52 protein-coding genes (2 of these 52 running past the window's edge) are annotated in these 57,671 nt (G+C 51.6%); 42 read left to right on the top strand and 10 right to left on the bottom strand.

Features of this window, described 5'->3' with window-relative positions:
* The 11 genes from mreC to L9G74_RS06090 form a co-directional block, all read left to right on the top strand.
* Positions 1 to 171, top strand: partial view of a rod shape-determining protein MreC gene (gene mreC, locus L9G74_RS06140; protein WP_238895421.1) — the end only. The gene continues 699 nt to the left of window position 1, outside the view; 171 of the gene's 870 nt are visible here — the last part of the coding sequence; the start codon falls outside the window, past its left edge; its stop codon occupies positions 169 to 171.
* Positions 168 to 656, top strand: coding sequence for a rod shape-determining protein MreD (mreD, locus tag L9G74_RS06135; protein WP_238895420.1), 489 nt, complete (start codon positions 168 to 170; stop codon positions 654 to 656). The genes mreC and mreD overlap by 4 nt, the downstream gene beginning before the upstream one ends.
* The gene (locus tag L9G74_RS06130; protein WP_238895419.1) at positions 657 to 1,238 is read left to right on the top strand and encodes a Maf family protein; all 582 of its coding nucleotides are present in this window, start codon (positions 657 to 659) and stop codon (positions 1,236 to 1,238) included.
* 92 nt (positions 1,239 to 1,330) lie between these two features.
* Positions 1,331 to 2,839 carry a ribonuclease G gene (rng, locus tag L9G74_RS06125; protein ID WP_238895418.1) on the top strand — a complete coding sequence of 503 codons (1,509 nt, stop codon included), beginning with the start codon at positions 1,331 to 1,333 and terminating at the stop codon, positions 2,837 to 2,839.
* Positions 2,839 to 6,990, top strand: coding sequence for a YhdP family protein (locus L9G74_RS06120; protein ID WP_238895417.1), 4,152 nt, complete (start codon positions 2,839 to 2,841; stop codon positions 6,988 to 6,990). Before rng ends, L9G74_RS06120 begins: the two co-directional genes overlap by 1 nt.
* On the top strand, positions 6,914 to 7,759 hold the full coding sequence (locus L9G74_RS06115; protein WP_238895416.1) for a carbon-nitrogen hydrolase family protein: 846 nt from the start codon (positions 6,914 to 6,916) through the stop codon (positions 7,757 to 7,759). Before L9G74_RS06120 ends, L9G74_RS06115 begins: the two co-directional genes overlap by 77 nt.
* Positions 7,760 to 7,793: 34 nt before the next feature.
* Positions 7,794 to 9,242, top strand: a complete 1,449-nt coding sequence (gene tldD / locus L9G74_RS06110; RefSeq protein WP_238895415.1) for a metalloprotease TldD — start codon at positions 7,794 to 7,796, stop codon at positions 9,240 to 9,242.
* Positions 9,243 to 9,375: 133 nt separating this feature from the next.
* Complete coding sequence (locus L9G74_RS06105; protein ID WP_238895414.1) at positions 9,376 to 10,776, top strand: TolC family protein; 1,401 nt, start codon at positions 9,376 to 9,378, stop codon at positions 10,774 to 10,776.
* Positions 10,766 to 11,743, top strand: coding sequence for an HlyD family secretion protein (locus tag L9G74_RS06100; protein ID WP_238895413.1), 978 nt, complete (start codon positions 10,766 to 10,768; stop codon positions 11,741 to 11,743). The genes L9G74_RS06105 and L9G74_RS06100 overlap by 11 nt, the downstream gene beginning before the upstream one ends.
* The gene (locus L9G74_RS06095) at positions 11,743 to 12,885 is read left to right on the top strand and encodes an ABC transporter permease (protein WP_238895412.1); all 1,143 of its coding nucleotides are present in this window, start codon (positions 11,743 to 11,745) and stop codon (positions 12,883 to 12,885) included. Before L9G74_RS06100 ends, L9G74_RS06095 begins: the two co-directional genes overlap by 1 nt.
* Entirely contained in the window at positions 12,882 to 14,048 is a 1,167-nt protein-coding gene (locus L9G74_RS06090) for an ABC transporter permease (RefSeq protein ID WP_238895411.1), read from the top strand. Before L9G74_RS06095 ends, L9G74_RS06090 begins: the two co-directional genes overlap by 4 nt.
* A gap of 312 nt (positions 14,049 to 14,360) precedes the next feature.
* Here the strand turns inward: L9G74_RS06090 and yjgA are convergent, their stop codons facing one another.
* Positions 14,361 to 14,894, bottom strand: a complete 534-nt coding sequence (yjgA, locus tag L9G74_RS06085; protein ID WP_238895410.1) for a ribosome biogenesis factor YjgA — start codon at positions 14,892 to 14,894, stop codon at positions 14,361 to 14,363.
* 158 nt (positions 14,895 to 15,052) lie between these two features.
* Here yjgA and pmbA point away from each other — a divergent pair, with 158 nt between their 5' ends.
* Positions 15,053 to 16,396 carry a metalloprotease PmbA gene (gene pmbA, locus L9G74_RS06080; RefSeq protein WP_238895409.1) on the top strand — a complete coding sequence of 448 codons (1,344 nt, stop codon included), beginning with the start codon at positions 15,053 to 15,055 and terminating at the stop codon, positions 16,394 to 16,396.
* Between the two features lie 39 nt (positions 16,397 to 16,435).
* On the opposite strand, the gene L9G74_RS06075 is transcribed toward pmbA, so the two are convergent.
* A complete protein-coding gene (locus tag L9G74_RS06075; protein ID WP_238895408.1) occupies positions 16,436 to 17,068 on the bottom strand; it encodes a hypothetical protein in 633 nt (210 codons plus the stop codon).
* Between the two features lie 201 nt (positions 17,069 to 17,269).
* Between L9G74_RS06075 and L9G74_RS06070 the strand changes: the two genes are divergently transcribed.
* On the top strand, positions 17,270 to 17,491 hold the full coding sequence (locus L9G74_RS06070) for a ribosome alternative rescue factor ArfA (protein ID WP_238895407.1): 222 nt from the start codon (positions 17,270 to 17,272) through the stop codon (positions 17,489 to 17,491).
* A 49-nt stretch (positions 17,492 to 17,540) separates the two neighbouring features.
* Here L9G74_RS06070 and rimO read toward each other — a convergent pair whose 3' ends face one another.
* Positions 17,541 to 18,980, bottom strand: a complete 1,440-nt coding sequence (gene rimO, locus L9G74_RS06065) for a 30S ribosomal protein S12 methylthiotransferase RimO (protein ID WP_238895406.1) — start codon at positions 18,978 to 18,980, stop codon at positions 17,541 to 17,543.
* 206 nt (positions 18,981 to 19,186) lie between these two features.
* On the opposite strand from rimO, the gene L9G74_RS06060 reads away from it, so the two are divergent.
* Positions 19,187 to 19,888: an oxidative stress defense protein gene (locus L9G74_RS06060; RefSeq protein WP_238895405.1), complete on the top strand. Its 702-nt coding sequence runs from the start codon at positions 19,187 to 19,189 to the stop codon at positions 19,886 to 19,888.
* On the opposite strand, the gene L9G74_RS06055 is transcribed toward L9G74_RS06060, so the two are convergent.
* Positions 19,878 to 20,414: a GNAT family N-acetyltransferase gene (locus tag L9G74_RS06055; protein WP_238895404.1), complete on the bottom strand. Its 537-nt coding sequence runs from the start codon at positions 20,412 to 20,414 to the stop codon at positions 19,878 to 19,880. The two genes, L9G74_RS06060 and L9G74_RS06055, sit on opposite strands and share 11 nt — an antisense overlap.
* Before the next feature lie 57 nt (positions 20,415 to 20,471).
* Complete coding sequence (locus L9G74_RS06050) at positions 20,472 to 21,971, bottom strand: sensor domain-containing diguanylate cyclase (RefSeq protein WP_238895403.1); 1,500 nt, start codon at positions 21,969 to 21,971, stop codon at positions 20,472 to 20,474.
* Between the two features lie 167 nt (positions 21,972 to 22,138).
* Between L9G74_RS06050 and L9G74_RS06045 the strand changes: the two genes are divergently transcribed.
* From L9G74_RS06045 to pncB, 4 genes are all read left to right on the top strand, one after another.
* A complete protein-coding gene (locus L9G74_RS06045) occupies positions 22,139 to 22,651 on the top strand; it encodes a GNAT family N-acetyltransferase (RefSeq protein ID WP_238895402.1) in 513 nt (170 codons plus the stop codon).
* Between the two features lie 166 nt (positions 22,652 to 22,817).
* Positions 22,818 to 23,486 (top strand): tellurite resistance TerB family protein, encoded by a 669-nt coding sequence (locus L9G74_RS06040; protein ID WP_238895401.1) that lies wholly within the window; start codon positions 22,818 to 22,820, stop codon positions 23,484 to 23,486.
* Positions 23,487 to 23,615: 129 nt separating this feature from the next.
* Positions 23,616 to 24,242 (top strand): nicotinamidase, encoded by a 627-nt coding sequence (locus L9G74_RS06035; RefSeq protein ID WP_238895400.1) that lies wholly within the window; start codon positions 23,616 to 23,618, stop codon positions 24,240 to 24,242.
* Positions 24,243 to 24,252: 10 nt separating this feature from the next.
* Positions 24,253 to 25,518 (top strand): nicotinate phosphoribosyltransferase, encoded by a 1,266-nt coding sequence (gene pncB / locus L9G74_RS06030; RefSeq protein ID WP_238895399.1) that lies wholly within the window; start codon positions 24,253 to 24,255, stop codon positions 25,516 to 25,518.
* Positions 25,519 to 25,574: 56 nt separating this feature from the next.
* On the opposite strand, the gene fre is transcribed toward pncB, so the two are convergent.
* Together fre and ubiD are read right to left on the bottom strand one after the other, a co-directional pair.
* Positions 25,575 to 26,273 carry an NAD(P)H-flavin reductase gene (gene fre, locus L9G74_RS06025; RefSeq protein WP_238895398.1) on the bottom strand — a complete coding sequence of 233 codons (699 nt, stop codon included), beginning with the start codon at positions 26,271 to 26,273 and terminating at the stop codon, positions 25,575 to 25,577.
* Positions 26,274 to 26,325: 52 nt separating this feature from the next.
* Positions 26,326 to 27,807 (bottom strand): 4-hydroxy-3-polyprenylbenzoate decarboxylase, encoded by a 1,482-nt coding sequence (gene ubiD, locus L9G74_RS06020; protein WP_238895397.1) that lies wholly within the window; start codon positions 27,805 to 27,807, stop codon positions 26,326 to 26,328.
* 192 nt (positions 27,808 to 27,999) lie between these two features.
* Between ubiD and L9G74_RS06015 the strand changes: the two genes are divergently transcribed.
* On the top strand, positions 28,000 to 28,524 hold the full coding sequence (locus L9G74_RS06015) for a hypothetical protein (protein WP_238895396.1): 525 nt from the start codon (positions 28,000 to 28,002) through the stop codon (positions 28,522 to 28,524).
* A gap of 30 nt (positions 28,525 to 28,554) precedes the next feature.
* On the opposite strand, the gene aroQ is transcribed toward L9G74_RS06015, so the two are convergent.
* Positions 28,555 to 29,007: a type II 3-dehydroquinate dehydratase gene (aroQ, locus tag L9G74_RS06010; protein WP_238895395.1), complete on the bottom strand. Its 453-nt coding sequence runs from the start codon at positions 29,005 to 29,007 to the stop codon at positions 28,555 to 28,557.
* 67 nt (positions 29,008 to 29,074) lie between these two features.
* Entirely contained in the window at positions 29,075 to 29,491 is a 417-nt protein-coding gene (gene arfB / locus L9G74_RS06005; RefSeq protein WP_238895394.1) for an alternative ribosome rescue aminoacyl-tRNA hydrolase ArfB, read from the bottom strand.
* Between the two features lie 125 nt (positions 29,492 to 29,616).
* Between arfB and L9G74_RS06000 the strand changes: the two genes are divergently transcribed.
* The 21 genes from L9G74_RS06000 (at position 29,617) to L9G74_RS22290 (ending at position 53,604) form a co-directional block, all read left to right on the top strand.
* Positions 29,617 to 29,985 carry a SpoIIAA family protein gene (locus L9G74_RS06000; protein ID WP_238895393.1) on the top strand — a complete coding sequence of 123 codons (369 nt, stop codon included), beginning with the start codon at positions 29,617 to 29,619 and terminating at the stop codon, positions 29,983 to 29,985.
* A gap of 29 nt (positions 29,986 to 30,014) precedes the next feature.
* The gene (locus tag L9G74_RS05995) at positions 30,015 to 30,200 is read left to right on the top strand and encodes a DUF3012 domain-containing protein (RefSeq protein ID WP_238895392.1); all 186 of its coding nucleotides are present in this window, start codon (positions 30,015 to 30,017) and stop codon (positions 30,198 to 30,200) included.
* Between the two features lie 4 nt (positions 30,201 to 30,204).
* Positions 30,205 to 30,603 carry a hypothetical protein gene (locus tag L9G74_RS05990; protein WP_238895391.1) on the top strand — a complete coding sequence of 133 codons (399 nt, stop codon included), beginning with the start codon at positions 30,205 to 30,207 and terminating at the stop codon, positions 30,601 to 30,603.
* Between the two features lie 181 nt (positions 30,604 to 30,784).
* Positions 30,785 to 31,879, top strand: coding sequence for an efflux RND transporter periplasmic adaptor subunit (locus L9G74_RS05985; protein WP_238895390.1), 1,095 nt, complete (start codon positions 30,785 to 30,787; stop codon positions 31,877 to 31,879).
* Positions 31,880 to 31,888: 9 nt separating this feature from the next.
* Positions 31,889 to 35,008, top strand: coding sequence for an efflux RND transporter permease subunit (locus L9G74_RS05980; RefSeq protein ID WP_238895389.1), 3,120 nt, complete (start codon positions 31,889 to 31,891; stop codon positions 35,006 to 35,008).
* Positions 35,009 to 35,074: 66 nt separating this feature from the next.
* A complete protein-coding gene (pnuC, locus tag L9G74_RS05975; protein ID WP_275297265.1) occupies positions 35,075 to 35,812 on the top strand; it encodes a nicotinamide riboside transporter PnuC in 738 nt (245 codons plus the stop codon).
* Positions 35,809 to 36,537: a nucleoside phosphorylase gene (locus tag L9G74_RS05970; RefSeq protein ID WP_238895388.1), complete on the top strand. Its 729-nt coding sequence runs from the start codon at positions 35,809 to 35,811 to the stop codon at positions 36,535 to 36,537. The genes pnuC and L9G74_RS05970 overlap by 4 nt, the downstream gene beginning before the upstream one ends.
* 631 nt (positions 36,538 to 37,168) lie before the next feature.
* A complete protein-coding gene (locus tag L9G74_RS05965; protein WP_238895387.1) occupies positions 37,169 to 38,293 on the top strand; it encodes an NAD(P)-dependent alcohol dehydrogenase in 1,125 nt (374 codons plus the stop codon).
* Positions 38,294 to 38,634: 341 nt separating this feature from the next.
* Positions 38,635 to 39,792: a methyl-accepting chemotaxis protein gene (locus tag L9G74_RS05960; RefSeq protein WP_238895386.1), complete on the top strand. Its 1,158-nt coding sequence runs from the start codon at positions 38,635 to 38,637 to the stop codon at positions 39,790 to 39,792.
* Between the two features lie 47 nt (positions 39,793 to 39,839).
* Positions 39,840 to 40,208: a response regulator gene (locus L9G74_RS05955; RefSeq protein ID WP_238895385.1), complete on the top strand. Its 369-nt coding sequence runs from the start codon at positions 39,840 to 39,842 to the stop codon at positions 40,206 to 40,208.
* Positions 40,209 to 40,219: 11 nt separating this feature from the next.
* Positions 40,220 to 40,537, top strand: coding sequence for an STAS domain-containing protein (locus L9G74_RS05950; protein ID WP_238895384.1), 318 nt, complete (start codon positions 40,220 to 40,222; stop codon positions 40,535 to 40,537).
* 24 nt (positions 40,538 to 40,561) lie between these two features.
* Entirely contained in the window at positions 40,562 to 42,724 is a 2,163-nt protein-coding gene (locus tag L9G74_RS05945; protein WP_238895383.1) for a chemotaxis protein CheA, read from the top strand.
* Between the two features lie 47 nt (positions 42,725 to 42,771).
* Complete coding sequence (locus tag L9G74_RS05940) at positions 42,772 to 44,706, top strand: HAMP domain-containing methyl-accepting chemotaxis protein (protein WP_238895382.1); 1,935 nt, start codon at positions 42,772 to 42,774, stop codon at positions 44,704 to 44,706.
* A gap of 6 nt (positions 44,707 to 44,712) precedes the next feature.
* Positions 44,713 to 45,279: a chemotaxis protein CheW gene (locus L9G74_RS05935; protein ID WP_238895381.1), complete on the top strand. Its 567-nt coding sequence runs from the start codon at positions 44,713 to 44,715 to the stop codon at positions 45,277 to 45,279.
* The gene (locus tag L9G74_RS05930; protein ID WP_238895585.1) at positions 45,279 to 46,115 is read left to right on the top strand and encodes a CheR family methyltransferase; all 837 of its coding nucleotides are present in this window, start codon (positions 45,279 to 45,281) and stop codon (positions 46,113 to 46,115) included. Before L9G74_RS05935 ends, L9G74_RS05930 begins: the two co-directional genes overlap by 1 nt.
* 2 nt (positions 46,116 to 46,117) lie before the next feature.
* A complete protein-coding gene (locus tag L9G74_RS05925) occupies positions 46,118 to 46,627 on the top strand; it encodes a chemotaxis protein CheD (protein ID WP_238895380.1) in 510 nt (169 codons plus the stop codon).
* A 21-nt stretch (positions 46,628 to 46,648) separates the two neighbouring features.
* Positions 46,649 to 47,719, top strand: a complete 1,071-nt coding sequence (locus L9G74_RS05920) for a protein-glutamate methylesterase/protein-glutamine glutaminase (protein WP_238895379.1) — start codon at positions 46,649 to 46,651, stop codon at positions 47,717 to 47,719.
* Between the two features lie 454 nt (positions 47,720 to 48,173).
* Positions 48,174 to 51,221, top strand: a complete 3,048-nt coding sequence (locus L9G74_RS05915) for a putative bifunctional diguanylate cyclase/phosphodiesterase (RefSeq protein ID WP_238895378.1) — start codon at positions 48,174 to 48,176, stop codon at positions 51,219 to 51,221.
* A gap of 104 nt (positions 51,222 to 51,325) precedes the next feature.
* Positions 51,326 to 51,691: a response regulator gene (locus tag L9G74_RS05910; protein ID WP_238895377.1), complete on the top strand. Its 366-nt coding sequence runs from the start codon at positions 51,326 to 51,328 to the stop codon at positions 51,689 to 51,691.
* Complete coding sequence (locus L9G74_RS05905; RefSeq protein WP_238895376.1) at positions 51,688 to 52,266, top strand: chemotaxis protein CheC; 579 nt, start codon at positions 51,688 to 51,690, stop codon at positions 52,264 to 52,266. Before L9G74_RS05910 ends, L9G74_RS05905 begins: the two co-directional genes overlap by 4 nt.
* A gap of 3 nt (positions 52,267 to 52,269) precedes the next feature.
* Positions 52,270 to 53,604: a PAS domain-containing sensor histidine kinase gene (locus L9G74_RS22290; protein ID WP_275297264.1), complete on the top strand. Its 1,335-nt coding sequence runs from the start codon at positions 52,270 to 52,272 to the stop codon at positions 53,602 to 53,604.
* 22 nt (positions 53,605 to 53,626) lie between these two features.
* On the opposite strand, the gene nosR is transcribed toward L9G74_RS22290, so the two are convergent.
* On the bottom strand, positions 53,627 to 54,934 hold the full coding sequence (nosR, locus tag L9G74_RS05890) for a response regulator c-di-GMP phosphodiesterase, NosR family (RefSeq protein ID WP_238895375.1): 1,308 nt from the start codon (positions 54,932 to 54,934) through the stop codon (positions 53,627 to 53,629).
* 135 nt (positions 54,935 to 55,069) lie between these two features.
* Here nosR and L9G74_RS05885 point away from each other — a divergent pair, with 135 nt between their 5' ends.
* Positions 55,070 to 56,203, top strand: coding sequence for an HDOD domain-containing protein (locus L9G74_RS05885; RefSeq protein WP_238895374.1), 1,134 nt, complete (start codon positions 55,070 to 55,072; stop codon positions 56,201 to 56,203).
* 317 nt (positions 56,204 to 56,520) lie between these two features.
* A protein-coding gene (locus tag L9G74_RS05880; RefSeq protein ID WP_238895373.1) for a TonB-dependent siderophore receptor crosses the window boundary here: on the top strand, positions 56,521 to 57,671 show its 5' portion. Its footprint extends 949 nt past the window's final position; only the first 1,151 of its 2,100 coding nucleotides appear in the window; its start codon is at positions 56,521 to 56,523; its stop codon lies off the right edge, out of view.

Below are 57,671 nucleotides of genomic sequence, written 5' to 3'. Positions count from 1 at the left end.
CGGGTGATCACCATTAACCGTGATGACGGGCAAAACTACCTGAAAGTAACGGCGCAGCCGATGGCGGCGCTAGACCGAATTCGTTACCTGCTGCTGATTTGGCCGGACCATCCGCCTACGCAAGAACCTGAAGCGAGCGCGGCAACAACGACTGAGGACGTTAGCCAATGACATTAGAACATGCCCATGGGCGTTTGGTGGTGTGGTGTTCGCTGCTGATTGGTTTGTTATTTGAGTTAATGCCAGTACCTGATGTGGTGATGCCATTTCGCCCTGATTGGTTACTGCTGATCATGATCTATTGGGCGATGGCTTTGCCGCATCGCTACAACATTCTCACTGCCTTTGTGATTGGCACCCTGCTGGATGTGTTGCTCGGCGCGCATTTAGGCATTCGTTCCTTGGCTTATTCGCTAGTTATCTACCTAATTGTGATTAACTTTCAGCGTTTGCGAACCTTCCCCGTATTGCAGCAATCGGTGATTATCGGCTTAGTGCTGTGTTGCTACCATCTGATCGTATTTTGGGTACAGTTTCTATTAGATCGCCCACCATTCTCATTTGAACTTCTGTTGCCAGCGCTGTCTGGCATGATTTTATGGCGCTGGATCTACTGGGTGCTGCGCCGGTTACGCCGCCGCTATAAGGTAAAATAGATGACACTGATTTTGGCTTCAGCTTCGCCACGGCGACGTGAACTATTGGCGCAACTGGGCTTAGGTAACGCAGCATTTCAATTCAGCGTACAACCGGCAGATATTGATGAATCGCTACGCGCGGGTGAAGCGCCAGCGCCATTTGTGCGCCGTTTAGCCTTGGAAAAAGCCCAAGCTGGCCTCGCTGCCAGTGCTGATGCCAACGCCGTGGTGTTGGGCTCCGACACCATTGTGGTGTGTAATGACACCATTCTGGGCAAACCCGCTGATAGTGACGAGGCGTTTGCCATGTTGTCATCGCTCAGCGGCCGTACTCATCAAGTGATGACCGCCGTTGCTTTGTGTTCCGCCGCGCGCACCGAGTCTGTGCTAGTGTGCACCGAAGTGACCTTTACCGCGCTAACCGCCGCGCAGATCCACGCCTACATTGCTAGCGGCGAGCCAATGGATAAAGCCGGTGCTTACGGGATTCAAGGGCTCGGCGGCAGCTTTGTAAAACAGCTACAGGGAAGTTACTCCGCCGTGGTTGGTTTGCCGTTGGTGGAAACTCGCGAGTTGCTGCAAAAAATGCACATTATTTGAGGATTAGTGGGTATAAACCTACCTAATTGAGCAGATTTCACTGCCAGCAATCGATAGAATCAAAACATTAGCGTTTTCAACAGGGGTAAATTGTGAGTTCCACTGGCACAGTCAATAGCAAGACACCGCGTAAGGCAGGTTCCGAGCTGTTGATCAACGTGACTCCAACCGAAGCCAGAGTTGCCTTGATCGAGCATGGTGTACTGCAGGAAGTTCATATCGAACGCCGCATGAAACGTGGTTTGGTCGGCAATATCTACAAAGGCAAAATCAGCCGTGTGTTACCCGGTATGCAAGCCGCGTTTGTGGATATTGGACTTGAAAAGGCGGCATTTTTACATGCTTCGGATATTTTCCCTCACACCGAATGTGTTGCCGATGTAGAAAAAGGCAATTTTGTGGTGCGCGACATTGCCGAATTGGTTCGCCAAGGGCAAGACATTATGGTGCAGGTGGTCAAAGATCCGCTGGGCACCAAAGGCGCGCGCCTGACCACTGATATCACCCTGCCATCACGTTATCTGGTGTTTATGCCGGGCTCCAGCCATATCGGCGTATCACAACGGATTGAATCGGAAGAGGAGCGCGTGCGCCTCAAAGACATCACCGTACCGTTTGTTGATGAAGATGGCGGCTTTATCATCCGTACCGCAGCCGAAGGTGCCGGTGCCGATGAATTACGCCAAGACGCCGCTTTTTTACGCCGCGTGTGGGCCAAAGTCAGCGAACGCCGTAAACGCCCCGGCACTATGCTGCTGTATCAAGATTTGGCGCTGCCGGTGCGCGTGGTGCGTGATTTTGTCGGCTTGGAGCTCGACAGTATTCAAGTAGACGCGGGCGGCACGGTGGAAGAGCTGCAACAGTTTGCCCAAGAATTTATGCCAGATGTGGCCGGTAAGATTGAGCATTACACTGGCCCTGCGCCGCTGTTCGATCTGTACGATGTCGAGAACGAAATCCAACGCGCGCTTGAGCGCAAAGTGGAGCTGAAGTCTGGCGGCTATTTGATTATCGACCAGACCGAAGCCATGACCACGGTAGATATCAACACCGGCGGTTTTGTCGGCCATCGCAATCTGGAAGAAACCATCTTCAACACCAACATGGAAGCCACGCTGGCGATTGCGCGGCAACTGCGGTTACGCAATCTCGGCGGTATCATCATTATCGACTTTATCGATATGACCAACGAGGAACACAAAGCGCGGGTGTTGAACAGTCTCGCCAATGCGTTGTCCAAAGACCGAGTAAAGACCAATATTTCTGGCTTTAGTGGCTTAGGTTTGGTGGAGATGACGCGCAAGCGCACCCGCGAAAGTTTAGAGCATGTGTTGTGTGGCGAATGCCCCGCATGCCGTGGCGCGGGGTCAATGAAAACTGTGGAAACCGTCTCTTATGAAGTTTTCCGCGAGATAATCCGTCTTGATCGCACCTACAAAGCCGATGAGTTTTTGATCTACTGCGCTCCCGCCGTTTATGAAGCGCTGGCGGCTGATGAAGCGCATTCACTGGCCGAGCTGGAAGTTTATATCGGCAAGCGGGTGCGGTTGCAGTGTGAGCCTATGTATGTACAAAGCAAGTTTGATGTGGTGATGGTTTAGTGACGTTACGCTTTCGCTCGTTTAAGTTTGGCCGTTTTTTGGGGCAGTTTTTAGCGCTGATTTTAGTGCTGTTTGCGCTCACGGTCAGCCTTATTCGCGGTTTGTTGCCGCAGCTTGATGCCGAGCGTTTAGAGCAGTACATCGCCGACCAATACGGCGTACAAATGGAACTGGGACAGCTGTCGGCCAAGTGGCAAGCCTATGGGCCATCGGTCACTATCGATTCGGTCTCCGTGCCGCAGCAGGGCGACATGCCGGTAAGCTTCAGCATCGACAATGTGCAGATCAAACTCGATTTTTGGCAGACGTTGTTGAACTTGTCGCCGCAGGTAGAGAACGTCAACTTTGGCAATGTCTATCTGGCGCTCGACCTAGATAAGCTCGGTGATAACGCTAACCCCAAGCCTGCCACGGCGCAGCCACATCATGCCGCCAATCTTGATTGGCTCTACAGTTTACTGCTGGAACAACTACAGCAATATGCCATCGATAACGCCACCGTGCAGTTGCTGTCTGCCAGCCACCAATATCGCCCAATTCAACTGAAACAGCTACGTTGGTTAAACCATGGTGAACGCCATCGCGCCAATGGCGCCTTGTATCTGGATCGCACCTCGTTAAGCGGTCAGCATATGTTGCTGAATGTCGATTTGACTGGCAATGGCAATAAACCCGATTCCATCAAAGGGCAGCTATATATCGCGGCGAACGAGCTGAACTTGGGCGCTTGGGCATCAGAACACAGTAAAGCGTTAGATGAGCCACTGTCGATCCCGCTGCAAGGCGTGGTGAATCTGCAAGCATGGTTTGACGTAGAACACCGCAGTATCGAGCGCGGCTTAGTGCAGTTTGGTCACTCAGTGTTGGATTGGCAGCAGCAAGATGAGCAGCAAAACTTCACCATTGATGGCGGTCAGTTGTTGTGGCAGAAGGGTGACCAAGGCTGGCAGTTGTCGAGTCGCGATTTAGCGTTTAGCAGTAATCAGCAACCGTGGCAGGATTTTTCTATCTATGTGGCTAAGCGGCAGCAACGGCTGTTTGGTCACGTATCAGCATTCGCCCTAGAACAACTGCGGCCGTTGGCACCGTTGATCCCGGCGATTACGCCGGAGCAACTCCGTAAAGTATTGGCGTTGGATGTCAAAGGCCAAATTGAGCAACTGCAACTTTACCAAGCACCAAACGAAGCTATGCAACTGCAACTGCCTATTAAGGCCTTGAGTTGGCAGGCGGTCGATGCCATTCCCGGCAGCGCGCCCATCGATATCGAACTGGGCAGCAACGGTGGTTTCTTGAGTGCTCGGCTACCGGCGCAGCATTATCAACTGAGTTTTGTTGATCAATTCAAAGGTCCGCTTGCGTTAGACGGTGAGGCGTTGCAAGTTGGGTTTGATGTTGCAGAAAAACAGCTAATCGTGCCGTCTCTGGTGCTGAATAATAGTGACCTCAGCCTCGACGCCAGTGCGCTAATGAGTTTGGCTGACACGCCAGAACTCAGCCTATCGGCCTCATTGGCGTTACACAATCTTGCTAATGCGCACCGTTATTTTCCCGTCAAAGCGATGGGCGAAGACCTTACTCACTATCTTACCGAAGCGATTAAAGCCGGGCGCAGTGATGATGCGCGGGTGGTATGGCGTGGGCCACTGAGTGAGTTCCCTTACGCGGAACAGCAAGGGGTATTTCAAGCGGCATTTACCTTGCAACAGGGCACATTTGCCTTTCAACCGGATTGGCCAGCGGCAGATAAATTGACCTTAGCGGCACTGTTTGAAAACGACCGCATGGCGTTAGACATACAGCAAGGCATGTTGAAAAAAGTCGACATTAGTGGTGCCCAAGTCAGCATTCCTAAAATGGATGCGCACAGTCATTTGCTGGTGAATGCGGATTTGCACGCCAACGGCCCCGATGTTAGCCAAGTGATGGCGCTATCGCCATTGACTAGCGTCAGTTCCACCTTGGATGTGATCAACATTCGCGATGCCATCAACGGCTCGCTCGCGCTCGATATTCCGTTGTATGAAGGTGGTACGCCAGATATTCATGGCAAAGTGCTGCTGGATAACAACACGGTGTACGTCAGCAAGCCCGGCGTGTTGTTGCGCAAACTCAATGGTGAAGTCACCTTTGATAATGAAGTGGTCCGCAGCGATAAAGTCACTGGCTTGATGTATCAGCAACCAGTGCGCATGGACTTTACTACTGGCCGCAACAACGATGATTTTGGTGTAACGGTGCATCTGGACGGTGCTTGGAACCTCGATAAACTGCCGAAAGAGCTCAATAACCCGCTACAGTCGTTTTACGCCGGAAAAATGAATTGGAAAGGCTATTTACAGCTGATCTTTGATGACAGCGGTTTTCGTATTCAGGCCAACGCTGATGCCGATCTGAAGCAAAGCCAACTGCTGTTACCTGCGCCGTTTAACAAGGCCAAAGGCCAAGCGTTAACTGTGTCGGCAGAATTGCTCGGCGATGATAAACAAGCGTCGCTCGGGATCCGCATGGGCGACCTCGCCGAGTTCTGGGGCAGTCTTGATGCCGCAGAAGACCGACTCAAACACTACGATATTATGCTGGGACGGCCATTCCGTAGCGGTGACAAGTTGCATAAGACCGATGGCAAACTGTGGCTTGCGTTAAAAGACACCCAATTTAGCGACTGGCAGCCGGTGATTGAATCGTTCCTCAATTTCAAGCAAGCGCCATCCAGTAGCGATGCTGTGGCGACGAACGCTGCCAGCGAAACCGCTTCCTCCGCGAAAAAACCAAGTTTCTTCCCGCCACTCGTCGCGATTGGTGGCACCGTAGCCCAGCTCGATATTTTAGGGCAACGCTTTAATCAACTCCGCTTGGATGCACACGATACCCAAGCCTCATGGCTATTTAATATTGATGCACCGGCCTTTGCTGGCAGTATCGAGATCTTCCCCGATTGGTTGCAACAAGGCCTAAAAGTAGTGGCGTCGCGGGTGTATCTCAATGCTACACCACCGCTAGTTGCCGCCGATGCCGACGCCGCCAAGGCTGACAATGCCGTGACACAGTTGCCGCCGTTAGCGCTTGATATCGCCGATTTTAGCTATCAAGGTTGGCCGCTTGGTCACTTGGTGATGCAAGGTGCGCCAGCGCCGCAGGGTTATCACTTCCAGATGTTTTCGCTTAATGCAGCGCAAGGCAATTTGCAGGGCAGCGGTGATTGGATCACCGAAGGCAATAATCGTACTTCGGTGAAATTTACCTTGGATGCCGACAATTTCGAAAAGCTGGCCGCCGTGTTTGATGTGACGCCAGGCGTGAAAGACTCACCACTGAAATTGAAGGCTGAGCTGAATTGGGCCGGTGGCCCCAGCGGTTTTAATTTGCCATCGCTAAGTGGCAATGTGCGCTTTGATTTGGGCAAAGGCCATATGGAACAGCTCAGCGATAAAGGCGCGCGTATCTTCTCGCTGTTTAGCTTAGATTCGATTTTGCGTAAGTTGTCGCTCGACTTTTCCGACGTGTTTGGTAAAGGGCTGTATTTCAACTCGTTCAATGGCGACTTAGCGTTAGACAACGGCATGTTACAAACCACTAATACTGAAATGGATGCGGTGGCGGGCAACATGAAGGTGCGCGGTTATACCAACTTGGTCAGCGAAAGCCTAAACTACGATATCCGCTTTGCACCGAAACTCGCCTCCAGCGTGCCTACCGTGGTGCTGCTCAGTACCAGTGCGTGGACCATGGGGCTGGGTGCGTTCGCATTAACCAAAGTATTGGAGCCAGTGATTGAAGTCATTTCAGAAATTCGCTTCCGTCTTACAGGCACCATTAGCGAGCCAAAACTGGAAGAGTTAGAGCGTAAGAGCAAAGAGATCGAAATTCCGAAAAGCATTTTGCCTGCGGATAAACAGGGTGACGCCGGTGCTGAAGATAACAGCCAAGGTAGCGATAGCGATGCAAGTAACCGCGCGCCAGCCAGCCCAACGGCGCAGGTAGATAGCCGCAATGTCATCATGCCAGCCACCCCCGCTGCCAATGACGAAGCAACATCAACAGTGACGCCATCACCGAGCAAGGAGCCGCCGCATGCAAGTGAGTCTGTTACAGTGCCAGAGCAGCCGCAAGCCGGACGAGAACCTAGCGTTTATCCAGCAGCAGCTTGAGCAATTACCGCGACAGGCGGGTGAGCCACAACTGGTGGTGTTGCCTGAATGTGCCTTGCTGTTTGGCGGCCATGAAGGCGAGCAATTAGCATGGTCTGCGACCGATGCACCACTCAATCTTACCGAAGCTCTCGCAGCATTAGCGCGCCAATATCAAGTCTATTTAGTCGGCGGCACAGTGCCTGCGGCCAGTGGCGATGGCCGTGTTTATAGCCGTAGCATCTTATTCGACGATCAAGGCGGTATTGTTGGTAGTTACGACAAACTGCATCTGTTTGATGTGGATGTCAGCGACAACACTGGCAGTTACCGCGAAAGCGACACCTTCTGTGGCGGTGACCATCTCAGTGTATTACCCACACCATTTGGTCAATTAGGCCTAACGGTATGTTACGATTTACGTTTTGCAGACCTATTTCGTGCGCTACGCTTGCAAGGTGCAGAATTAATTGTCGTGCCAGCCGCATTCACCAAAGTCACCGGCGCCGCCCACTGGGAAGTGTTATTGCGGGCGCGGGCGATAGAAAGCCAATGCTATATTTTAGCGGCGGGGCAGTGGGGCGCACATAATCAAGGTGGCCGCGAAACGTGGGGCCAATCGATGATTATCGATCCTTGGGGGCGCATCGTCGCGCAGCAAGCTAGCGGTATTGGCTGGGTGCAAGCGCCCATCGACCTGTCGCTAGTTGCCAAGGTCCGTCAAGATATGCCAGTCTGCCAACACAATCGATTTGCTGCACCGCAGTTACAGCCGTTGCAGCGCAAATAGTTTTCCATCACAAGATCTTAGTGAGAGTGCATTCATGCCAGTTTTAACGCAAGTCGGAGCCAGTCTACTGCAGCAAGGGTTAGATCTCGAAGATCTGCAGGGATACCTGAAACACATTCATCAGCACCAAGTCGACTTTGCCGATCTCTATTTTCAAGGCAGTCGCCATGAATCTTGGGTGCTAGAAGACGGCATTATCAAAGAGGGTAGCTTCCATATCGAGCGCGGCGTGGGCGTGCGTGCCAACGCGGGTGAGAAAACCGGCTTTGCTTATGCCGATGAGATCACCCCCAATGCATTAACCGCCGCCGCCGATGCTGCCCGCGGTATTGCGGCCAGTGGCGGCCAGCACAAAGTGCAAGCGTGGAAACGCCGCGGCGCCGTGGCGCTTTACTCCGAAGCAGACCCGATTGCGGCGCTGAATGAAGCCAGCAAAATCGCCTTGCTCAAACAAGCCGATGCGTACATTCGCAGCCTCGACAGCCGCATTATCCAAGTGGTTGTCAGCTTGTCAGGGGTTTATGAAGAGATTTTAGTGGCCGCTAGCGATGGCACCTTGGCTGCTGATATTCGCCCGCTGGTGCGCTTTAACTGCTCCGTCATTATCGAAGAAAATGGTCGCCGTGAACGCGGTGGCTCTGGTGGTGGTGGCCGTCATGATTACAGCGTGCTGATGGCAAATAGCGACGATGGTCTGCCCATGTGTTTTGCCTTTGCCCGCGAAGCGGTGCGCCAAGCGCAAGTGAATCTAACTGCGGTCGATGCCCCAGCCGGTGAGATGCCAGTGGTGCTGGGTGCCGGTTGGCCTGGCGTATTGCTGCATGAAGCGGTCGGCCATGGTCTAGAAGGCGACTTCAACCGTAAAGGCAGCAGCGCTTTTAGTGGCCGCATTGGTCAGCAAGTGGCTTCGGAATTGGTCACTGTGGTGGATGATGGCACGCTGCCAAATCGTCGTGGCTCGCTCAGTATTGACGATGAAGGCACGCCAACGCATCGCACGGTACTGATCGAAAACGGCATTCTTAAAGGTTACATGCAGGATAAACTCAACGCCCGTTTGATGGGACAAGCGCCTACTGGTAACGGTCGCCGCGAGTCATACGCCCACTTGCCAATGCCACGCATGACCAACACCTACATGCTGGCAGGCCAGAGCGATCCCAAAGATATCATCGCCTCGGTGGAGAAGGGTATTTATGCGCCTAACTTTGGTGGCGGCCAAGTGGATATCACCTCCGGCAAGTTCGTGTTCTCCGCCTCAGAAGCTTACTTAATCGAAAAAGGGCAAATCACCCAAGCGATTAAAGGCGCGACCTTGATTGGTAATGGGCCAGAAGCGATGGGCATGATCTCGATGGTGGGCAACGATCTGGCCTTAGATCAAGGCGTTGGCGTCTGCGGTAAAGATGGTCAAAGTGTGCCTGTCGGTGTGGGTCAACCAACCCTGAAACTGGATCGTTTGACCGTGGGTGGTACCGCCTAACCGCTGAGGTGCAGCCCTCGCAGAGCAAGGACGTTTTTGCGACTAGCCAGTCGAACGCTACGGCTGGCTAGTATCGCAATCTACTCAATGGTAGAATCTCCACGGAATTAGAGTAAATACTCTAGAGGTATAAATGAAGCGCACTAAAATGTTTGCTTTGCTGGCGTTGAGTTGTTGGGGGTCTGTGGTGCAGGCCGAACCGGTAACACTGGCCAACGCGTGGCAACAGCTACAACAAGTTAGCGATAAGCTGGCCGCCGACGGCGAACAAGTCAACGCGGCTCAAGCTGAGCAGCAAGGGGCGAAAGACCTATACCTGCCACAGCTTTCTATTGAAGGGACCTACACGCGCTTGGAAAAGCCGCTTGAGCTGGATCTCACCAAGCTCAATCCGCTAGCGTCCATGGACCTGTCCACTCTCCCAGCACAATATGCGGCAATTTTTGCCAGCATTCCGCAATCGATGTTTGTCACTCCGTTCACTGAGCAAGAGGTGTATAACGCCAGCTTGCGGGCGATGTGGCCTATCTATACCGGCGGGCAGATCACTGCCGCGCAAGCCATTCGCGAAGCACAAGTGGCCGAAAAACAGCAACAACATGAGCTGACGCGGCGTGAGTTGTTCACCCAATTGATCGACCGCTACTACGCGGTGGATGTCAGTCAATCGCTAGTGGTGACGCAGCAGCAGTTGGTGGATTCATTGACTACCCACTATCAACATGCGTTGAAAATGGAGCAGCAAGGGCAGATCGCCAAAGTCGAGCTACTCAACGCCGAAGTGGCGTTGGATGATGCCAAAGTGACTTTAGGCAGCGCCACACGTCAGATGGAGATGGCGCAGATTGCGCTGCGCCGCCTGCTGCATGAGCCAAGCGCTGATGCCGTCTCCCCGATGTTTGTCTTAGATACGCCACCGTCGTTACCACAGGTCACTCAGCTAACGCTGGCACAGCATCCGGCGTTGAAGCTGCTGCATTCAAAAGAGGAGCAAGCCAAAGGCCTGATCGACATGGAAAACGGCAAGTACAAACCCACCGTGTATCTGTATGGCAACTACACCCTGTACGACGATGACAGCTTAGTGGCAGAGATGACCCCAGACTGGATGGTGGGCGTGGGCGTGCGGGTGCCGCTGATCTCGCGTGATGGTCGCAGTGGCAAAGTGCTAGCGGCAAAAAGTGCGTTACTGCAAGCGCGCTATACCAAAGCACAGACCACCCAAGATTTGAGCCTGTTGGTGGATCAAAGTTACCGGCAGATGCAGCAAGCGGCGGAAGAGATTAGCTCGCTCAATACCTCACGCAAGCTGGCACAAGAAAACTTACGCCTACGGGAGTTGGCCTTTAATCAAGGGCTGGCAACGTCGGTCGAGCGAGTGGATGCCGAGCTGAAACTCAGCGCCGTCAATACCCGTCAATTGGCAGCAAAATATCGCTACATGCAGGCCTACGCGCAATTAATGGCAGTGAGTGGGCAACTGGATGATTTTATTGGCTACAGCAAACAGCAGGAGATGAAGGATGCGCGCTAATCCTTTACTGGCGACAGTAGCGTTGGGTGGCATCGCCGCCGCGCTGATTTATGGTTTGGTTTTAGCTTATACCCCGACACCGCAGCCGTTGCAGGGGCAGATTGAAGCGCGTGAATACAATGTCTCCTCCAAAGTGGCTGGCCGTGTTGAGCAAGTGATGGTCCGCCGCGGTGACAACGTGAAACTCGGCGATCTGCTGTTCTCCATCGACAGTCCTGAGCTGAATGCCAAGTTGCTGCAAGCCAGCGGTGCACTGCAATCGGCCAAAGCGATGCAGGCAGAAGCCGATAACGGCGCCCGCAAGCAGCAAATTGCCGCCTCGCGTGAGCAATGGTTGAAAGCCAAAGCCGCCGCCGAGTTGGCGCAAACCACCTATCAACGGGTGGAAAACCTATTTAATGATGGCGTAGTGGCACGGCAAAAACGCGACGAAGCCTACACGCAATGGCAAGCGGCGAAATACACCGAGCAATCGGCCAAAGCGATGTATGACATGGCACAAGAAGGCGCGCGCGATGAACAAAAAGTTGCGGCAGAAGGCAATGCCAAACGTGCCGAAGGCGCCGTGCAAGAGGTTAATGCTGTGCTAGCTGATAGCCAGATGCGCGCCCCTAAAACCGGTGAAATCACCGAAGTGCTGCTGCAACCTGGCGAATTGGCGGGCAGTGGTTTTCCGGTGGTCACCTTAATTGATATGCAAGACAGCTGGGCAATATTCCAAGTGCGTGAAGACTTGCTTAATCAGTTCCACAAGGGCGACATCAAGCAGTTACGCATTCCGGCATTGGGCAAAAGCTTTGAGTTTAAAGTGAGTTACATCAGTGCCTTGGGTGACTTTGCTACGTGGCGTGCCACCGAAAGCGGCCACGACTTTGATATGCGTACTTTCCAAGTTGAATTGCGTCCTACCGCACCGATTGCTGATTTACGCGTCGGCATGTCGGTATTGCTGGATGGAGCCGAGTAATGCGAGCGCTGCTGCGGCGCGAGTGGCTAGCGCTAAAGCATGATAACTGGCAGCTCGCATTAGTCAGTTATGTGCCCTTGTTGGGCTTTATGCTGTTGTGGTGGTTATTCTCGGCAGCGTTACCACGTGGCTTGCCGGTGGCGGTGGTCGATCAAGATCATTCCAGCATCAGCCGTATGCTCGGGCGTACCATCAATGCCAGCCCAGTTAATCAAGTCATTGATTATCCCAATCAAACAGAAGCGATTGCCGCGATGCGTCGCGGCGAAGTATACGCGCTTGTCACGCTGCCGGTGAATCTGCGCCGTGACCTGCTGCTGGGCAAACAGCCGCAAATTGATGTGCGCTATAACGGCCAGTTTCTGTTGGTGGGTAAGTTACTGTCAGCGCAAATTAGCCTCAGCCTCGCCGATGGGTTACATCAACTGGCGCGGGTGAATCTGTTATCACACGGCGTGCCAAGCAAACTGGTGGCCGCCCATATGCAGCCGGTGACGACTCAAACCACGGCGCTGTTCAATGTGAATAACAACTATGTGGGCTTCTTAGTGCCGCCCATTCTGGTGGCACTGTGGCAACTAATCGCCATGCTCACCTTTGCTAATGCGATGAACCGTGAGTTAACCCCAGGCCATTGGCAGCAGGCTTATCAACAGGGCTGGTTTAAACTCATTGGCGCCAAGGCGCTGTTTTATGGGCCGATCTTACTGGTGCATGGTCAGTTTGTATTGGCGTTGGTATATGGCTATTTAGGTTTGCCAGCCGAGCAATTGGTGTGGCTACTGCCATTGCAACTACTGACCTTGTTAGCCGTGTGGTTGTGGGTGGTGTTGATCTTCTTTTTACTGCGCGACAGTGCGCGGGTGATCAGCTTTTGCACCGCTTTATTTGCGCCCGCATTTGCCTTTATGGGCATTACCTTTCCGACGGCAAATATGCCGTTGCTGGCACAATGGTGGCGTGAGCTGATGCCTTCCAGCCACTATATTGAGGCGCATGTTAGCCTCGTCAGTTACGGCAATGTCGGGCTGATGTGGCAGCACGGCTTAGCTATGCTGGGCTTTTTACTGCTGTTGTTACCAACGCTCGCTTTAGCGTATTGGCATCGGCCGAAAGCGGATAAAGTGGAGGCGTTGTCGTGAGTTACTGGCGCTGGATGTTAACTGACATTGTTACCCTCGCGCGCGATCGGGCGATTGCACTGACGCTGTTTGGTGGGGTGTTGTTTTACGCGGTGTTGTATCCGCTGCCGTATATCCACGATGTGGCGACTGAGCAAAGTGTGGCGGTGGTCGATCTGGATAACTCGTCGTTATCGCGGCAGATGATCCGTTATGCCGATGCCAGCCCGCAGGTAAAAATTGTTGCTCGGGCCGGTTCTGTCGACGAAGCTCGAGCGATGATCGATCAAAATCAGGCCAAAGGGTTGTTAGTGATCCCGGCTAATTTTCGTCATGATTTACTGCGTGGGCAGCAAGTGACGCTGAGCTTTGCTGGCGATGCGAGTTACTTTTTAATTTACTCCGCCATTGTGCAGGGGCTGACTACCGCCGGGTTAGACGTCGGCAGCCAGTTGCAGTTACAAGGTTTACTGGCTAATGGTACGTTGCCCGCAGCGGCCGCGCGTCAAGTTGCGCCCGTTGCCCTGAATGACGTAGCGGTGTTTAACCAAGGCTTGGGTTATCCCGCCTATGTTATTCCTGGGTTGTTCTTGCTGATTTTGCACCAAACCTTGTTCATTGGTATGGGTATCTTAGGTGCCGGTCAGTGGCGCCAGACTGGCTATTGGCAGCAGTTTTCGCCGTTGACGACAGTGTGTTTGCGCATGGCGTCGTTCAGCGTGATATATGCCTTTTTGAGCGCGTTCTACATCGGTTGGTGTTACTACTACTATGATGTCGGTCGGCAAGCATCGCTGGGGCAAGTGCTACTGTTGATGTTGCCGTTTCTGTTGGCAACTGCCGCGGCAGGCATGGCGTTTAGCACCTTGTTTGTGCGCCGTGAGTTGCCTACCCAAGTGATGTTGCTCAGTTCGATGCCGATTCTGTTTGTGGCGGGATTTGTGTGGCCGCTATCGATTATTCCTGCTCCGCTGGTGTGGTTGTCTCAACTTGTGCCGGCAGTACCGGGCATGATGGCAATGTTGCAGCTCAACCAAATGGGCGCCAGTTGGTCGCAAGTGCTGCCGCTATGGCTGCAACTTTGGGGGTTATGTGGCTTGTATCTGTTGCTGGCAGTTTGGGGAGTGCACCGCCGACGGCAAGCGTTAGCGGCACAACTAGCTGAAGACTCAGAGAAGCATTAACGTATTAGAAAAACAGGGTTTCGAGTTTTTGTTCTGAGATATACATATCACATCTATCGGCACTGCTGGATTTGGCATTTTATATCGCACTAGGGGCTGCTGTTCTTTGGCGTTTAATTTTTGTTCAAGTTAAACGCGTTATGGACGAGGCGCAGCCCGTCAATGCAACAGCGACGATAGCCGCTGATATTAGCGAAATATGTTTCTTCATTATCCATCCTTGAAGTAGTAAAAGCGCTTCCCTGAGCGGATGGATTATAACGTTTTTGTTAAAAAAAACGCCAGTAACCACTGGCGTTTGTTATAAATTATTTACTTTTTTGTTTCTGATAATAGGTACTTAAACAAGTTGGTATTGGCTGCCGATTCTGGCCCTTTGGCTAACTCTTTCTTAGCTTGGCGTACCAGTTGTCGTAGCTTTTGGCGATCAATGTGCGGATGCTCGTCAAGCAATTCTTGAATTGCCTCGTCACCGTCATTTAATAGTTTATCGCGTAGCTTTTCGGTAATTTGTACCTCTGCCGCTACTTGGTTTTTGCGGTTCAGCACTTTATCCAACGCCGCTTTAATCGGTTCAATATCGATATTACGCATCAGACGACCAATATATTGCACTTGGCGGCGATGAGCATCGGTATTGGGTTTAATCTTTTTGGCGAGTTCCATTGCATCCAACAGGCTATCTTCCAGCGGAATTTTCTGCAGCTGGCTTTTACTCAATGTCAGTAATTGTGCCCCTAGGTCCTGAGCCGCAGTACTTTCCCGCTTCATAGCGGATTTACTGACGTACTCTGCGTCATGGTCATAGGGTTGTTTCATCAGTTCAGAATCGTCGACGATTTTCATAACTCAGTTTTCCAGTGAAATCGCGCTGATTGTAGCAGTTCTGCAAGATTTCGTCTGTAGTGGCGGGAATTTTCATCAGCTTTGCCAAGTTTTATACATGAGAAACCCCGCGGGGTTTGTTATGCTCTAAATATCATTTGCTTAAGTTGAGTAACACCGTGTCAGTTCCGTTTATCGATGCTGAGCTGCCTGCATTAAAAGATGCGGTAGCCACTGCGCTTGAATATGCCCGTAGCCTCGGCAGCAGTGCCGCAGAAGTTGCGATTAGTAAGCAGCAAGGGTTAAGTGTTTCTAGCCGTCTTAAAGAAGTGGAGACGGTGGAATTCAATAAAGACGGCGCCTTAGGTATCACAGTGTATCGTGATGGTCATAAAGGCAATTCTTCTACCTCTGATCTGTCACCGGAAGCGATTAAACAAGCGGTGAGAGCGGCCGATGGCATTGCCCGTTACACCAGTGAAGATCCTGCCGCTGGCCTCACCGATGCTGAGTTGATGGCAACGACATTCCCTGATCTTGATGTGTACCATCCGCGCCATTGCAGTGCCGAAGAGTTGGCTGAACTCGCTATCGCCGCGGAAACTGCCGCATTGGCGACCGATAGCCGCATTACTAACTCCGATGGTGCCAGTGCCAATGCCCATAGCAGCATTAAAGTGTACGGTAACAGCCACGGCTTTTTGCATGGATACTGCAGCAGCCGTTACAGCTTAAGTTGTGTGGTGATTGGCAGCGATGAACAAGGCGATATGCAACGCGATTACGACTACACCGTCGCGCGTCGTTTTGAGCAACTGCAATCGGCGCAGTTAATTGGCCAGAGTGCGGCGCATAAAACCGTCAGCCGCCTTGGCGCGCGTAAGTTGCCTACCGGCAAACTGCCGGTGATCTTTGCTGCTGATATTGCCACCGGTTTGCTGGGGCATTTTGTTGGTGCAATTAGCGGTTCCAGTTTGTATCGCAAATCGAGCTTTTTACAGGATTCTCTCGGTCAAACCTTATTCCCAGAATGGTTCAACATTCATGAGCAACCGCATCTACTCGGTGGCCTTGCCAGTGCCATGTACGACAGCGAAGGCGTGGCAACGCAAGATCGCCTGATCGTGGATAATGGTGCTTTGCAAACCTATCTGCTCACCAGCTATTCCGCCCGTAAACTGGGTATGAAAAATACCGGTCATGCCGGTGGGATTTATAACTGGCGCGTGAGTGACAGCGGTAAAACCTTAGCGCAGTTGCTGCAACAGATGGGTACTGGTTTGTTAGTGACCGAAGTGATGGGCCAAGGCGTGAACGCGGTGACCGGTGATTACTCTCGCGGTGCTGCCGGATTTTATGTTGAAAATGGTGAGATCCAATATCCAGTGGAAGAGATCACTATCGCCAGCAACCTTAAAGATATGTACCGCAACATTGTTGCTGTGAGCAGCGATCGTGAGCAGCGCTCTTCGATCAACACGGGCGCAATCTTTATTGAACAGATGAAGATTGCCGGTAATTAACTGAGCAATTAAGTAGCAAAAGGCGCCGGGGGCGCCTTTTTAGTAGGGGTCGACTTGTTGTGCCATGGGCAACAGTTGCCGCGAATAGTGTTCTGATACCACGCTAAAAGGCGTTTTGTCATTACGGTACAGCAAAGCTTGCTGCTGTAACACTATGGCGGGCAGCGAACCAGCCCCCGAATCAGGCCATAATGGTTGGTTATTCAAACTTTGGCGATAGTAACCCAGCTTGCGTAACTCGCGGCCAAAGCTGATGGGATGATCGCGCATCTGTGTTTCCACCTCTTTAGGCAACATGTTGGGCAGATACCAATGCTCAAATACCGCCACCACTTTGTTATCGCACTGATATTGCAATTTGAGATATTGCGGCTGCGTTGCCGATCCGATATGCAGTTGTTGCCTTACTTCTTTCGGCACTGTTGGCGTCGGTTCATTCACACGGTTGACGGTGAGTGCGGTCGGCGAGGCTAAATAACTTTGGCACCAATAATCTAATGTGCCCGGTGCATTTTTGCTGTTGATGAGATGTTGGTTAAGTTGAGTAAGTAGTTCTGATGCGGTCATCAGTGGGGGAATACTTAATGACACTGCTTGTGTTTGGCCGATGAACAGCATACAAACTAGCGCCATTCCGCTATAGCGAATGAATCCTTTTGCGCCAACTGTCATGTAAATGGATGCTCTCTTGTTATTTTAATGGAGTTAACAGGCTGAATTCAGCACAGTCGAGGAGATCTTCACCAATGTAAGCATTGTTGCTAGTAATTACAATTGAAAATCGCTGGACATTTAGCCGCAACAGCGTACGCTATCGTGCGATTTTTAGACATATTGACCAATGACGGTCAAGCCATTATTGATGAGGTTTCTATGGCAAAACGTAGCAAGCGGCCAGTGCCGCAACATGAATTTGGGCGCGGCGAGATTATGGATAACGCACTCAAAGCGGTAGTCACCAGTTCACTGTTTCGTACCCGAACAGAGAGCGCCAAAAAAGGTAAGGGTGCCTTCCAACGTAAACAACGCAACCAGAAGGGGCAAGCACACAAGGGCTTTGCCCCTTTTGATTTTTATCGGCTAAGCGTTTGTTAGGCAATAAAAAAGCGCACCCAAAGGCACGCTTCTTTGTAGCTATTATGGCTTAGGCCTCAGTTTCATCCGGCATATCCACCAACTCCGCCCACAAATCGTGTTCATCAGAGTAAGTAATACGCGCGCGTACCAAGTTACCAGGTTCTAGTTCGGTTTCATCGTTGATAAACACCATGCCGTCAATCTCTGGCGCATCAGCATAACAACGGCCAACCGCACCTTCTTCATCGACGTCATCGATCAAAATATCCAGCTCACGACCGACTAAGCGTGCTAAACGTTCAGCGCTGATCTCTGCTTGCACTTCCATAAAGCGCTGGTAACGTTCCTCTTTAACTTCCTCGCTGATCAGCTCTTCACCGAGTTCATTGGCGGCAGCGCCTTCTACTTCTGAGTATTTGAAACAGCCAACGCGATCTAAGCGGGCTTCTTTCAAGAAATCGAGCAGGATTTGAAAATCCTCTTCGGTTTCGCCAGGGAAACCAACGATAAAGGTTGAGCGGATGACCAGATCTGGGCAGATCTCACGCCATTTGCGGATCGCGTCTAATTGGCGATCAACGCGGCCAGGGCGTTTCATCAATTTAAGTACGCGTGGGCTGGCATGTTGCAGCGGCAGATCCAGATACGGAAGGATCAAACCTTCGGCCATCAATGGGATCAACTCGTCGACCCAAGGATAGGGGTAAACGTAGTGCAGACGGATCCACGCGCCCATTTTGCCCAACTGGCGTGCCAGCTCGGTGATGTTTTGTTTTACTGGCATGCCGTTCCAAAACGCAGTGCGGCCACCTTGGTCTTTACCGTAGGCGGAGGTGTCTTGGCTGACGACCAGAATCTCTTGTACGCCGCTTTCCACCAAACGTTTGGCTTCATCCAACACGCTGCCGATGTCACGGCTGTCGAGATCACCACGCAATGAGGGGATGATGCAGAAGGTACAGCGGTTGTCACAGCCTTCGGAAATCTTCAAATAGGCATAGTGCTTAGGTGTGAGCTTGACGCCGGTTTGTGGGATCAGTGAGGTAAATGGGTTGTGCTCTGGTTTTGGCACGTATTTATGCACGTGCTGCAGCACCGCTTCATAGCTGTGTGGGCCGGTGATTTCCAGCACATCTGGATGCACTTCGCGAATTTGGTTTTCTTTAGCACCCAAGCAACCAGTCACCAACACTTTGCCGTTTTCTTCCAGCGCTTCGCGGATGGCATCTAACGACTCTTCCACTGCCGCATCAATAAAGCCGCAGGTGTTAACGATCACTAAGTCTGAATCTTGGTAGCTATTGGTGACTTCATAACCGTCGATACGCAGTTGCGTCAGAATACGTTCTGAGTCCACGAGGTTTTTCGGGCAGCCCAAGCTGACAAAGCCGATACGATTGCCGTTCGCCACTGCGTCAGCAGTTGCGGCAGACTGCGCCAAGGTCTTTTCGGCGGTATCTAGCGTGGTGGTTTGTTTGGGATCAAAAGTCTCGACTGAATTTTTCAAGATAGGCGTTCCGCAGTGCTGTTAACTCTAAGGGCAGGCTTGCCCCAAAAATAAGGCGGCGATTATACCTCAGCCACATAAAAGGTACAGCGGGAGTGGTTAAAAAATATCCTGACGTGATACTGAACAGTTGGCGGCTAGGCCTTGCTATGTTGGCTTAACTCTCATAGCGTTATGGCTATTGTGCCTAGCAAGGAAAACAAGCGATGAAATTTACCCCTGCAAACAAGCTGTTGTTATTAGGTGTACCGTGTTTATTACTGTCTTCGGCCGTGCTGGCGGCCGAGCAACCGCTGTTAGAAACGGTGGGTGTGAGTCAAATTCAAGCCGAGCCTGATATGGCCGAAGTTACCGTGGCGGTGGTGGCAAAAGGTGATGATGCTTCCAGTGCCAAGCAGCAAGCCGATAAGGCGGTATCGGCCTTTATTGAGCGCCTGCTGAAGTCCGGTGTGAAAAAGGATGATATCAGCAGCGCCAATTTGAACTTAACCCCGCAATATCGTTATCCCAAAGAGCAAGAACCGGAATTGACCGGCTATCGCGCCAGCCGCGACGTCACGCTGACGTTGTCATTGCCCCAACTCAATGCCGTATTGGATAAAGCGCTAGAAGAGGGCATGAACAATGTGCGGCAGATTAACCTGAAATCGAGCAAAGAAGCAGAGCTACGCTTAAAAGCACGTGACGCGGCAATCGAGGATGCTAAGCAAAAAGCCAAAGCGTTAGCCAAAGGTTTTGACACGCAACTTGACGGCGTTTGGTCGATTCGCTACTTCGAACAAACGCCAGTGACTACGCTGCGTTTTAATGCGGCCGAGATGAAACAAGCCTCGACCGACCAAAGCTATCAATATGGCACAGTGAATTTCTCTGATCGGGTCGAAGTCAGCTATAAACTCAAGGAGTAAGCTGCTCGTCGTCGCAAGGCGCGTTCGGGGTTGGCAGTAGCTTTTGATAAAAGGCCAAATCTAGCCAACGACCAAACTTGAACGCGACTTGCGGCAAGGTGCCGGAATGACTAAAACCCAGTGTTTCATGCAGCCCGATACTGGCACCGTTAGCAGCATCAATAGCACCGACCATCACATGTAACTGCTGCTGTTGCGCCAATTGCAGCAGTGCCTGCATTAATGCTTTTGCCACTCCTCGACCACGAAACTGCTGGTCAACGTACACTGAATGTTCAACCGAATACTTGTTGGCTGGATAGCCGCGAAATGGCCCGTAGCTGGCAAACCCCATCAGTTGACCATGCTCATCTAGCGCACCAATCACCGGAAAGTTGCCTGCTTGTTTGGCGGCAAACCATTGTTGAATGCGAGCATGATCCCGCGGCGCGTATTCGTACAGTGCGGTGGTATTGGCGATGGCGTCGTTAAAAATAGCGAGAATGGCTTCACCGTGAAGCGCATATTGGCAGTCGATAATGTGCATGAAACAACAGCTAACGGGTGGATAATGGCTCAGTATGCCATAGCCGCTAATTTCGCGTTACGCCTCGGCGGTAATTTTCAGCTGGTTAGCGGCAACAACTTGATTCCGTCCCTGTTTTTTCGCTGTCAGCAACAAGCAGTCGGCACGTTCAAAGGCGCGGCTTAGCGTGTCTTCCGCTGTCACTTCAGTGACTCCGACGCTGCAATGTAGCGATAGCTCCAGCTGCGTTAACTCTAATTGGCTGACCTGTTGGAAAATTGCCGCGAGTTTTTGTTGGGCTTGTGCTAACGAGTTAGACGGTAACAACAACATAAATTCGTCGCCGCCAAAACGGCCGAGCAAATCTGCTGGCCCCAACCGTGCACCGATCTCCTTGGTCAGAAACTTCAACGCGCCATCGCCAGCACTGTGGCCGTAGTTATCATTGATGGCTTTGAAATGGTCGACATCAAACACCGCAATGCAAACGGACTGTTGGTAAAAGTTGGCGCGTTGTACTTCCTGCTGCGCCAAGTGGAAGAAGTGCTGGCGGCTGAGCACTTTGGTTAAGGGGTCTTTGTGTGCCAACGCTTGTAGACGCTCGTTATTCGACGCTAACACTGGGATCAACAAACCGAAGTAGGTACTGGCGGCTAATACGCTCATAGAAAACTGATAAATCAGCGCATCGTCGCCCAAGTTGAGCCATTTGACTAACACGGCGGTGAGGGCGCTGAGTAGGGCGATGGATAGTGCGCTACGCAGCGGCGTTTCGGTATACACAATCCACATCTGTGCGATGCCGATAAAAAAGATGGCGAAGGCCAACTCACGAATGTTAAAACGTGCCGCGACTAACATGATGAATGTTGATAGCGCCAAGGCCAGCAGCAATTTGGTCATGAAGGCGTAGGCCGAGCCCGGTGTTTGGCGCAAACCGATCTCGCTCAGCCACACGCCACTGGCGGGATAGATACGGCTGATCAGGCCGATGGCTAAGGGGGTCAGTACGATGATGCCAATGAGATCACCAATCCACAGCGGTAACCACAACATACTGCTGTCATCGGTGATAACGCCGCCAATATGCAGTGAGATTTGCACACAGTAGGCGGCACTAAGTGATGCCAGCGGGCCAATGATCATAAAGGCCAAAATCAACCGCGGCAGCTTTTGTTCATCACTGTGCACAAACAGCCGCAGCAGGCTGGCGGCGGCATAATAGGGCACGATGTGGGCTATCGCAAATAAACTCCCCACGATCAGCAGTTGTAGTGCTGTTGCTTCAGACTGATAGAGATTCGCTTCCCAAAAGGTGACCACAATACAACTGAGGGCGATACTTGGCGCTGCACGTAAACCCAGTAACATAAAGGCGGCAAAGCTGACTCCTGCTGGCGGAAACCAGACGCTCGCATGCGGCGCATATTCCATTAACGCCGATACTCGCCACAATCCCAACCACAGCGACAGCAGTAGCAAATCGCTCAGCAGTGGCAGTTGCATCAGTAGGCGGTTGATTCTCAGGCGACTGCTGATTACCGAGGCGGACGGAGGATGGCTGTTGGTTGATGGCAAATCGATACTCTCGTGTGACGACGCCTGACTGGCCTACAGATGAATACTTTTGATTTTAGCTGGCGATACGCTAATTTGGCTAACGTAGAGAAAAATTCTTCACCATTGTAGAACATAGACTGCCGGACTTTTTATGCAGAGTTGAGCTTAGCGCTAAGGGAGCAGCAATGCAGCTTGTGATACCCAGTTTGCAACATGAATCATCTTTTCGGGCCTTTTATAACGACTTTGCCGAACGTGATGCGGTAAATGCGCCCTATTATCAGCCCGGTATTGCGGACTTCAGTGGTTATATCGCCACTATCGCCGCACAGATGCGTGGTGAGCAGTTAGCGGCAGATCAAGTGCCTTGCCACCATTTTTGGCTGCTCGATCAGCAACAACTGCTGGGGGCGATTAGGGTTCGGCATCACATTGATACGCCTTATCTTAGTTGGGAAGGCGGCCATATCGGTTATGATGTCGCGCCATCGCAACGACAAAAAGGCTATGGCAAACGGCTGTTGCAATTGGCGTTGCCTGAAGCCAAAAAGCTTGGCTTAACGCGGGTGCTGCTGGTGGCGGAGGAGAACAATCGCGCCTCCCGCGCGGTGATTGAAGCCAATGGCGGCGTGTTGGAAGCGAGCATTGTTGGCGTCGATGACCCGACGCCGTTGGTGCGTTACTGGATCGCCTTGTAACACGTGTGCAGGGGCTGTTGCCCAAGCAAGTTTCGGTTTTCAGCCGTTCTGGAAGACGGTAGTAGCGGCTTAGCTATTTGCCTAAAAAGGAATCATTTTTATTTCATTCCCATTTCAGTCTTTATTGGTGAGATGACGCTGCCATCATCAACGTGAGGTATGCAGCATGGATCTACGTGGATTACTCAACCAAGCGCTTAATTCGAATATCGTACAAGTTGGCAGCCAACAAACACGCGAGATTGTTGCTGGCGTCAATCGCCAACAACTCGCGACGCTAGGCATTGGCGCCGCTGGTGGTACGTTAATGGGGTTATTGCTGGGCTCGCGCAAGAGTAAAAAATTTGCCGGCACGGCACTTAAAATTGGCGGCGCTGCCGCATTAGGTGGTGTGGCCTATAAGGTGTATCGCGATTGGCAAGCCAAGCGTGGCAACAGCAGTGCTGAGCCCGCAGCATTACCGAGCAGCACCACCACGGCCGAGGCACAGATTGCACATGAAGCGCTCATCGCCAAAGCGATGATTGCCGCCGCCAAAGCCGATGGTCATGTGGATGAACAGGAGTCGGAGAAAATCAAACAAACCTTAGCCTCGTTGCAAGCCAATGGCGAGGTGCAGTTGTTGTTTGTGCAAGAGCTATCTAAGCCATTGGATGTGGGCGAAATTGCCAAGTTGGCGCGTACGCCAGAGCAAGCGGCGGAGGTTTATCTCGCCTCACTGCTGATGACGGACGGTAACAATTTTATGGAACGCGCTTATCTCGATGAGTTAGCACGGCAACTACAGTTAGCCCCAGATCTAGTGCAGCAACTCACCGCACAAGCGCGGCAGTAACTGTCAATCAAAGCTGGCAGTGGCTGCCAGCTTAAAATTGGCGTTAAGACACTTTTTACTTAGCGGTCATCGTTAGCTTTGGTATAGTGCCTTCAGGAAGAATGTTAATGGTTCCGAAGGAATGAGCTTATGATCGCTGCATTTGATGTTGATGCTCAGCGCACCTTTACTCCACTTTGCCCCAATGAACTCCCCGTTGCTGGCGGTGCCGATATCGCCACAGAACTCAATGCCCAAGCGGCATTAGCCGACTATCGTATTGCCTCAAAAGACGCTCACAGCGCCCATGCTAAATGGGTGGTTGATGCACCAGAAAAGATGCTGCAATCCTTGCCATATGCTGATGCTGATCTCACTTGGGTACGTCATGCAGAACCCGGTACCGAAGGCTTTGAGTTGATCCCCGGCTTGCCCGATGCGGCGGAGTACGACTTTTTGGTGTACAAGGGCGTTGAAGCCGCCATGCATCCCTACGGCGCCTGTTATCACGATCTGAATAATCGTATCTCTACTGGCGTAATTGAATGGTTACAGTGTCGCGATGTCGACACCGTACTCGTGGGAGGCTTGGCGTTAGATTTCTGCGTAAAAACCACCGCATTACAGCTGGCTGAGGCGGGATTTCGGGTCTATTTAAACCTGGCTGCTTGTCGTGCGATTTCGCCGCAAGGGGCTGAACAAGCCTGCAATGAGATGCAAGCCGCTGGCATTATTTTGGTGCAAGATGCGGCGCTGATGTCTGCCATGCTGGGCTGAGGTAATTATCATGTTTACACCGCTTGCCGTTCGCAGTTTGCTGGATACTGATTTTTATAAACTCACTATGCAGCAGGCGTATCTGCATCAACAACCAAGCACCCAATCGCGTTGGACCTTCCGTTGTCGCAGTAATGAAGATCTCAGTATTTACGTCAAACCGCTGCAAGAGCAGTTTGAGCGCATGTCTGAGTTAACCGCCACCGAAGAACAGTTGGCGCAGATGACGCGCTATCCGTTCCTCAAAAGTGACTATTTAGAATTCCTGCGTTTATTCCGTTTTAATCCCAAATTTATCAATGTCAGTGCGGAAGACGGCCAACTGGTGATTGGCGCCAACGGTCCGATGCTGCATGTATCGCCGATGGAAATTCCGGTGCTCGCTACCGTGTCTGAGCTGCGTAACCGCCACCGTTATCCGCAGATTGATTGCGACAAAATCTATCAAGCCACCAAGCAAAAGATCCAGATTTTGGAACGGTTAGGTGATGATGTCGATCTGAGTGATTTTTTGTTTACCGACTTTGGTACTCGCCGCCGTTTCAGCTTTGAAGCGCAAAAGCAGGTACTTACCCAACTGCAAGAAGCGCTGCCAAATCACTTTGCTGGTACCTCCAATCCGCACTTGGCGATGGAGCTGAATCTGCGTTGCCAAGGCACTATGGCGCACGAATGGCTGCAAAGCCACCAAGCGTTGAACTATCGGCTGGTAGATAGCCAGAAAATGGCGTTGGAAAACTGGGTCAAAGAGTATCGTGGCGATTTGGGCGTGGCTCTGACCGACGTGATCGGCGTGGATGCGTTCTGTCGCGATCTCGACCGCTACTTAGCCAAGCTGTATGACGGTTTCCGCCATGACAGCGGCGATCCGATTATTTGGGGCGAGAAGATTATCAAACGCCTCGAAGAGCTTGATGTGGACCCAACCTACAAGCGGTTAGTGTTCTCTGATGCGTTGGATTTTGAACGCGCGGTGCATATCTACAAACACTTCCGTGGCCGCATCAACACCTCATTTGGCATTGGTACTTGGCTGATGGGTGACATGTTTGAGAACAAGCCGATCAACATCGTGATGAAGTTGACCCAGCTGAACGGCATGCCGGTGGCAAAAATCTCCGACACGCCGGGTAAAACCATGTGCGATGATGAAAACTTCCTGCGCTATTTAATGCAGGTGTTTCAGGTGGAAGACTGCGCTCAGCAAAAAGTGCTGCAGCAGTTTTTTAAGCGCGACAAACTGATTGATGATCGCGATCCTACCTACACCGCGTAAGCGTTGCTGTTACAAAAAATCCGCCAACTGGCGGATTTTTTTATGAGCGCAGCGCCCTATTTAATAAAGGCGAACGCATCACCGTACAGGTGTTGTTCTTCTACGCCTTTCTGGCGGAACAGCTCCCGCGCAGCGCCAACCATCGGGAAGCGGCCAGCGATATAGATGTCATAGCCACCGAGGCTGACAAAATCTTCATCAATCTGATCTAGCAAACGGTTAGTGCGACCTTGCCAATCGGCTGGGGCTTCTTCCACCACTGGCACAAAGTGCAGCCAAGGATGTGCATCGTGCCACTCACGGGCGATGGATTCGAAGTACATCGCGGACGGTGTGCGGCAACCCCAATACAGGGTGGTTTCTACCTGTTGGCCTAAAGCAATCTGCTGTTCAACAATGCTCTTGATGTAAGAGAAACCGGTGCCGCCAGCGATCAGAATGCGTGGGCGGTGGCTTTCATGACGCAGATAGGCGTCACCTGCTGGTGCTTCAATGGTGATTTCACCCTGATCACGCAGACGATCCACCACTTGCATCGGATAACTTTCGGTGACGGCCGCACCAATGTGCAGCTCTAGCAGCTCACTGCCAGGTGCCGAAGCGATAGAGAATGGGCGTTTATCCTTTTCACCCATAACGATGCTGAGGTATTGGCCGGCTGCAAACTCAAACGGGCGCTCTGGGCGCAGCGTCACCTGATACACGGCATCATTAAATGGCGCGAGATACTCTACTTTGCAGCGAATGCTGTTCATGCGTTTTCCTCATCAACTCAGTTTTGCGTGCGCTGGTTTACTGTTTGCGCTGTTATAGGGTGGGGGCGTCATCCAGACCTAACTGGTCCCAAATGGCATCCACTTTCTGTTTGACGGCATCATCCATTTTAATCGGTGTGCCCCATTCGCGCTGGGTTTCGCCCGGCCATTTATTGGTGGCATCTAACCCCATTTTGGAGCCTAGACCCGCCACTGGCGAAGCAAAATCCAGATAATCGATCGGTGTGTTATCCATCAACACCGTATCACGGATTGGGTCCATACGGGTGGTAATCGCCCAAATCACGTCATGCCAATCGCGGCAGTTCACATCGTCGTCCACCACCACAATAAACTTGGTATACATAAATTGGCGCAGGAACGACCACGCGCCCATCATTACCCGTTTGGCATGGCCCGCATATTGTTTGCGGATGGAAATCACCGCCATACGGTAGGAACAACCTTCCGGTGGTAGATAGAAATCGACAATCTCTGGATACTGTTTCCGCAGGATGGGCACAAACACTTCGTTCAGCGCCAAACCCAGCATGGCCGGTTCATCCGGTGGACGGCCAGTGTAGGTGCTGTGGTAAATCGCATCTTTACGATGGGTAATATGAGTCACTGTGAATACCGGAAACTTATCGGTCTCGTTGTAATAGCCAGTGTGGTCGCCGTACGGACCTTCCTCTGCCATCTCATCTGGATCGATATAACCTTCTAAAATGATCTCGCTGGTGGCCGGCACTTCTAAATCACTGGTCAGTGATTTAGCCACTTCGGTACGTTCGCCACGGAGTAAACCGGCAAAAGCATATTCACTCATGCCGTCAGGTACTGGTGTCACCGCGCCGAGAATGGTCACCGGATCGCTGCCCAAGGCCACGACTACGGGATATTTCTCGCCGGGGAACTTCTCTTTAAAATCTTGAAAATCGAGCGCACCGCCACGGTGGGATAACCAGCGCATGATCAGCTTGTTTTTACCTAACAGCTGTTGGCGGTAGATGCCGATATTTTGCCGTTTCTGCCGTGGTCCTTTGGTAATGGTTAAGCCCCATGTTACCAATGGCGCCGCATCGCCCGGCCAGCAGTGCTGAATTGGCAGTTGCGTCAGATCGACGTCATCCCCGCTAATCACCACCTCTTGGCACGGTGCTTTACGCACGGATTTGGGCGGCATATTAAGGGCTTGTTTGAATAACGGCAGTTTAGCGATAGCGTCTTTAAAGCCGCGTGGTGGTTCTGGCTCTTTGAGGAACGACAGCAGTTCGCCCACTTCACGCAGCGCCATGGGATCATCTTTGCCAAGCGCCATCGCCACCCGTTTGGTGGTGCCAAACAGGTTCAACAACACCGGCATTGACTTGCCGATAGGGTTTTCAAACAGTAACGCTGGGCCACCGGCGCGGAGAACGCGATCGCCAATTTCGGTCATCTCTAAGTGAGGATCGACCGGATGGCTGATCCGTTTTAATTCACCCTGACTTTCTAGGTGTGCTAGAAAGCCGCGTAAGTCCTTAAAACTCATGTGGATACCGATCTGATATGCAAAAATGTGATGTGGCGCACTATAGCATTTTTCTGCCAAGCGGTTAACCATTTGCCGTCAAATTGGTGTCAGCAAAGGTAATAATCCGTGCGCTGCATTTTTAACCGCGTTAAAATATCGCAGTTAAACGGTATTCTTTATCTCTGATTGCAAGCGTTGTAGGAGCAGATCATGAAAGCAAAAACCATGACGTGGTTGTTATGCGCTGCGCTAGCCATGGCGAGCAGTACACCGGTGTTAGCGCGTCACTGGCACGGTGGGCATTATGATCATTACCGTCCGTATCATCGCCATCATCATAGTTGGGGCAATGACTTGGGTTGGTTTGTGGGCATGAGCGCGTTAGCGATATTGCCGCAAGTGCTGTATGCGCAACAGATGCGAAGTGTATCGGTGCCGTATCAATATGATGAGGTGCCGTCGGTGTCGATGACGCCAATCAATCAGGCGGTGGTGGTGAGCAATAACACCGTTGATGATGCCAGCCAATATCAGTATCAAACCGCAGTGGCTAATGAAGTGATAAATCGCGTCAATGATAGCGCGACAGCCAGCAACAGCTATGCCGAAGCGGTACGCAGTTTGCCAGCCAATGCGCGGGTGATTCAAACTGCTAGCGGTACTGAGTATGAGTGGTTAGGCCAACGTTATCACTACGATTGGCAAGCAGATTTGTATCGGCCAGTGAGCCAGTGAGACTGGCTCAATGTGGACGGTGAGTACTATTTAGTCGGCGAGCTTTTTGACGTAACGCATGGCGGCGGTGAGGGCAAATTCATAACCCTGTGGGCCTAAACCTACCACCACGCCTTGCGCCTTATCTGACAGATAAGAGTGATGGCGGAATGGTTCGCGGGCGTGGATATTCGACAGATGCACCTCGATGAATGGCAAGTCTACGCCTAAAAACGCATCGCGCAGTGCCACGCTGGTGTGAGTCAAACCACCGGGATTGATGATGGCAAACACTGCATCACTGGCATGAATCGCTTCAATCAATTCATATTCAGCATTGGATTGCAGATGTTCCAACTGAAACCCCCCACCTGATGCTTGAGCACGCATGACGCCAACAATGTCATCCAAAGACTGGCTACCGTAGATTTCTGGCTCGCGGCGTCCTAGCAGGTTTAAGTTAGGGCCGTTGAGCAGCAGAATTTTTCCTTTATTACGTATCATCTTGTTTGCCTTAATCGCTGTGGCAGGTGCTGTTGATTTCAGCACTTCCTTATGCCTTTGTCGATGACTAACCACTAAATTTTTGCTGCCGTAGCGCCTTGGTGTTACCGCGTTTTTTCTTGGTGTCGAGGCGGCGTTGTTTGCTGCCGTAGGTGGCTTTAGTGGCGATACGTTTTTTGGCCACATAGGTCACTGATTGCAGCAGTTGGGTAAATTGCTCCAGTGCTTGTTGGCGATTGGCATCTTGGCTGCGAGTTTGCTGGCATTTGATGATCACCTTGCCACTCGGTGTAATGCGGTGGTCGCGCAGTTGCAGCAATTTTTGTTGATAGATCTCCGGCAAACTGGAGCTGCGAATATCAAAGATCAGCTGTACTGCGGTGGAGACTTTATTGATGTGCTGTCCGCCGGCACCGCTGGCACGGATAAACTGCCACTCGATGTCATTTTCTGAAACTTGCACACGGTTTGAAATTATAATCATGGCAAACTACCGCCAGTCGAAGTGTTCCTGTTTAACATCGGCAATCGAACGATGTTGTTAGCAACTCCAGTCTAACACTGTTATTATCGGGCCGGTCGCGTTTCCGGGTTTTGGAGCCATTTTATATGTTGTGTCAGATCCCAGATATCTCCAAAGGGATTATCAGTTTATTTGCCAGCGGTCGTATTTCAGCGCTGGATTATCGCACCAAACTTCAGCCAGCGATCAAAAGTTACCGTCAAGATTGGGGACAAGTGTGTCTCTACATCGAAGCCGATGTGTTACTCGAAGGCTGGGATATGCAATCATTATCTGGCGTTGGCGAAGTGCAACTGCCAGCATTTGATGCATTAGTGTTTGTTGGCGGCCCCGATTGGGTCGGCAACGCCGTACGTTTACTTGGCCCGTTTGTGAGTGGTGAAATCGCGTGGTTTCCGCTAGAACACAAACAGGACGCGATTGGCTGGATCCGCAAACGTTCGCATACCGCTTAATTTAGCGCTTGCTATTAGGAGCTTTGAACATGCAAAAAGCAATGGGATTACTGTTGGGTGTGATGGCGGTGACTTGGCTGAGTGCTTGCGCGCCTGAAGTTGGCAGTGACGCTTGGTGCCAACAGATGAAACAGAAAAGTGCTGGCGATTGGACGGCGAATGAAGCTACCGATTACGCCAAACATTGCGTGTTCAAATCGGACGATAACAAGTAGTCGTATGCTGAAACAAGGTTACTGGCTGTTACTGATGTTGGCTTTGCAGGCGTTGTTGCCTGCAATGGCACAACATCAACTGCATGCTGGTAATCGTTATGAAGAGTCATTGCAACACACCCATCTGCAACTGACTCAACAAGTATTCGCCGTCAATGATTGTGCGGTTCACGACTGCGATCCGCATGATGCCCAAGAGCGACATCACCAGTGGCATCAAGATACTCAAGAGATTGACCTCTGTTTAGATTGCCCGTGCCACGGCAGTCATCTCTCCATTCCTTTGCTCGTTCAAGCCAGTTCTGCTATCGGTGCTGCACTGTTAGTGCCTTTACCCGCGGCGAGTTACTTCGCGCTTGCCAGTGAACCCGCTTATCGTCCTCCCATTACTGCTGCTGTCTGAAAAATTCACCCAGTAACTGACTCGATATTGTTGATCTCTGTGACTTCTCGCCACTAGGCACCAACACGCTAGAGCAACCGTCGCCACGTTACTGCTTTAATTTCTTAGACGCGTCACGAGGCTGAGGCTTTACGCCGTTGGCATAGCCAAGTTTTGCCGCGTGCACGCAGGAGTATTTTCTGTGTCTGTTTCCTGTATTTCTCAACCAGCAGTGGCATTACTGCTGATGTTGGCGTTCGCACCACACGCAGTGGCGGATGCTAGTGATGATCACGCCCCTACATCGCTGCAACTTACCGCGGAGCAGCGGCAACTGGCTAATATTCGTGTTGGCTTACCTGAGCGTGGTTTTAACCCCAAGCTTTCGGCCAATGCGGTGCTCAACGTTGACCGCGATCTGAGCTACACCTTAGTGCCGCAGTTGGATGTGCGCGTGCTGCAACGACATATTTCGCCCGGACAACTGGTGAGCAAGGGCCAGCCCTTATTGACGTTAGGCGGTGTGGAAGTGGCACAAGCGCAAGCCACTTTTATTAATGCCGCCAGCGATTGGCAGCGCATTAGCGCCATGTCGAAAACTGCCGTGAGCGACAGTGAACGTGCGCAAGCACAAGTCGCGGTCGAGCAGGCGCGGGCGATATTAGAAGCGCTACAAATGACGTCAGCGCAGATCGCCCAATTACGTGACCGCCCAGAATTGATCGGCAGCTTTCAACTACTGGCGCCGATGGCCGGACGAGTGCAGCAAGACCATAGTCAACTCGGGCAACTGCAACAGGCGGGCAACTTGCTGCTGCAGCTCAGTGATGAATCCTCATTGTGGGTTGAAGCCGAATTAACCCCTTCTCAAGCCGAAAGTCTGGCGGCGGAAACGGAAATTCTGGTGCGGATTGAAGCGCGCATGGTCAGCGCCAAAGTGATTGGTCGCACTCATCAATTTAATGCCAGCACCCGTACCGAGCGATTGCTGGCGCGGATTGATAACCGTGAAACTCGCTGGCATGCGGGACAATTTGCCGAGGTGTTGCTGCCGCAGCCGGGGATTGATGGCGTGTTGCTACCCGACAGCGCGTTAACCCGCAGCGCCGACGGTGATTGGCAAGTATTTATCGACACGCCTGCAGGTTTTGTGGCGCAAGAAGTGGACGTACTGCAGCGTCAGCGTGGGGTCAATCTGGTGGATGGCATTGCCGCATCACAAACCGTGGTGCTCAGTGGCGCATTTTTCTTGGCTGCTGAGCTAGCGAAGTCTGGCTTTGATATTCACAACCACTAGGAGGCGCCGATGTTATCGCAGTTAATTGCCTTAGTGCAGCGCCAGCGTTTGCTATTGGTGTTGCTACTGGCGGCGCTGGTGGGCATCAGTTGGTTTATGTTGCCACGGTTGGAGCTGGACGCGTTCCCCGATGTCACCAATGTGCAGGTGACCATTAACACGGAAGCTGAGGGCTTGGCTGCCGAAGAGGTGGAACAGTTGATCAGCTATCCGGTGGAATCGAGCATGTATGCGCTGCCGGGTGTGACCGAAGTCCGTTCGTTGTCGCGCACCGGTCTGTCGGTGGTCACGGTGGTGTTTGCCGAGGGCACCGATATCTACTTTGCACGGCAACAGGTATTTGCCCAATTGAGTGAGGCGCAAGCCGCCATTCCCACCAATTTGGGTGTGCCTGAAATGGGGCCGAACACCTCGGGTTTGGGGCAGATCTATCAATACACCCTGCGCGCCACGCCCGAAAGTGGCATTGATGCGGCCGAGCTACGCAGTCTCAACGATTACTTAGTGAAGTTGCTATTAATGCCAGTGGCGGGCGTGACCGATGTGTTGTCGTTTGGCGGTGAAGTGCGCCAATACCAAGTGCGGGTCGATCCGAACAAGCTGCAAGCGTATGACTTGAGTTTGGCGCAGTTGCAACAGGCGTTGGCCAACAACAACCGCAATGCGGGTGGTTGGTATATGGCGCGGGGCGATGCGCAGTTAGTGGTGCGTGGTTACGGTTTTCTCCCCGCGGGAGACGCCGGGCTGGCGGTCATTGCTGAAATCCCGGTGACCGAAGTGGATGGCGTGCCCATTCATGTGTCCGATGTGGCGACGGTGGGCTTTGGTGGTGAGATCCGTGTTGGTGCGGTAACCATGACCCAACGCGCTGACAACGGCGAAGCCGAAGCGCTCGGTGAAGTGGTTGCCGGGGTAGTGCTCAAACGTATGGGCGCCAACACCAAAGCCACCATCGACGATATCAAGGCGCGTGAGTCGTTGATTCGACAAGCTCTGCCGCAAGGTGTGCAGTTTGAGGTGTTCTACGACCAAGCCAGCTTGGTAACGCAAGCGGTCACTACCGTGCGCGATGCACTGCTGTTTGCGTTTGCGTTGATCGTGGTGATTCTGGCGCTATTTCTGGTCAACCTGCGCGCTACGGTGTTGGTGCTGCTGTCGATCCCGCTGGCGATCTTACTGGCACTGTTAGTGATGGCGTACTTTGGCGTATCGGCCAACTTAATGTCGTTGGGGGGCTTGGCGATTGCCATCGGTATGTTGGTGGATGGCTCGGTGGTGATGGTGGAAAACATCTTCAGCAAGTTAGCCAGCAAACATGATCCGCACGCCGCCCCGATGTCACTATCGCAGCAAATCCTGTTAGCCGCCAATGAGGTGAGCCGCCCCATTCTGTTTGCTACCGCGATTATCATCATCGTGTTCGCGCCGTTGTTTAGCTTGCAAGGTGTTGAGGGCAAGTTGTTTCAGCCGATGGCGATCAGCATCATTTTGGCGATGTTGGCCGCCTTGCTGGTGGCGTTGTTGGTGGTGCCCGCGCTGGCGACGTATCTGTTCCGCCGCCCGGTGCGCGCCCGCAGAAGCCCAGTGATGCAGGCGTTATTGCCAGCTTATCAGCGCGTATTGCGTCGCGTGGTGGGTCATCCTAAAGCGGTATTACTGCTGGCTATGGTGGCTTTAGTTGCCAGCTTGAGTTTGCTGCCACGGTTGGGCACTGAGTTTGTGCCTGAGTTGGAGGAGGGCACCATTAACTTGCGGGTGACGTTGGCGCCGGATGCCAGTTTAGACACCGCGCTGATGGTTGCGCCTAAGTTGGAGCAGATGTTGCTGGAGTTTCCCGAAGTGGAGTACGCCTTATCCCGCATTGGTGCGCCCGAGTTAGGTGGTGACCCTGAGCCGGTAAGCAACATCGAAATCTACATCGGTCTCAAGCCGTTAGCCGAGTGGCAAAGTGCGCCAACACGGTTGGCACTGCAACGTTTGATGGCGGAGCGACTGAGTCAATTTCCCGGTTTGTTGCTGACCTTTTCACAGCCGATTGCCACCCGTGTGGATGAGCTGTTGTCTGGCGTTAAAGCGCAACTGGCGGTGAAGTTATTTGGCCCCGATCTGACTGTGCTGGCGAATAAAGGTGAGCAACTGGCTGAGCTGATCGAAAAAGTGCCGGGCGCGGTGGATGTATCGCTAGAGCAAGTATCGGGCGAGGCGCAACTGGTGGTACGGCCAAAACGCGAGGCATTGGCACGTTATGGTATCAGTGTGGACGAGCTGATGGAGCTGGTCAGCACCGGTGTGGGCGGCAACAATGTTGGGCAGATCATCGATGGTAATGCGCGCTACGACATCAACTTACGCCTAGCGCCGGCGTTTCGTGCCAGCGCCGATCAACTGGCCGATGTGCGCTTTACCGCTGCTAATGGCGCCTTAGTGCGCTTAGGCGATATCGCCGAGATCGTCGAGGAATCGGCGCCGCCGAATATTCGCCGTGATGATGTGCAGCGCCGCGTGGTGGTGCAGGCCAACGTTGCTGGCCGCGATATGGGCTCCGTGGTCAACGATATCTACGCCTTGGTGCCGCAAGCCGAGCTGCCTGCGGGTTACACCGTGGTGGTTGGTGGTCAGTATGAAAACCAACAACGGGCGCAGCAGCGGTTGATGTTGGTGGTGCCGCTGTCGGTGTTACTGATTGGTTTGCTGCTGTACTTTGCCTTTGGTTCACTCAAGCAAACGCTGTTGATCATGGCTAACGTACCGCTAGCGCTGATTGGTGGCGTGTTGGCGCTGTGGCTGAGTGGCACCTATCTGTCGGTGCCCAGTGCGATTGGTTTTATCACCCTGTTTGGCGTGGCGATCTTAAATGGTGTGGTGTTGGTGGATGCTATCAATCAACGGCGTCAGCAAGGGCAAAGCGTTACCGATGCGGTGTATTGGGGCGCAGTTGGACGCTTGCGGCCGGTGCTGATGACCGCGTTAACCTCCGCCTTGGGGTTGTTGCCCATTCTGTTGTCGCACGGTGTTGGCAGTGAAATCCAACAACCGTTGGCGGTGGTAGTGCTGGGCGGTTTGGTCAGTTGTACCTTGCTGACGTTGCTGGTGCTGCCAACGCTGTATCAATTGCTGTACCGTAAATAAGCAACGGATAGCCAAGGATGGCGTTCCATGAAAAAATAGCCGCATATTAAACGGTAAGGAAAACAGATGGATATTGTGAGTTGGTTTGATATTAATAACACCTTAGTCACTATCCCGTTGGGCGCTGGCTACGCCATGTCATGGATTGAAGCGGTGGCAACGGTGTTTGGGTTGTTATGTATTTGGTTGGCAAGCCAAGAGAAAACCATTAACTATCCGTTTGGTTTGATCAACGTGACGCTGTTTGCGGTGATCTTTTTCCAAATTCAGCTGTACGGCTTACTGCTGCTACAGCTGTTTTTCTTCTGTGCCAATGTGTACGGCTGGTACGCTTGGACTCACCCCAGCGCGGCGGGGAAACCGCTGCAAGTGCGTTGGCTTAGTCGGCGCCAGTTGCTGGTGATTGTTGCTTTGGCGCTGGTGGGCATTGGTTTGTTGGCGCTTTACATCGATCCGGTGTTTGCCACACTCGCGACTTGCAGTGTGGATCTGCTCAACCTGCTGGGTGCCAATCTCGATATGCCACAACTGCAGCCGGATGAATTCCCGCTGTGGGATGCGATGATCACTGTGTTGTCGCTGATCGCCCAAGTGCTGATGACGCGCAAATTTGTCGAAAACTGGATGCTGTGGGTGTTGGTCAATATTGTCAGCGTCGGCGTGTATGCTGCGCAGGGGGTCTACGCCATGGCAATTGAATACGCTATCTTGACCTTTATTGCCGCCAACGGCACCCGAGAATGGATAGCGACGGCCAAAGCCAACGGCAGCCGTTCAGCATTTACCCAAGGAGCGAGTTCATGAGTCTACAGCCCCATATTTTATTAACGCCGAGTCAGGTGAGTGAACGGGTCATTTTGTGTGGTGATCCTGCCCGCGTAAATCGCATTGCGGTATTGCTCAGTGACGTTAAGCCATTGGCAAGCAACCGTGAATTTACCAGCATTAGCGGTGAGTTTCATGGGCAGCAGATTACCGTGTGCAGCACCGGCATCGGCGCGCCATCGGCGGTGATTGCGCTGGAAGAGTTGGTAAAATGCGGGGCTAAATATCTGATCCGCGTCGGCTCGGCCGGTGCTTATCAGTCGCATATCGGCTTAGGCGATATGATCATTGCCGAAGCGGCGGTGCGTGATGATGGCGGCAGTAGCAGTTATGCGCCGTTAAGTTTTCCAGCAGTGGCTAATCGAGCCTTAGTGAATGGCTTGTGCGATTACATGAAACACCAACATGAAAACCATCACTGCGGCGTGGTGCGCTCACACGACAGTTTTTACATCGACAATGAACTCGAAGTGTGTCGCAAGTGGCATCAACTGGGCATTCTCGGGGCTGATATGGAAACCGCCGCGCTGTTTACGGTGGGGCGTTTACGCCGCGTGGCGGTGGCGTCAGTGCTCAATAACGTGGTGATGTACGGCGAAGATGTGGCCGACGGCATCAATGATTATGTCGGTGCTGAGCGCGCCATGATGCACGGTGAACTGCTGGCAGCGCGCGCGGCATTGTCTGCCTTAACTGCGGTATAACGCTCTTTCTTGCCGCTGTGCGCTGCGGCAGTCGCGCTGGAATGAAGTGTATTTGCTCAACGCGATACTTAGTGATGATTTCCTAAAAAATTGAATGATCATGGTGATAATCAGGCGGTTTGTGCTAATTCTTATCGTTAAATATTAGCCATTACGACTAAAAGCTAATTGACTATTTGAGTGGTTTTTCACTTTTTACTAAAGTCGCTTAGTGGCAAACTACATTGTGATAGTCACGCCGTTAACTTTTAAAATTAATTGTAAATTTATTTACTTATCCCATTTCCTCTCTTTAAGTTTTATATCGCGTTTCAGCGGTAGTGAATAACCTAATACCTCAGCCATCCGTGTTATGTACCGTTGGTTATCAGCCGCCGCAAGCATGGCTTATCTACATAATGAATTGCTAAATACTTCTAAAAAATAGAAAGGTAACATAGAAAAAACGCAATGTTTTTTTCGGGGAGGCAACGTTATTTTTGTGACCAAGTTAACAAAGCGCGTTGCAGGCTGGGTAATCCAATCACAGTGTTTTTACTGCAATGCGTCGTCCGCTCAGTTGTTGTTGCCTAGTCGTGTGCTGGTCAGCAGCTCGGTCTTTTAACCTTTTTGTAGTCAAGGAAGGTGCAGTATGAGTTCTCCCGCTTTTTACGATATCCGTGCCGCCGTTACTCGCGAACAGAGTGCGCCCTTTGTGATTGAAGATGCGCGCATTCGTGCGCCCAAAAATGACGAAGTGTTAGTGAAGATCCTCGCCACGGGGATGTGCCACACCGATATGATCGTGCGTGATCAATACTACCCTGTGCCATTGCCAGCGGTACTCGGCCATGAAGGTGCCGGTATTGTTGAAGCTGTAGGTCCACAAGTGCAAGGTCTGAGCGTTGGCGACCATGTGGTACTGACTTACGGTTATTGCAGCCATTGCCACCAATGTTCTGATGGTCATGCCGCTTATTGCGATGAGTTCTATCCGCGTAACTTCCAAGGTTCTGACGTTAATGGCGAAACCGCGCTGCAAGACGCAAACGGCAAACCACTGCATGACCACTTCTTTGCCCAATCTTCTTTTGCGTCTTACGCGCTGAGTTTAGAAAGCAACGCGGTGAAAGTGCCTGCTGATGCGCCATTGGAACTGCTTGGCCCATTGGGTTGTGGTATTCAAACCGGAGCTGGTGCAGTGATTAACTCACTGAAAGTAACGCCGGGCAGCAGCTTCGTATCATTTGGTGCGGGTGCGGTAGGTCTGTCAGCGGTATTGGCGGCACGTGTTGCTGGTGCGACGACTATTATCGCGGTAGATGTAGTGCCATCACGTTTGGAACTGGCGCTGGAATTGGGGGCGACCCATGTGATCAACAGCTTGGAAGAAGATGCGGTTGCGCGCATCAAAGAGATCACCCACGGCGGCACTAAGTTCGCGCTGGAATCTACAGGTCGCCCACAAGTGTTGCGTCAAGGTATTGATTCACTGGGGCTGCTCGGTGCTATCGGTGTGGTCGGCGCGCCTAAGCTGGGTACTGATGCAAGCTTCGACGTGAATGATGTACTGCTCGGCGGTAAAACCATTCGCGGCATCGTAGAAGGTGATTCGAACCCTAAACAGTTCATCCCAATGCTGGTGGAACTGTATCAACAAGGGCGTTTCCCATTCGATAAACTGGTGAAATTCTACGACTTTGAGCAGATCAACCAAGCCGCCGCCGATAGTGAAAAAGGCATTACGCTGAAACCTATTGTGCGCATCGCTAAATAAACAATATTTGCGTGAATTAAGAGGAAGCCTGCGGGCTTCCTTTTTTAATCCTGAACGTCACCCGCCAGCGCAGCGCGGACCATCGTGGCTGTGCTGATGTGTCTGATATGCACTGCTTGTCTCATCCTCCTCTCGTGTGACTGAACCCTATAAACAATAGTCGTACATTCAAGGTGTTTCTGAGTATTTGCTTAAATATTAACATGCTGAATTTTATTAATAATATTCTGGTTATTGAGCAATTAAAGAAAAACTCAGCACAAGTTGCCTTGTAGAGTGGCGATGTTCTGCAATACTCAATTGATGGATATTTATACGAATAATCAATCGAGTTTGACACTATGGTTCTATGGCTGGTCGTCATTGCTGCAGCGCCAATAACGCTTATCGCGTTGGCCTTGTCGTCGTTTAATCTTAGTGGTGCAGCATGGGCTGCCTTGCTGTTGGCGGGGGCTATTGGTGCCGCCATCAGTGTGTGGGGCGCGTTACGTGTGAAAGCCGATGCTGCCACCTCAATCGCGCAGCTTCATTCAGCTCGGGCGGAAAGCACCACCGATGACAGCGTTAAACCGTTAGCGCAGTTGTTGGAAAAATCCTTGCCGATCTGGCGTGGTCACATCGACTATGCCGATCAGCAATCGACCGCAGCGGTGGCCGATCTCTCTTCGCTGTTTGGTCAGTTGGCGGAACGTTTGTCGCACGCAGCGGCGTTGTCTTCCCATGCGGGTAGTCACAGTGATAAACAGGTGGTGGATGTTATCCGCGATAACAGTGCTCGCCTTGGTGATGCCATTGCAGCCTTGCGTGAAACCCAAGCATCTCGCGCCAACATGTTGGAACAGATGCGCCATCTAGAAAATTACACCAGCGAACTCAGCGCCATGGCGGCGGATGTGGTGGTGATTGCCAAAAATACCAATCTGTTAGCGCTTAATGCCGCCATTGAAGCCGCAAGGGCCGGTGAATCTGGCCGTGGCTTCTCGGTGGTCGCCGATGAAGTACGTTCCTTGTCGATTCGCTCGCAAGAAACGGCCACCAAGATGACCGATAACGTTGCTTTGGTGAATGAAGCCATCGAGCGCACTTTTGCCACGGCACAACACGCCATGGAGCAAGAGATCAGTCAAATTCAGCAAACCGAGCAGTGCATTGATGAAGTGACCGAACACTTCACCGAGGTGGTCGCCACCATGGAGCAGCAATCTAACGTGCTGTTGCAAGATACCGAAGCTGTGCGTGACGCCATCTCTGGCGTCATTATGGAACTACAATTTCAAGACCGCGTTAGCCAAGTGTTGCAGACCATCCGCAGCAACATGACCGATCTGGAAGAGATGCTACAGCAAGCTCAAGCCGACGATGCTGGCGCGGCGAAATTTATCGACGTTGATCGCTGGCTCAGCAACATGAAACAGCGCTACACCATGATTGAGCAACATCATATTCACTCGGGCGAACAGCGCGTCAAAGAGGAAGATGATGGCATCACTTTTTTTTAGTTTTCCCATAAAAATAGCCGTTTAATTTAGTAGAAGGGATTGTGCATATGAGTAAAACCATACTGGTAGTGGATGATTCAGCCTCGATTCGTCAAGTGGTCAGCATGACGCTCAAAGGCGCCGGTTACAGCACCATTGAAGCCAGCGATGGCCGCGATGCCTTAGCCAAACTTACCGGTAATCGGGTTCATTTAGTGATCAGTGATGTCAACATGCCCAATATGGACGGCATAACGCTGCTCAAAGAACTCAAAGCGCGTCCCGATACCAAATTTACCCCCGTCATCATGTTAACCACTGAATCTGAAGCCGCCAAAAAAGAACAAGGCCGAGCCGCAGGCGCTAAGGCGTGGGTGGTTAAGCCGTTTAATCCGCAGCAGTTAATGGCCGCCGTTGGCAAATTGATCATGCCGTAAGGAGTGCGCCGATGCTGACACACCACCAAGCGGCCGGTATCGACACCGTGAGTTTTGCCGGTGAGATGACCATCTATGACATTGAAAACCTCGCCACGGCGTTCATGCCGTTGATCGGGCAAGCCAGTAACCTCGTGGTCGATCTCAAAGAAGTTACCGAGATCGACAGCAGTGGCGCGCAACTGCTGATGATGGCGCGGTTAGAGCGGCAACGGCTCGATAAAGCCTTCAGCCTAGTGAATCATTCTGTAGCGGTGGTGAATCTGTTCAAACTGTTGGGCTTGCTCAACTGGTTTGATGATCCGGTGCTGCTGTCTGGCGATGCCTAGTTCCATGGACGAGGAGATTGTGCGATGAACATGGATGCTGCACTGCAAACCTTTTTTACCGAAAGCCGTGAGCTATTGGAGGACATGGAAAGCCAGTTACTGCAACTGGAGGGCATTGATGAGGCACAGTTGCAAGAGAGCCTCAACGCCGTGTTTCGGGCGGCGCACACCATCAAAGGTTCGGCAGGGATCTTTAACCTCGACTTTATCGTAGCGTTTACCCATGTGGTGGAGAGTGTGCTGGATCGATTGCGCAACCAACAAATTGCCATCGATGAGGCGTTGGTGTCCTTGTTGCTCTCATGCCGCGATCATATCGCCGCACTGGTGGATGCCGCCGAGGCGAAAGAGCCGCCAGATGTCAGCGCTGGCGAGCCACTATTAGCCGAGTTGCAACAGTATCTGGCGGCGGATGCGCAGCCAACCAGCCACGCCGCAGCTACCCAAGTTGCTAACACGCCGCCACCGTTTGAGCGCATGGCGGCCGATGCCGTCAGTAATGATTGCTGGCATATCTCGGTGCGTTTTGGGCTGAACTCCTTCCGTGATGGCATGGACCCGCTATCTTTCCTCACCTATCTCGGCACGCTGGGCAACCTTGTCTCGGTAACCCCGCTGGCGGAGTTTATTCCCGCGCTGGAACAATACGACTGCGAAAGTTGTTATCTCGGCTTTGCCATTCAATTCGCCTCACAAGCCAGCAAACAAGAAATTGAAGATGTGTTTGAATTTGTTAAAGAAGACAGTGAGTTACACATCATTTCGCCCAATAGCCAACTGACCGAATATATCCAACTGATCGAGTCGATGCCGGAGATTGACCAACGTCTGGGCGAAATTCTGTTGCAGTGTGGTGCATTAACCGCTGCCGAGTTGCAGCGGGCTTTATCGCGGCAACAACAGCAACAGCCGACGGCGCCGATTGGCGAAATTCTGGCACATGGCGATGCCTCACTCAATCCGGTGCTCGATGCTGCGCTGACCAAACAAAGCAAGGTGCGTGAGTCGCTCGCCAAAGAGCAAAAAAGCCTGCGGGTGGACGCCGATAAACTCGATCATTTAATCAATCTGGTGGGCGAACTGGTGACCGCTGGCGCGGGCACGTCGCTGCTGGCCGACAGTTTAGGTGATGGCAACTTGTGTGAGTCGGTGTCGATTCTCAACGGTTTGCTGGAAGAGGTGCGCGATGCCGCGCTGAAACTGCGGATGGTGCCGATTGGTGCCACTTTTAGCCGCTTTCAGCGGGTAGTGCGTGATATCGCCAAAGAGTTAGGTAAAGACATTGAACTGCAGATCACCGGTGCCGAAACCGAGTTAGATAAATCGGTGGTGGAGAAGATCGGCGATCCGCTGATGCACTTAGTGCGAAACGCCATCGACCACGGCATTGAATCGCAAGCGACGCGTTTAGCGCAAGGTAAATCGGAGCGCGGCGAGATCTCACTGCATGCCTATCACGACTCGGGCAACATCGTGATTGAAGTGGGTGATGATGGCAAAGGGCTCGACCCCGAAGTTATCCGCCGTAAAGCGATTGAAAAAGGCTTGCTTGATGAGCAGAGCAACCTCAGTGATGAGGAGCTATTTAACATCATTTTTGAGCCGGGGTTTTCGACTGCGGCGCAAGTATCCAACCTGTCTGGCCGCGGTGTTGGCATGGATGTGGTGAAGCGCAACATCGCCGATTTGCGTGGCCGTGTTGAAGTGCTGAGCCAGTTGGGCCAAGGCTCGACTATGCGCATCATTTTGCCGCTGACGTTAGCGATTATTGATGGCTTCGTTATCGGCGTTGCCGACGAACAGTACGTGTTGCCACTCGATACCGTGCTGGAATGTTTGGAGCTGAATTCGGCGGAACTCGATAGCACAGATGAGCCGTATATCAACCTGCGTGGACAAGTGCTACCGCTGATATTTTTGCGAGATTACTTAGCGGTCCGCGGCAGTAAACCACGGCGTCAAAGCATAGTGGTTGTGCAGTCTGGCGGGCAGTCGGCGGGCATAGTGGTAGATCGTTTATATGGCGAATTTCAAACAGTAATTAAGCCATTAGGCAAGTTGTTCTCCCGTGTGGGGTGTGTCAGTGGCTCCACCATTTTGGGCAATGGCACGGTGGCTCTCATTCTCGATATACACGGATTACTCGATGCAATGATTGCCTACGAGCAGTTGCAATATCGACGTTAATGGCAAGCAATGTAAGTCAAACAGCGGGTTAAGGAAGGTACACAGATATGCTGAAAAATATGAAACTTGGCGTAAAACTGGGGGGCGGTTTCGGTATTGTGCTCATACTGCTGACGTTGGCAGTAGTGATCTCCTTCAATGCGCTGTATACCGCCGACAGCGGTTTTAACACCTATCGCAGCTACGCCCGCAATACGGTGGAAGCCGGGCGCATCCAATCCAATATGTTATCGATGCGTTTAGCGACCTTGTATTACTACAACCAGCCATCTGCTGAATCACTGCTTGCCCAAGAACAAAGTTGGGCGGCGCTGTTAGATATTATTCCCGACGCCAAAAAGATGGTGGTGGAGGAGCGTCAGCTCAAAATCTATAGCCAGATGGAAAAAGAACTAGAGGCCTACGACGAGACCTTTAAAGAGGTAGTTGCTCTGGTGAAAAAACGCGAGCTGCTGGTGAAAGATCAACTCGACAAAATTGGCCCAGAGATGGAAACCAACATGACCGAGTTGTTACGTGCTGCCAAGGAAAGCAAAAATGGCGAGCTATCTTACACAGCCGCACTTACCTTGCGTAACTTGCTGTTAATGCGCTTGTATGTGGTCAAATTTTTGGACAGTAACAGTGAAGACAACGTGCAGCGGGTGACTAGCGAACATCTCAAGTTTGAAGAAGATCTGAAGCGACTTGACCCATTACTGACCAGTGACACTGATCACGAAACATTGAGAACGCTCGAAGCCGCCAGCAATCGTTACATCAAAACGTTTGAAGATGTGGTGGCGACCATTAAGCAGCGCAACCAACTGATGGACACTAGACTGACTGCCGGTGGCCGTAACATTGCTAATCTGCTGCAAGATCTGTTAACCGATATCAAAGGCCAGCAAGATGCGCTTGGCCCACAACTGCAACAATCCAATCAACAGGCGCAATGGTTGTTACTCGTTGTCAGTGCCATTGCTTTGCTGATGGGCTGCATTGTTGGCTACATCATCACCCGCTCAGTGCTGCGCCAAATCGGTGGTGAACCCAATTACGCTGCATCGTTGGTGAAAAACATCTCCGAGGGCGATCTCACCGTCAAGTTTGATCTGCGGGAAAACGACCAAACCAGCCTCGTCGCCAATATTCAAAACATGGTGCGGCGTTTATCGCAAATTGTCGGTGATGTTAACAGCGCCAGTGATGCCTTGGCTTCGGCCTCTGAGGAAGTCTCCGCGACTTCACAATCTTTGAGCCAGGGCGCCAGTGAACAAGCCGCCAGCGTTGAAGAAACGACCTCATCAGTTGAGCAGATGTCGGCCTCTATTGAGCAAAATACCGATAACGCCCGCGTGACCGATGGCATGGCCGCTAAGGCCGCCAAAGAAGCCCGCGAAGGCGGCAATGCGGTGGAAAAAACGGTGGCGGCGATGAAATCGATCGCCGAGAAGATCGGCATCATCGACGATATTGCCTATCAAACTAACCTGTTGGCGCTGAACGCTGCCATTGAAGCGGCCCGCGCTGGTGAGCATGGTAAAGGCTTTGCCGTGGTGGCCGCCGAGGTGCGCAAATTGGCCGAGCGTAGCCAAATCGCCTCACAAGAGATCGGCGAGGTCGCCAAAAACAGCGTCGGTTTAGCTGAGCAAGCGGGCAAATTACTGCAAGAGATGGTGCCATCGATTGAACGCACTTCCGATCTAGTGCAAGAGATCAGTGCCGCCTCGGTTGAGCAATCCACCGGCGCGACGCAGATCAATCAAGCCATGGAACAGCTCAATAGTATTACCCAGCAAAGCGCCTCGGCATCGGAAGAGTTAGCCTCCACCGCCGAAGAGATGAGCAGCCAAGCCCAGCAACTGCAACAGTTGATGACCTTCTTCAAAACGGCACATTCACGGCCGCGGCCTGCGCGCAAAGCCGCCGCAGCATCGCCAACCCCCGTTAGCCGCAGTGCTGAGGCGGACGACGATGACGGAGAGTTCGTCAGATTTTAGGAGGCGATGATGACAGCAAAAAACAGCAAAATAGTGCCTGCCAATCAAGCGCTGAGCGAATTGGATTACGCCAATTTTGACGAGAGTTCGCAATACCTTACCTTCTCATTGAATCAGGAGTTGTACGCCTTTGGCATTCTGCATGTGAAGGAGATTTTGGAGTACGGCAAAGTCACCAAAGTACCGATGATGCCGGAGTTTATTGAAGGGGTGATCAACCTGCGTGGCGAGGTGATCCCAGTGGTGAATTTGGCACGGCGTTTTGGGCTGGCGGCGAACAATGTCACTCGGCGCACCTGTATTGTGATTGTGGAAGTCAGTAGTGACGACAGCGCCCAAGTGATTGGCGTGATGGTCGACAGTGTGTCTGAGGTGCTGGAAATCACCAGCGACAATCTGCGTAACGCGCCCAGCTTCGGCGCCGCCATTCGTACCGATTTTATTCGCGCTATGGGCAAAATCGACGACGATTTTGTGGTGATTTTGGCCGAGGATAAAGTGTTGTCGATTGCCGAAATGGCGATGGTTGAGCAAGTGCGCGAGCTGGCGGAACAAGAGGGGTTGGCACCGTGATGGCCAAACCAGCGCAGGAGCCTGTTTATGCCCAGATTAATCTGCTGGATAAAGAGTTCGAGCAGATTAGTCGCTGGGTGTATCTCGCTGCTGGCATTCGGCTGACCGACAGCAAAAAGGCGTTAGTGTCGAGCCGCCTCAGTGGCCGACTGCGCGAGCTACAACTCATCAGTTTTCAGCAATATATCGACATGATCACTAATGCCAAACACCCGCTATCGGCCACCGAGCGGCAAAATGCGATCAATCTGCTGACCACCAATGAGACCTTTTTCTTTCGCGAAATTGCCCATTTCGATTTTATCCGTGAAGTGGTGTTACCGCTAAAGTCGGGACGCAAAATGCGTTGCTGGAGCGCTGCGAGTTCCACCGGGGAGGAGGCCTACTCGTTGGCAATGACCTTGGCGCAGCATCACAACGGCGCTTGGGAAATTGTCGGTACCGATATCAATGAAGAGGTGGTAACGAAGGCCCGCAGCGCTATTTACCCGATGCTGCGAGCTGACAATATTCCCAAAGCGCAGTTACATCAGTTTTGTTTAAAAGGCACCGGCAGTAAGGCGGGCACCTTTAAAATTGCCAAAGAGTTACGCCGCAATGTGAGTTTTCGGCAGGCCAATCTGCAGCAGTTACCGCCTGATCTGGGCCAATTTGATTTGGTTTTTTTGCGCAACGTGATGATCTATTTCGATGTTGCTTCCAAAGAGCGGGTGATCGCCAATGTGCAGCGGCAGATGAAGCCGGGCAGCTATTTATTGATAGGCCATGCAGAGAGTTTAAACGGTATTGCTAACCAACTGACGCTAATACGGCCATCCATCTATTTGGTGGCGTGAGTATGCGTGGCTTTCCCGGTGACCAAGGATTTAAACGCATTTCACTGCAGCCCGGTGAGTTGCATTTTGAGCAGCAATGCTCTGAGTTAGTGGTACATACTTTACTGGGATCGTGCGTGGCGATGACCTTTTGGCATCCGCGCGACAAGATTGGTGGTATGTGCCATTACTTGTTACCAGAACGGCAGCAGTTTTGTAAGAACGCGCATCATCCGCAGGGCTACTATGGCACTGATGTCATAGAGTTTTTTTTACAGCGTATTGCCACTACTGGGCATAAGCCCTCGGCATTTCAGGTGAAGTTATTTGGCGGTGGGCATGTGATGCGTCTCACCGATCGGCTCAATCCTGAGTTGAATGTGGCTGACGCCAATGTGCGTTTTGGGCGCACCCAATTAATTGCTGCGGGCTTTACCATCAAAGCGGAAGATGTCGGCGGCAGACGTTATCGCAAGGTACATTTCGAATTAGCGAGCGGCAATGTTTGGGTGCAATATGGTCAGTACAGTTAATTGGGGTTAACGGAAGGCGCTATGGTGGTAGAAACAGCGGGTACAGGTCGCGGTCTTAATGTGCTGATAGTGGACGATTCTGCGGTGGTGCGACAGGTGATGAGCGAGCTGCTGCAAGCGGATAAAGCCATTGCCAGTGTCAGCTCAGTGGCTGACCCGATTTTTGCTATGCGCCGTATGGAGAAAGACTGGCCTGATGTGATTGTGCTCGATATTGAAATGCCGCGCATGGATGGGCTGACGTTTCTGAAACAGATTATGCAGCAGCGCCCCACGCCGGTGATTATCTGCTCCACGCTGGCAGAGCAGGGCGCAGATGTTACCATGAAGGCGATGTCGCTCGGTGCTTTTGGGGTGATCACGAAACCCAAGATGGGACTGAAAGGCTTTTTGCTCGACAGTGCCAATGATGTGGTCAGCGTGGTTAAAGCGGCGGCTTCTGCCCGCCTGAAAAATATTGTGCGTACAGTCAGTAAACCACCGAGTGTTAAACCTAGCTTAGCGGCGAACTCGTCGTTACCGCGCCACCACAAACGTAATATTGTGGCTATTGGCACCTCCACCGGCGGCACGCAAGCATTAGAGCGGATTTTGGTGGCGTTACCGGTTGATGTGCCGGGCATTGTGATTGTGCAGCACATGCCAGAAAAGTTTACCGCCATGTTCGCCCAGCGGTTAAATTCGCTGTGCCAGATTGAAGTGAAAGAGGCGGAAGACCGCGATCTGGTATTGCCCGGACGCGCATTGATTGCCCCCGGCGGGCGCCACATGCAGCTTGCCAGAATCAACGGCCGTTATGCTGTCAATGTGATTGATGGCCCGCTCGTTAACCGCCACAAACCTGCGGTTGATGTGCTGTTCCGCTCGGTGGCGAAAATCGCCGCCAAAGATGCGGCCGGCTATATTCTCACCGGCATGGGCGATGATGGTGCCCGTGGGTTGCTGGAAATGCGCCAAGCGGGCGCCGAAACCATTGCCCAAGATGAAGCCAGTTGTGTGGTGTTTGGTATGCCCAAAGAGGCGATAGAACTGGACGCCGCCAGCAGAATTATTGCCCTCGATGATGTTGCCCGCGATATTACCGAGCTATAAAACCCGCAGCGGACCACTGTAAAATCAAACACTAAAGTCCAATACGCCGTTAGGGGCGGTTGGTGGAAAATAACGACTTGGCATAGCAGCTGTCTTGCCTAAATCACGCTCTGCCTACAGCAAAAACAACCAGCAAAGGTTAACTGCTCCTAAGCTATTTACGTGATCTGATTTACATTTCTGTAAATCATGCTGACAAGTAATTGAGCTAAGTCTAAATATCTCATAGCATAAATTTCTTAAGTTTCAGCAATAAGTTGCCACCATCAACAAAGTTGTCACATAGCTATCGCTATGGTGATATTTATATAACGATGGAGCGAGTAGGGTAAACGACTCGTTAATCAATAAATGTGCGCTAACAACTATCGATTAGGGATGCGATGTGGGCGAGCTAACAACAAGAATAACGCAGCTTTTTAGTCAGTACCGCACTATATGGTTGTTACTGTATGTGCTAGTAACCCTCTTTTTAGCGTCAGCATTTGCGTCACCCCACCAATTAATTCCTCTCGATGCCAGTGGCGCCATCTTGTGTTCGGCCTTGTTGATGGTACCGCGACAGATGAAGCACGATGTGCCGTTTATCGTCGGCATGTTGCTGCTCAGTGTCGCCTGCCAATGGACCCTTTATCAGCAGCCATTGGCCGATGCAGTGTTGATCGCACTGACGTTTTGGTTGCAGGGTGGCGTGGGCTTCTTTCTGTTTCGCATCTTTCAGCTCGACTCGTTGAATTTTGAACGCATGGACGTGGCGTTTAAATATCTGCTGTTGGGCTGTCTGCTGCCCAGTGCGTTTCTGGCAAATATTCCCGCCGTGGTGTTAAACCATGCCCAACTTGAATTCCATCTTGCTTGGGCCTACTGGTTCAGTAACCTGTCGCTGGCGGCGGTGCTATTTAGTTCGGTGATCTTACTGGTTGGTGCCGAGCAACATAAAGCTACACGCTTTCCCGTCATTGCGGTGCTGGCATGGCTGGCAACGGGCGCGCTCACCTTTGCGATTTTCAATCAGCAATGGGTGATAACTTATGGCGTGCCGCCAGAAAGTTTTGTGTTTGTGCCGCTGTACGGCATCTTTGCCGCGTTTTTTTCATTGCGTTTTAATGCATGGCTGCTGACCTCTAACGGCTTGCTGGCGCTGTTGCTGTTACAACGGATGCAAGGCAGTACCAGCGTCGCGTTGGAAATCCGTAACTACTTGTTGTTGTCGCTGCTGATTATTGCCATCCACACCCTCAACCTGTTGATTACTGCGCTGCTGAGTGAACGTAACCGCAGTTTGATGCGTATCCGCCGCAGCAAGCGAATGTATGAGGCGCTTAGCTCAATTAACCAAGAGATGGTGGGCGATAACTATTCTGAAGCGGAAGTGTTTGAAAAAGTCTGCCGCATTGTTACCCACAAAATTGGCGTGGAGCAAACCAGTATCGGCGTGTGCAGTTTTCGCCAAGCGCCTAACAGTGAATCGCAAATCGTGCAGCTATCGCAGCTGTATATTTACCCGATGAACCAATGTTTGGAAAGCGGCCTAACCTTACAACTCGACCCCGAACGACTTAAACAGCACGCGGGTTTTGGCCGCTTTGACTCGGCGCCGCTGTGTCACCAATGCCAACGCCGTTGTCGTTTCGATCAAGTCTATGCCTATCCCATTTATAAACAGGGTCAGCTATATGCCTTGCTGAGTCTGTTTGATTCGACCGGTTTTGAGTTTGATGATGCTGTGCAAACCTTGTTTGAACGTTTGGCGAAAAATATCACCTTCGCCTTAGATGCGATTGATAGCCGCCAGCAACTGAGTTTGATCAACGAAGTGTTTGAGTATGGTCACGAGTCGATTGTGATCACCGATCCTCGTGGTCACATCATTAAAGTGAATCCGGCGTTTAGCCGCATCACTGGTTATAGCGCGGCGGAGGTGATTGGCATCAACCCGCGGATTTTGAAGTCAGGGCGACAAGAGCCGCATTTTTATCAAGAGTTATGGCAATGTTTGCTGGAACGTGGCAATTGGTCGGGCGAATTTTGGAATAAGAAAAAAAGCGGCAAGCTTTATCTGCAACGCGGCACGATCTCGGTGGTGCGCAATAGCCAAGGCGAGATTGAGCACTTGATTGCCATTATGGAAGACATCACTGAACAACGGGATGCCGCTGAGAATATTCGTCGTCTGGCCAATTTTGATACGCTCACTGGGCTGGCTAACCGTAACTCGCTCAATGAGCAGTTTTTACTGCTACTGGAGCAGGCACATCAGCGCAGTAAACAACTGGTGGCGATGTTTATCGATCTGGACGATTTCAAACATGTGAATGATGCCATGGGGCATCAGTTTGGCGATGAACTGCTTAAAGCGGTGGCGCTGCGCTTTCAACGGGTGCTCAACGCCGGTGAGCAACTGTATCGTTTCAGTGGCGATGAATTTGTGCTACTGGCGCAATATGACAGTATCAGTTCGGTCGACTTAGCCGAGGCCATTATTCAAACACTCGGCTATCCATTTGAAATTGGCTCGCAAACCGTCAACATCGGTTGCAGTATCGGCATTGCGATTTCGGGCACCGATGGCAGTACACTCGACCAACTGGTGGGCAGCGCGGATGCCGCGATGTATCGTGCCAAAGCCAGTGGCCGCGGCACTTACGCGTTTTTCTCGGCCGAAATGCAAACCGATGCCATGGAGAAATTCACCCTTAAACATGCGTTAGCACAAGCACTGGAACAGCATGAGTTTGAGCTGTATTACCAGCCTAAGGTTCGCATTGTTGATAACGCAGTGATGAGTGCTGAGGCGTTGGTGCGTTGGCATCATCCACAGCGTGGTAAGATTTCGCCCGGCTATTTTATTCCGTTAGCGGAAGAGTCTGGGCAGATCGTGCAGATCGATCTGTGGGTGCTGGAAACCGTGATTGCTCAGCTCGGCAGTTGGCTAGCGCAAGGGTTGGATGTGAAACCTGTGGCGCTGAATATGTCACTGCCAATGTTTCAACGGCCGCAGTTTATTGAAGAGCTGAAATATCTGCTTGAGCGTTACAGCGTGCCCGCTAACCTGGTGGAATTAGAGATTACTGAGCGCGTTGCCATGGGCGACTTTAGCTACACCGTTTCCACCTTGCGCGCATTGCGGGCGCTGGGGGTGACTATTGCCATTGATGACTTTGGTACGGGCTACTCCAGCATGTCTTATCTGTTTGATTTTCCTATTAGTACGCTAAAAATTGACCGCGCCTTTGTCACCAATATCGACCACGACAGCAAAAAACAGGGCATAGTTAACGCCATCATCTCGCTCGCCAGTACCATGGAGCTAACCACGGTGGCGGAAGGTATTGAGTCAGAGCAAGAGAAGCAACTGTTGATGCTGCTCGGTTGTGATTATTACCAAGGTTTTCATTTCTCCAAACCGCTGCCCGCGACAGAGTTTGCCGAACGGTATCTGCCCACGCGGGCCGAGAGCAAGTCGAATAATGCGCTTATCTCCAAAGGGGTAACTGCTTAACATTCAACAAAATAGCTAAAGGTATAAGCGTGGCGACTTTGACAAATCAGCATTCGGCGAAAATACTTTTCTAACGTTAGTTGTTCGTTATGAAAGGAGATGCCATGTCAGTTCCTGTCACTATCGCCGATGATTCGGCGTTCTCTCGCAAAACCGTTATGCGCGCGTTGCCCAAGGATTGGGATGTACTGGTACACGAAGCGACTAATGGCAAAGAAGCCATTGATGCCGTCAAGGCGGGCCTCGCCGATGTGCTGTTTCTGGACTTGACCATGCCAGAAGTCGATGGCTTTCAAGTGCTGCAATATCTCAATGAAAACCATAACAAAACCATCGTTATCGTCATCAGTGCCGACATTCAGCCCGAAGCGGTGGAGTTGGTTAACTCGTTGGGGGCCTATCGCTTCTTAAAAAAACCACTATCGCCTAATGAGCTGCATCAGGCGCTGTTTGAGGTGGGGCTGATATGAGAGACAAACTTGGTGAAGAGCTGCGTGATGTGCTGCAAGAGTTAATGAATATCTCTATGGGACAAGCGGCCAATGAGCTGGCAAAGCTGATCGAAACCAAAATCACCTTATCTATTCCCCATATTGTCACCATCACACCGGAAGAATTTGCTGAAATTTTTGACTCGGCCGATCGCTACTGGTTTAGTCGCCAATCGTTTTTAGGATCGTTGCGCGGTGAAGTGATCGCGCTGTTGTCGAAATCGGGCACAGATACCATGGCATCTTTGATGGATTACCCGTTGCCACTGGATGATGCCACCACCGAAGAGTTGATATTGGAACTCGCCAATATTCTCGCCGGTGCTTGCCTCAAGGGCTTTGCCGAACAGCTTGAGCTAAAGGCCAATCTGAGCATGCCCACCGCTTATCGACCCGCCCAAGACAAGGAGCGCCAGTTCCGCTGGGATTCGGCCTTGCTGATGGAGGTTGAGTTTAAAGTGGAACAATCGATGTTTGGCTCAAAGGTGTTAATCTGTCTCGAAGATCAATCGGTAGACAGTTTAATCAACCGCCTCAACACCTTATTGGAGTAAGCCATGGTCGACAGTTTAGTATGCAATGCCTTAGTTGATAAATTGCCGTTGGGTATCTGCGTATTAGACCGCGATTTCAATATTAGTTATTGGAACAGTTTTTTTGCCGACCGCATGGATATGCCCAGCGATGTGGTACTTGGGCGCAACATCCTCGAGCTGTTTCAAGATGAAGCCTCCTTTCTGAAAAAGAAACTCAAAAGTGTGTTGGTGTTAAACAATCCCAGTTTTTCCTACTGGGAACATCGCCCGCATATTTTTAAGTTTAAAAGTAGCCGCCCGATCACCGGCGAAGAAACCTTGATGTATCAAAACATGGAGATAGTGCCGTTGCAAATCGTCGACGGCGAGGTACAGTCTATCTGTTTGATTTTACAAGATGTGACCGCGCTGGCTGGGTATTTTAACGCGCAAAAAGAGTTGGCGCTGCAACTGGAAGCCGAACACGCCGAGCAACGCGCCTTGATCAATAAGTTAGAGATGGCGCAGGGACAACTGCTGCAAGCGGAAAAAATGGCCTCCATCGGCCAACTGGCGGCGGGGGTGGCGCATGAGATCAATAATCCCATCGGCTTTATTAACTCCAACCTGCAAAGCTTAAAAGACTACGTGGCTAATTTACTGAAAATTGTTGAGTTTAGTGAAAAGGTGATCGATAAGGCCACACCGGACGCCTATCACAAACTCAAGGCGGATTTTTATGAGCGACAGCAGTACCGCTTTATTCGACAAGATATTACCGAATTGGTGAGTGAATGTTTGGAAGGGACTAGCCGTGTGGCGGCGATTGTAAAAAACCTCAAGTCATTCTCCCATGTGGATAACAGCGAGTGGCAATATGCCGACGTGCGCGATGGCATGGAAAACACGCTGAAGATCGTCAATAACCAACTGAAGTATAAAGTGACGGTGCATCGTGATTACGATGAGCCGTTGCCACAGCTGTACTGCCAACCGATGCAACTCAATCAAGTGTTTATGAATTTGCTGGTCAACGCCGCTCAAGCGATTGAGCACAATGGCGATATTTATATCAGCATGAAATGTCACGAGCAGGGCGTGCGGGTGGCGATCCGCGATACCGGCAGCGGTATTGAGCCGCGTCATCTGGATAAGATTTTTGACCCATTTTTTACCACTAAACCTGTGGGTAGCGGCACGGGGCTTGGCCTGTCGCTGTCATACTCGATTGTGCAGAAACATCAAGGACAGATCGCCGTGACCAGCGAGCGGGGTAAGGGCACAGAGTTTACTATCACGCTGCCGATGCTGACCGAGCAGCAAGTGGCCGAAAAAGAGCAGCAAGCGCGCAACGCAGCGCCGCATCTTGCCGAGTAACGTGGCGAGTCCAACGCCGTTGCTATTCCACCACCAAGCGCAGCACTTCGCGATGACTCAACAGATATTGTCGCAGCTTGTCGATGCTATCTTGGGTGATCACATGCCCTTTGGGCAGCATCAACATTTGACGGCTGTTATACAGATTGCGTTTTAGCTTCATGCCGACATGAACTTGATCGACCGTCAGCCCTTCATTGCTTGGCTCAGCTTCCGCGACTTTCTTATTGCGTTTGATCAGCTCGCCCAGCAGGGTGATCACATCAGGATCGTACGTGTTGCCTTGTTGCCGTTTGAGAAACTCGTAAGCTTCATCATGGCTCATGTCGCGCGGATTCAACTGCTTGAACAGCAAGCCCCAAAAGTCGCGTGCCACCGCTAAAATACGCGAACCTACCGGAATCGTGCGGCCAGCCAATTGGGTCGGTTCACCGCTGCCGTTAAATTTTTCATACTGATGCAAAATCACTTCGATCATCGGTTGCAAGTGCACCGCCGGTCGCAAAATATCTTCTGCCAGTTGTGGATGTTTCAGGTAGGAGTTCAGCTCCGCGCCGACAATTTTATGCATCGGTTTTTCCAGCAGGGTGGTCGAAAAACTCAACTTACCTAACTCGCAATACAGCCCCGCTTGTTCAATGGTATGGCACAAGCCGTCATCTAACTTAGCCATTTGCGCCAGTTGCAGCGAGGTTTTGGCAACACAACGGGCGTAGTCACCACTCAGTTGTGGGTTAATGCTGATGATGTTGTACAGCACTTCCAAAATGGCGCTGTTTTCGGTTTCACGCTCGGCCAGCAGGCTTTTCACTTGGTTGATAGTGCGCACTAACTGATTGGTGCGCTGCTCTACCAGATTCTCCAAATTATGGTTGAGTTCTTTCAACTGTTTGTTCTGTTTTGCCACTTTGGCGGTGAGCTGCTTGTTAGCGATGATTAGCCGAAAATACTGTAATCCTTCATCAACCAGTGCCACTAGCTCGGCATTGTCCCAAGGTTTTTGCACGTAACGATGAATTTTACCTATGTTAATGGCGGCGACAGTGGAGGCTAAATCGGCATAGCCCGTCATCAGAATGCGGTAAGAGTTTGGCTGGAGCTTGGCGGCTTCACTCAGAAACTGCGCACCATTCATTTGCGGCATGCGCATATCGCTGATAATCACATGGATTGGCATTTTTGCCATGATCTCAAGCGCTTCTGCACCGCTGGTCGCCAGTTGCAAATTCACCGGTTTGCCAATAAATAGCCGCTGCAGTGACTTTAAAATACTCGGCTCATCGTCAACACATAACACCGTGGCTTGGGGCTCATTTTCTACTTGCGTCATGCGGTTTCCCCTAAGAAAGCTGCTCATTTAACTCGCAAATTAAATTTATGTTGTAAACTGAGTATTATCAAGTTGATAGCGGCATATTATCTTGCGGCTATTCGAGCGGTTAATCGCGGTTAGATGGGGAAGAGTATGGCGACCTTGAAGGTACTCTTTGTTGATAACGATCCGTTAGTGCTCAAGGCGTTGCAGCGCGCGGCGCGGCGTATTCGGCCAGATTGGCAAATTCTATTGTGTGATGCGCCCAGCGACTGGCAACAGCAGATAACGCAAACCGTGGATGTGGTGGTGTGCGATTATTTGATGTTGGGGCTGCGTGGCAATGCGCTATTGCAACAAGTGCGTGAAGTGATGCCGGGCGCTATTCGTGTACTGCTGACCGGCGATACCTCGCCGACAGTGTTGGAAAGCCTCAACCACTGTAGCCACTTTATGATTGGCAAACCTTATACCGAGCAAGACTTGGCTTTCCTATTTGGTTGCGCTGAACGGTTACAGCAACTGCCATTTACTGCCGATGAGCGCCATTACCTCGGCGGGCTGCAGGAGCTACCTGTCATGCCAAAACTGCTGATTAAGTTTAAGCGGATCATGCTGGAACCTGAGTTAGACCTAGAAAAACTCACCGAACTGCTATCTCACGATGCGGTGATCAGCGGCAAATTACTGCAATATGCTAACTCGGCTTTTTTCGGTTTTGGCCGTAAAACGACCTCACTGTTTGAAGCCATCATGCGTTTAGGCACTAAGCTCACCGAGGCGATTGTTACCTCAATGCTGGTGGACCAAACATTTGCGGCGCAGATCCCACATGCCGTGCTGCGCAGCATTAACGATGCCGCATTTCAACACGCCCAATTGGCACGGCAGATTGTGGAAAGTTTAGATTGGCCTACCGAAGCGGCTGATGAGTTATTTTCTGCCGCCATGCTTAGTGGCCTTGGCCGCTTAATTGTGGCGGCGCGGATGCAGAGTCAAACACCGTTGAAGCCAGAAAATATCACTGGCAGCGTGTCGCTGGCCTATTTCGACAGCAGCGCGTTAGTCAGTGCCTATATCCTCACGTTATGGGGCTACCCAGACGACTTTGGCAATATGGTGCTCAAGCAAGATACCGCCGCCAATGAGCACAACGAGCAGGAGTTAAAACAATTTATTTTGTTTATCACTAAACGTTGGTTACTCGCCAATAACACTCAGCGGCACAACTTGCTAAGCATGATTGAAACGCCAGCGTTACATGCAGCGCTGCAACAGCGGCCGTAGGCGTTAATAAGCGATAAGCTATAAGCTATAAGCTATAAGCTATAAGCTATAAGCTATAAGCTATAAGCTATAAGCTGTAAGCTGTAAGCTGTAAGCGGTTGGCGTTATTGTTAGGGCTGACTTTTTTGCTGCTTGCTTAGTTGATTCGGCGTCGCAGGCCGCGCCTCGTTCATAACGCGTTTTATTTGAAAAAAGTAAAACACTAAAGATAAACACCCCTCACTTTGCTCATCAGTTACTTAAATATTTTTCCATTGTAATGATAATTACTATCATTTACACTCGCGTCAATTTTAGCAACCTCTAAAGGTTTACTGATGAAAGCTGCTGTATTACCGCTGACCTTGGCGGTATTTAGCGCACTTTATGGTGCAGAATCGCTGGCGGAAGAACAAGCAAGCAACACCAGTGATATTGAACGTATTACCGTGTCTGGCCGTGCGCAATCACTCTATCGGGTGAATGATGGTTCGTTAGCGATGAAGACCAATACGCCGATAGAACGCACGCCACAAGCGGTGCAGATATTGCCGCTGTCGCTGATTGAAGACCAAGCTGCCACCGAAGTGACCGAGCTGTACCGTTCCATCAGTGGTGTGAGCCAGTACAACTATGCCTCAGTAACCTTTCGCGGTTTCCGCCAAAATGATGTGCGCTATGATGGCGTGCGTGGCGATCCTTACGGTGATGTGTCTACGCCGCAGCTGTTTAACATCGAACAAGTGCAAGTGCTAAAAGGCCCAAGCGGTGCCTTGTATGGCGCCGGTGATCCGGGTGGTTTGATCAACTACGTCACCAAAAAACCGTCCTATCAACGTAACAACAAAGTGAAATTGGCGACTGGTTCCGATGACTTTGTCAGCGGTAGCGTCGAGCTATCGGGGCCGTTGCTTGATTACGATAACCAGCGTTATCGCGTGGGCATCTACCAAGATCATGAAAATCCTTACCGCGTAAATACCGATAAACGTAACCGCACCATCGACTTAGGTTATGCCTTTGATCTCGGTCAAGACACCTCGATTACGCTGCAATATACCAACGTGATGCAACACAACGGCGGCGAGCGTCTGCGTGGGTTGCCAGCGGATATGAACGGTAATTTCCTCACCGATCGTGATTTCAACTTCAACGAGAAGTCGGACTTTTTGGATCTCGATGCCGACGTGTTTCAACTGAGCTTGGAGCACAACCTTAACTCATGGTTGTCGGCCAGCATGAATGTGCGTTACTTCGAAGACACCGAACGGCAGAAATATCATGAACCACGTAGCGCCACTGATACCGATGGTGATGGCGTAGCGGACTTTGCCGATCGCGAATATCGTGACCAAGATCGTCACACGCAAACCACCTCGGTAGCGCTCAACTTAGTGGCGGAACTGGGCGACCATACCGTGCTGTTGGGCGGCGATGTGTCGCGTCAGCAAGAAGACTTCATCTACATGCGCGCCCGCAAAGCCGATGG

The sequence above is a fragment of the Shewanella electrica genome (assembly GCF_022321485.1).
Classification (GTDB): Bacteria; Pseudomonadota; Gammaproteobacteria; order Enterobacterales; family Shewanellaceae; genus Shewanella; species Shewanella electrica.
The sequence above is the reverse complement of the archived record's forward strand: the minus strand, read 5'-3'. Positions and strand labels throughout refer to the sequence as shown.

Coding starts and splice junctions, on each gene's coding strand:
- L9G74_RS05960 (WP_238895386.1), top strand. CDS start 38,635: ATGGTTCTATGGCTGGTCGTCATTGCTGCAGCGCCAATAACGCTTATC.
- L9G74_RS06100 (WP_238895413.1), top strand. CDS start 10,766: ATGCGCGCTAATCCTTTACTGGCGACAGTAGCGTTGGGTGGCATCGCC.
- L9G74_RS05920 (WP_238895379.1), top strand. CDS start 46,649: ATGGTGGTAGAAACAGCGGGTACAGGTCGCGGTCTTAATGTGCTGATA.
- L9G74_RS06045 (WP_238895402.1), top strand. CDS start 22,139: ATGCAGCTTGTGATACCCAGTTTGCAACATGAATCATCTTTTCGGGCC.
- L9G74_RS05925 (WP_238895380.1), top strand. CDS start 46,118: ATGCGTGGCTTTCCCGGTGACCAAGGATTTAAACGCATTTCACTGCAG.
- L9G74_RS05940 (WP_238895382.1), top strand. CDS start 42,772: ATGCTGAAAAATATGAAACTTGGCGTAAAACTGGGGGGCGGTTTCGGT.
- L9G74_RS06000 (WP_238895393.1), top strand. CDS start 29,617: ATGTTGTGTCAGATCCCAGATATCTCCAAAGGGATTATCAGTTTATTT.
- L9G74_RS06070 (WP_238895407.1), top strand. CDS start 17,270: ATGGCAAAACGTAGCAAGCGGCCAGTGCCGCAACATGAATTTGGGCGC.
- fre (WP_238895398.1), bottom strand. CDS start 26,273: ATGAACAGCATTCGCTGCAAAGTAGAGTATCTCGCGCCATTTAATGAT.
- L9G74_RS05970 (WP_238895388.1), top strand. CDS start 35,809: ATGAGTCTACAGCCCCATATTTTATTAACGCCGAGTCAGGTGAGTGAA.
- L9G74_RS06130 (WP_238895419.1), top strand. CDS start 657: ATGACACTGATTTTGGCTTCAGCTTCGCCACGGCGACGTGAACTATTG.
- L9G74_RS06075 (WP_238895408.1), bottom strand. CDS start 17,068: ATGACAGTTGGCGCAAAAGGATTCATTCGCTATAGCGGAATGGCGCTA.
- L9G74_RS05930 (WP_238895585.1), top strand. CDS start 45,279: ATGGCCAAACCAGCGCAGGAGCCTGTTTATGCCCAGATTAATCTGCTG.
- L9G74_RS05980 (WP_238895389.1), top strand. CDS start 31,889: ATGTTATCGCAGTTAATTGCCTTAGTGCAGCGCCAGCGTTTGCTATTG.
- L9G74_RS06105 (WP_238895414.1), top strand. CDS start 9,376: ATGAAGCGCACTAAAATGTTTGCTTTGCTGGCGTTGAGTTGTTGGGGG.
- ubiD (WP_238895397.1), bottom strand. CDS start 27,807: ATGAGTTTTAAGGACTTACGCGGCTTTCTAGCACACCTAGAAAGTCAG.
- L9G74_RS06040 (WP_238895401.1), top strand. CDS start 22,818: ATGGATCTACGTGGATTACTCAACCAAGCGCTTAATTCGAATATCGTA.
- L9G74_RS06060 (WP_238895405.1), top strand. CDS start 19,187: ATGAAATTTACCCCTGCAAACAAGCTGTTGTTATTAGGTGTACCGTGT.
- L9G74_RS06095 (WP_238895412.1), top strand. CDS start 11,743: ATGCGAGCGCTGCTGCGGCGCGAGTGGCTAGCGCTAAAGCATGATAAC.
- L9G74_RS05935 (WP_238895381.1), top strand. CDS start 44,713: ATGATGACAGCAAAAAACAGCAAAATAGTGCCTGCCAATCAAGCGCTG.
- L9G74_RS06055 (WP_238895404.1), bottom strand. CDS start 20,414: ATGCACATTATCGACTGCCAATATGCGCTTCACGGTGAAGCCATTCTC.
- L9G74_RS06015 (WP_238895396.1), top strand. CDS start 28,000: ATGAAAGCAAAAACCATGACGTGGTTGTTATGCGCTGCGCTAGCCATG.
- L9G74_RS05910 (WP_238895377.1), top strand. CDS start 51,326: ATGTCAGTTCCTGTCACTATCGCCGATGATTCGGCGTTCTCTCGCAAA.
- pnuC (WP_275297265.1), top strand. CDS start 35,075: ATGGATATTGTGAGTTGGTTTGATATTAATAACACCTTAGTCACTATC.
- mreD (WP_238895420.1), top strand. CDS start 168: ATGACATTAGAACATGCCCATGGGCGTTTGGTGGTGTGGTGTTCGCTG.
- arfB (WP_238895394.1), bottom strand. CDS start 29,491: ATGATTATAATTTCAAACCGTGTGCAAGTTTCAGAAAATGACATCGAG.
- L9G74_RS22290 (WP_275297264.1), top strand. CDS start 52,270: ATGGTCGACAGTTTAGTATGCAATGCCTTAGTTGATAAATTGCCGTTG.
- yjgA (WP_238895410.1), bottom strand. CDS start 14,894: ATGAAAATCGTCGACGATTCTGAACTGATGAAACAACCCTATGACCAT.
- L9G74_RS05945 (WP_238895383.1), top strand. CDS start 40,562: ATGAACATGGATGCTGCACTGCAAACCTTTTTTACCGAAAGCCGTGAG.
- aroQ (WP_238895395.1), bottom strand. CDS start 29,007: ATGATACGTAATAAAGGAAAAATTCTGCTGCTCAACGGCCCTAACTTA.
- L9G74_RS06115 (WP_238895416.1), top strand. CDS start 6,914: ATGCAAGTGAGTCTGTTACAGTGCCAGAGCAGCCGCAAGCCGGACGAG.
- L9G74_RS05885 (WP_238895374.1), top strand. CDS start 55,070: ATGGCGACCTTGAAGGTACTCTTTGTTGATAACGATCCGTTAGTGCTC.
- L9G74_RS05950 (WP_238895384.1), top strand. CDS start 40,220: ATGCTGACACACCACCAAGCGGCCGGTATCGACACCGTGAGTTTTGCC.
- L9G74_RS05955 (WP_238895385.1), top strand. CDS start 39,840: ATGAGTAAAACCATACTGGTAGTGGATGATTCAGCCTCGATTCGTCAA.
- L9G74_RS05995 (WP_238895392.1), top strand. CDS start 30,015: ATGCAAAAAGCAATGGGATTACTGTTGGGTGTGATGGCGGTGACTTGG.
- pncB (WP_238895399.1), top strand. CDS start 24,253: ATGTTTACACCGCTTGCCGTTCGCAGTTTGCTGGATACTGATTTTTAT.
- nosR (WP_238895375.1), bottom strand. CDS start 54,934: ATGACGCAAGTAGAAAATGAGCCCCAAGCCACGGTGTTATGTGTTGAC.
- L9G74_RS06035 (WP_238895400.1), top strand. CDS start 23,616: ATGATCGCTGCATTTGATGTTGATGCTCAGCGCACCTTTACTCCACTT.
- L9G74_RS05905 (WP_238895376.1), top strand. CDS start 51,688: ATGAGAGACAAACTTGGTGAAGAGCTGCGTGATGTGCTGCAAGAGTTA.
- L9G74_RS05990 (WP_238895391.1), top strand. CDS start 30,205: ATGCTGAAACAAGGTTACTGGCTGTTACTGATGTTGGCTTTGCAGGCG.
- tldD (WP_238895415.1), top strand. CDS start 7,794: ATGCCAGTTTTAACGCAAGTCGGAGCCAGTCTACTGCAGCAAGGGTTA.
- L9G74_RS05965 (WP_238895387.1), top strand. CDS start 37,169: ATGAGTTCTCCCGCTTTTTACGATATCCGTGCCGCCGTTACTCGCGAA.